Below are 53,110 nucleotides of genomic sequence, written 5' to 3'. Positions count from 1 at the left end.
CCGCCGCCGGAGGCGGGCTTGCGACGGCGCCTGCGGGCGCCGGGACGGTTGCCCGCCGCCTCGCGGTCCCCCGGACGGGGGGCCGCCGCCGGCGCCGGCACAGTCGTACGCCGGTCTTCGGCCGGAATCGAGAGGCGGGTGAGCTTCTCGATCGCCTTCAGAAGGGGCGTCTCGTCGGTCGTGCAGAGCGTGATGGCGATCCCCGCGGCACCCGCGCGGGCGGTGCGGCCGATCCGGTGGACGTAGGTCTCCGCGACCTCGGGCAGATCGTAGTTCACGACGTGGCTGACGCCGGCGACATCGATCCCGCGCGCGGCGATGTCGGTGGCGACGAGCGTGGTGACCTCGCCCCGCCGGAACGCCGAGAGCACGCGCTCGCGCTGCGGCTGCGACTTGTTGCCGTGGATCGCGGCAGCCGAGATCTCGGAATGCTCGAGGGCTCGGACGAGCTTGTCGGCGCCGTGCTTGGTCCGGGTGAAGACGAGGACGCGGCCCGGCCGCTCGGCCCTGAGGACCTCTGCGAGCACGTTCGGCTTCGCCGCCCGGTCGAGATGGATGACGCGCTGCTCGACGCGGTCGGCCGTCTTGGCGACGGGCGTGACGCTCACCCTTGCCGGGTCCGTCAGCATCTGCTCGGCGAGCTCAGCGATCGCGGGCGGCATGGTCGCCGAGAAGAACAGCGTCAGCCGGCTCTTCGGCAGCTCCGCGACGATCCTCCGGATATCCCGGAAGAAGCCGAGGTCGAGCATCTGGTCGGCCTCGTCGAGGACGAGCGTCTCGACGCGGTCGAGCCGGAGCGCACGCTCGCCGAAGAGGTCGAGCAGGCGCCCGGGCGTGGCGACGAGGACGTCGACGCCGCCGGCAAGCGCCCGCTTCTGCCGCCCGATCGGCACGCCGCCGATCGCGAGCGCCGTTGTGAGGCGCACATGCTTGCCGTAGCGGCGGAAGCTCTGCTCGATCTGGCCTGCGAGCTCGCGGGTCGGGCTGAGCACGAGCACGCGGCAGGCCGTCCGCTCGGGGCGCTTCGGCTCGGTCGCGAGCCGGTTGAGGATCGGCAGCGCGAAGGCCGCCGTCTTGCCGGTGCCCGTCTGCGCGATGCCGATCAGGTCGCGCCCGGAGAGGACGACCGGGATCGCCTGCGTCTGGATGGGCGTGGGGACCGCGTACTGCGCGTCCGACAGGGCGCGCTGAATGGGCTCGACGAGCCCGAAATCGCTAAAGGAGGTCAATGAGAGAATCCTATGGCGCCGGTACGGATGCGCAGAGCGCAGCCGGCGGACGCGGGAATGAGACATCCCGCGTGGCCAGGACTGTCCGAAATTCGAAGATGGATCGGACCGAGCTGCTGTGAAGCACCGTACACGCCGTCCGAGAGCTGCCCGAAACGGCGGCTCGATGGCGCCTAGTTAGGCTCGTTCGAAGCCGTTTTCAAGCCGCAGTGTAGTTCGGGGAGAGCGGAAGAAGCGCGTTGCCGGCGGGGGGAGCGCGCGCATAATCGCGCATATGTGGGGATTCGGCGAAGACGGACGGGACGCGGCACGCCCGTTCCTGGGGGTGACGCGCTCGGCGGCCGGGCGAGCATGGCGCTCGCGCCTCGACGGCAGGGCCGAGGGGCTCGCCTCGGCGATGGTGCAGCGCCACGGGCTTTCCGAGATCGTGGCCCGCGTGCTCGCCGGCCGCGGGGTGGAATGCGACCGGGCATCGGATTTCCTGGAGCCGTCCCTCCGGCGCGATTTGCCGGATCCCTCCTCGCTCGCCGACATGGACGCTGCCGCGTGCCGGCTCGCCGATGCGGTCCACCGCGCCGAGCCGGTCGCCATCTTCGGCGATTACGACGTCGACGGCGCAACCTCCTCCGCGCTCCTCGCCTCCCTGCTCGAGGGGCTGGGCTGCCCGGTGCGCATCTACGTTCCGGACCGCATCTTCGAGGGATACGGACCCAATCCGGCGGCGATCGAGACCCTGGTCTCGGAGGGGGCGGGCCTCATCGTCTGCGTCGACTGCGGATCGACGAGCACCGAATCGCTTGCCGTCGCGCGCCGGCTCGGGGCCGACGTCGTCGTGATCGATCATCACCAGGTCGGCGTCGAACTTCCGCCGGCGGTCGCGATCGTCAATCCCAACCGCCAGGACGACGTTTCGGGGCAGGGCCATCTCGCCGCCGTCGGCGTGACGTTCCTCGCCGCGGTCGCCACCGTCCGCGAGCTGCGGCGCCGCGGATTCTTCGCGGCGCGCCGCGAGCCGGACCTGCTGACCTTCCTCGACCTCGTCGCGCTCGGCACCGTCTGCGACATCGTCCCGCTCGTCGGCGTCAACCGCGCGCTCGTATCGAAGGGGCTGATCACGCTCCGCCACAATCTGCGGCCGGGCATCCGCGCGCTCGCCGAGGCGGCGCGTCTCAAGCGTCCGTCGGAAACCGGCCATCTCGGCTTCCTGCTCGGCCCCCGGATCAATGCCGGCGGGCGGATCGGCGATGCCGGCCTCGGGGCGCGGCTCCTGACCTGCCTCGACCCGGGCGAGGCGGCGGCGATCGCTGCGACGCTCGACCGCCTCAACGCCGAGCGCCAGGCGATCGAGGCGGAAGCGGTGGCAGAGGCCGTGGCGGAGGCCGAGGCGGAGATCGGAGCCGGCCCGGGCCCCGCGGTCCTGCTCGCGAGTTCGGAAAGCTGGCACCCGGGCGTCGTCGGCCTCGTGGCGGCGCGGCTCAAGGAGCGTTTCGAGCGACCGGCGGTCGCCGTCACCTTCGAGGGCGGGTCGGACCTCGGCACCGCTTCCGGGCGCTCGATCACCGGCGTCGATCTCGGGGCGGCGGTCCGTGCCGCGGTGGAAGCCGGGATCCTGGTGAAGGGCGGCGGCCATGCAATGGCGGCGGGCCTCACGGTCGCGCGGGAGCGGATGGCGGAACTGCGATCCTTTCTCGATGAGCGGCTCGGGGAGGCAACGACGGCGGCCCGCGCGGACCGGACCATGCTTCTCGACGGGGCTCTCACGGAGAGCGCCGCCACCGCGGCGCTCATCGACGCGCTCGAGCGGGCCGGCCCCTACGGCCCGGGCCATCCGGCGCCGGTCTTCGCCTTCCCGTCGCACCGGGTCGTCTATGCCGAGCGCGCCGGCGGCAACCATGTCCGCGCGCGGCTCTCGGCGGGCACCGGCGGCACGCTGAAGGCGATCGCCTTCCGATGCGCGGACGGGCCGGTCGGCCGGGCGCTGCTGGAGGGCCGCGGCAGGCCGCTCCACGTCGCCGGAACGCTCTGCCTCGACACCTGGCAGGGCGCGGCGACGCCGCAGCTCAGGATTCTCGACGCGGCCGTGCCGGGCGACCGGGTCTGACGGCGCGGGGAGGCGGCGCGGCAAACGCCGCCGGAATTCCGTCCGGCGCCCGCTCGACCGACCACCAGCGCTCGAGCTGGAGCCGGAAGCGCGGCCGCCTCGCGAACGAGCGGGCAAGCGCGAGGCACATGGCGAGCGGACGGCCCTCGTTGCGCGCCGCGGAGGCGATTTCGAGATCGACATAGGCGCGCAGCCGCCGGAGGACCTTGCTTCGGAGCGCCCGGGGGCACGCCGCCGCAGCCTTGGCGAGGATGATGGCCCCGGCCGCCTTCGTCGTCCCGACCCGGCTCCGACGTCCCGCGCTGACGACGGCGACCATTTCGCGGGCGACCACGAGGCGGCCGCCGAGGAGAGCGAAGCGCAGGAACCAGTCGCTGTCCTCGAGCCGCCGGAGCCGGGGATCGAACGGACCGACGATCTCGAACGCGAAACGCGGGAGGACCACCGTGGAGCCCGGCGAGAACCAGCATCCGCTCGCGAAGGCGAGCGGATCGGCGCTCTCCACCGGGACCAGGCGCTGCCCGGGTTCGCCATGCTCCGACTGCCGCTCCCAGCCGCCGGCGACGGCGAGCAGCCGTCTGCTCGCGACCGCATCGCCAAGGAGGGGGAGCTGTGCGGCGAGCTTGCCCGGCAGCCAGACATCGTCCGAATCGAGGAAGGCGACGATCTCGCCCCGCGCGAGCGCAACGCCGGCCTGGCGCGCGGCCGAGGCGCCGGAATTGACGCCGAGCCGGACGATGCGGAGCCGCGGATCCGCGACCCCGAGCCGCTCCTCGGTGAGCGGTTCGTCAGACGCGTCGTCGACGACGATCACCTCGAGCGGCGGCAGGCTCTGGGCGAGCGCGGAGCGAACCGCCTGCGCCGCGCCTTCGGGCCGGTTGTGAACCGGAACGACCACGCTGACGCCATGACCCGGCATGTCACCGCGCCTGCCGGGCGAGACGCGAGGCGCGGGCCGGCCGGTCGTCAGGCATGCGCGACCGACGCCATGTAGGCACCGAGCACATCCTGGGTCGGGCCGAGCATCCTGACGCAGCCCTTTTCGAGCCACAGCACCTTGTTCGCGATCTGGGAGAGGATCGCAAGGTTGTGCGACGCGAGGACGACGACCCTGGTCGTTCCCAGGAGTTCCTCGATCCGCTTCTGCGCCTTCTCGACGAAGCTCGCATCGCCGGCCCCGATCATCTCGTCCATGATGATCACGTCGGCATTGACCGACGTCGAGATGGCGAAGGCTAGGCGGAGGAACATGCCGGCCGAATAGGTCCGGATCGGAAGGTTCAGAAAGTCGCCGAGTTCCGTGAAGGCGCCGATCTCCGGCGCCTTGCGCCGAGCCTCGCGGAAGGTCAGCCCGAGAAAGACGGACCGGAAGACGATGTTGTCCCAGCCGTTCGCCTCGAGATCCATGCCGAGCGTGATGTCGGTCAGCGAGGAGACCGCTCCGTCGACGCGGGCGCTCCCGGAAGTCGGCGTGTAGACGCCCGACAGGACGCGCAGCAGCGAGGTCTTGCCCGCGCCGTTGTGGCCGACGATCCCGAGCCGGTCGCCGTCCTCAAGCTCGAGCGTGACGTCCCGGAGGGCCTCCACCACCAGCTTGTGGTCGTGCACGGCGATGTGGCCGCCGAGCGCCTTGTAGAGATGGATCTGGAGCGAGCGGGAGCCGCTGTTGAAGATCGGATATTCGAGGCTGACATTGGCCAGCGAGACGACGCTCATCGGCTCAGACCCAGAAGATGATGCGGTGGCGCAGCCTGCCGACCAGCAGGAAGGCGGCCGCGGCGGAGAGGAGCACCAAGGCGAGGAAGGCGGCGAGGTCGGCCGCCGTGATGGGCTGGCCCATCAGCGGCGCACGCAGGACCTGGATCACGATCGCGAACGGATTGATGCGCACGATCCACTGCAGCTCCGCCGGAAGCAGCTGCTGCTTCCAGAAGATCGGCGTGAAGAAGAACAGCGCCGTCATGAGCGTCGCCACGATCTGGATGACGTCGCGGAAGCGCACGCAGATGATCGCCACGATGAAGCAGGACGCGGACAGGAACACGCAGGTGAGCAGGAAGAGCAGCAGGAACGTCAGCACGCCGCTCATCGAGAACAGGCCGAAGAAGGCGATGATCGCGACGATGACCGTGGAATTGTAGATGAAGGACAGGATGTTCCGGTAGACGACGGAGGAGATGACGACGCCGTTGGGCGTGTACTGGTTCTGGAGCACCCAGGAATAGCTCTGGAAGGCCGAGGTCGATTCGAGCACCGAGGTGCTGAGGAACGTCCAGAGGATCTGCCCGATCGCGAGATGGGGGATCATCGTCTCGAGCGGCAGCTTGACGACCTGGGCCCAGAACGTGCCGAGGGCGAGGACGAAGACGGCGGTGGAGAGGGTCAGCCAGAACTGCCCGAGCCGCGAGCGCGCGTAGCGGCGCCGGAGTTCCGCCGAGCCCATCAGGTGGATCATGCGCCACCGCTCGGCCGTCGCGCGCAGTTCGCTGGTCGCGTTCCGCGAGATTTCGGAAAATTTCATGCAGTCCCATTCGGTACCCGGGCCGCCGAGGCGCCGCGAGGCCGTGCGTTCCGGACGCGGACCGGGCAAGCGGCACGTTCGATCCGCCCGGAGATCCCGTTCGCGCCGGGTCATATACCGGCGGCTCCCGCCACATCAAGCGCGGGCAAGCGGAGCGTGATCGTTGCCCGGCAAATCAAAGCGGCGCAGAGCGAAGCAAGAGAAGGCACTTGATCGGTTGATGGGCACCCGGTACCAAGGCCCGTCCTCGCCGGGAGCGGCACGTGGTTGGCAAATTCAGGAAGTTTCTGACCGGCGACATGCAGTCTTCAAGTCAACAATCCAGTGCCGAAGTGGAAGAGCTGACTTACCGGGGTGTCCGCTTCGAGTTTCCGGCGTCCGTGCTGACCGACCGGATGCGGCAAGCATTCAGCCACAATTTCTACGAGGTCGAGGAATCGGAAGAACTCCCCTACCTCCTGCAGGACGGCGAGGTGGTGCTCGAGCTCGGCGCCGGCGTGGGATTCATCTCCACGCTCTGCGCGAAGGATCCCCGCGTCTCGAAGGTGTTCGCGATCGAGGCCAATCCCGCGCTCATCCCGATCTGCCGGCGGACCTACGAACTGAACGACGTCTCGGTGACGATCTTCAACGAGATGGTGGGGCCGCAATCCGGCCACGCGACCTTCCACGTGCACAAGGACTTCTGGGCATCCTCGACGATGCCGGGCGAGGGGGCGACGCCGGTCGAGATCCCGGTCACCTCGTTCCAGCAGCGGCTGGACGAGATCCAGCCGACCATGCTGATCGTCGACATCGAGGGCGGCGAGGTCGACCTTTTCGACGGGGTGAACCTCGCCTGCGTCAGGAAGATCATGCTCGAGATCCATCAGTACGCGATCGGACGGCTCGGCGTGAAGAAGCTCTTCGACACGCTGAGCGCGCAGAACTTCCACTATGAACAATGGCATTCGCGGCGCGGCATCGTGACGTTCAGCGCCGTGGATCGCGATGTCCGCTGAATGGGGAGGCAGGGGACCGCGCCGCCTGACGGTCGCCGGCCCCGCCGCTTCCCGCAGCCGGTCCTGCCCGTGAGGTCACCATGAATCGCCTTGTGTTCGATGTCGGCATGTTCGACGGCGGCGACACGGCCCAGTATCTGAGGGATGGCTACGACGTCGTGGCCGTGGAGGCCAATCCGGAGATGGTCGGCGACGCCCGTGTCCTCTTCGCGAACGAGATCGCCAACGGACGGCTCAAGATCGTCAACGCAGCGATCGCCGAGGAGGGCGGAGAGCGCGAGTTCTGGATCTGCGACAGCCTGGGGGAATGGAGCTCGTTCGATCGCTCGATCGCCTCGCGCGGCGGCGCGGAGCATCACGCCATCACCGTCCCGTGCCGCACGTTCGGCTCGCTGATCGCGGAGTTCGGCGTGCCCTATTACGCGAAGATCGACATCGAGGGGCACGACCGCATCTGTCTTCAGCAGCTCACGCCGGCGACCGCTCCTCAGTTCATCTCGGTGGAGATGGAGCACGGCTCGGGCGACGTCGATCTGAGGCTGATGAAGGCGCTCGGCTACACGAAGTTCAAGATCGTGTGCCAGGCGCTCGACTGGATCGACTACAATCCGGCGACCGGCATTCTCTTCGAGCGCTATTTCGGCGGCAGGACCGGCCGCGCGGTCCGGAAGCTCCGCAGGATCATGAAGCATGCCGGGCTGAATCCCAGGGCGGACAAATACGGGCAGGGGACCTCGGGTCCTCCGGGGCCCGACACCGCAGGCACCTGGCGCAGCTTCGAGACCGTGCTGAAGCAATGGACGCGCCTCCACGAGACCGACAAGCGGAAAGGCGCCGAAGGGCTCGGCTGGTGGTTCGACATCCACGCGACCAAGTGACCGGCCGGACGGCGAAAGATGCGCATCCGGATGCGCTCGACCGCGGCCGCGGGCCGGGACCTGCGGCCATGACGGGCGCCCCGGCAAATGAACAACATGCCCTCAATGCGGCGGGAAGGTAGGATATGGCCGTCGTAGATGTGCTTCTTCCGGCGTACAACGCTGCCGGGACGATCCGGAGCGCGCTGCTCAGCCTCCAGCGGCAGAGCTTCGAATACTTCCGGGTCCTGATGATCGATGACGGCTCGACCGACGGCACGGCGGAGATCTTCCGCGAGACCGTCGGCGACGACCCGCGCTTCGTCCTCCTGTCGAAGGAGAACGGCGGGATCGTCGACGCCCTGAACTACGGTCTCGCGCACGTGACCGCGCCGCTGGTCGCCCGCATGGACGGCGACGACATTTCGACCCGCGATCGCTTCGCCCGCCAGGTCCGGTACCTGAACGACCACCCGCACGCGGTGGCGGTCGGCGGGGCGATCGGCTTCATCAAGGAAGACAACATCCGCTACGGCATCTGGGTCGTCGATCCGATCGACAAGGCGAACGCCTACCTGACGCCGGCAGTCGAGCCGTTCCTCCCGCATCCCTTCCTGATGGTCCGCACCGAGGCGCTGCGCGCCGTCGGCGGCTACCGGTACGTCTTCCATGCCGAGGACGCCGACCTCTATTGGCGGCTGGCGCGCCTCGGATGGATGGAGAACCTGCGCGAACCCGTCGTCGGCTGGTACCGGGTCCACCCGAACAGCATCTCCGGGAAGTCCCTCCGCGAGGGCCGGATCCAGGCCTTCTTCGGCTCGCTTTCCGGCGTCTCCGCGCAGCGGATCGAGCATGGCATGCCCGATCTCATCTTCGAGAAGGAGATGCTCGCCGAGGCGCGCAAGAAGGAGAGCATCGCGGAGCTGCTCGATCTCTTCCCCGCGCTCACCGCGGAGGAGCGGGACTACGTGAAGGCCGCCACCGTCTTCAAGCTCATCGAGTTCACCGGCTTCCGGCCCTACGAGGCGCAGCCCGAGGACATCCGCCTCGCGCTCGAAATGTTCTCGCGGCACACCTTCGAGAACGACGGCAACATGTACTACATCGTCTATCTCCTCAGGCGGGTCGCCTATTTCAGCCTGCGGCGGGGACGATGGAGCAACCTCGCCGAATATGTCCGGCGCCCGGAGCTGAGCGCCCGCCTGGCGCTCAAGCGCACCCGCGCAAAGGTGAAGCCGAAGGACCAGCAGCGGAAATGGGGCCCGTCGGAGCGGCTGCACCAGTCGCAATACCGGCGCTGGCGCGAGACGCTCTACTAGGGTCGGACCCGTTTCAGCCGGAAGGCCGCGTCCGGCGGCGGTCCGGCCGTCCGCCTGCGGGCGGTCCTTCCGTCAGCGCCCGGTAGAGCGCGAGCGTACGCTCCGTCACGATCTCGCTTGAGAACGCCGCGCGCGCCCGGCACGCGCTCGCCGCGCCCATGCTTATCCTGAGCTCGCCGTCTCGGATCAGGCGTTCGAGCGCAGCGGCGAGGGCCGCGGGCTCCCGCGGCGGCACGAGAAGGCCGTTCCGGCCGTCCTCCACGATGTCGCGGCAGCCCGGTACGAGCGTCGCCACGAGGGGCCGTCCCGAGGCCGCCGCCTCGACGAGGGAGAGCGGGACGCCTTCGCCACCGCGCGACGCGAGGACGGCGATGTCGGCCCGTTTCCAGAGCACACGGACATCGTCGAGATCGCCGAGCCATTCCACGCCGTCGTTCTTCATCCAGTCTCTGAGCCGGCGTTCGGAAATCGCTGTCGGATTTGAAGGATCGATACCGCCGGCGAGAACGAGGTCGTGCTCCACGCCGCGCGCGAGGAGAATGCGGCGGGCCTCGACGAGCTCTGGGATTCCCTTCATGGCGAGCATGCGGGCCGCGCAGGCTACCACCGGCCGGGGATTGTGTGGCGGCGGAAGCGCCGCGAAGCGGGCCATGTCCACGCCGGAGCCGGGATTGACGGCGGTCCGCTCCGGCGGAACCGCGAAGGCGCGGACGACGAAATTCCGGTCGTCCTCGTTCTCGAGGAGAACGACCGAGCGCTCGCGCCGGAGGGTCAGGCGGAAGATCGCAGCGAGAAGGCGGGCGAGCAGGCGCGCGCGGCGGCTTTCTGCCGCCGCGAAGGTATAGCCGAGGCCGGTGAAGGCGTTCACCATCGGCAGGTCCGGCGTGGCGAGCGCGGCGAGCGAGGCGGCAAGGACCGCCCGCATCGAGACGGCGTGCACGACGTCCGGTCCGGCCCGGCGGAAAATGCGGCGGAGCGCGAGCACCTCGGCGAGGAGTGCGCGCGGGTCGAGGCTCGCGCGCTTCCAGGCGATCGGTTCGATCCGGAATCCTTCCGCGCGAATGCTTTCGGTCAGTCCTGCGGGCGCGGTCGCAACGGTGACCGCCCAGCCGGCGTCGCGCGCCGCGCGCGCGAGCGCGAGGCGGTGTCCCCAGAAGTAGCGTTCGTCGGTGACGACGAGGAGAAGGTGCTTTCCGCTCACGCGTCCCCGCAGGGTGGGGCGGCCGTGCCTGAGCGCCCGCCGGCGCGTCGGGAGGTCCAGACGATCGCGCCGTGCTGCAGATAGGCCGCGAGGAGCCCCGTGCGCCATTGAAGAAGATCGCGCAGGAGAGATGCCGCCGCCTCGGCGGGCCGCCCGGCGCGGGCGAGGTGGAGCTCGTGGCGCACGGCCGCGAGCGCGAGCCGGCGGCGCAGGGACGGTTCCGCGCCGTCTCCCGCGCGAGCGAGAACGGCCCGGAAATAGCGGCCGCCGCGCATGCTGGTGCTGCCGCCATTGTCGGCGAGCCGGGTGGCGACGAGCCGGCGCAGCCGCCGGGCCGCATCGGGGGAGGAAGCGAGGAAGCGCTTTCGGAGCTCGGCCGCGCTCAGTTCGGTGTCGAGGCCGGCGCCCGCGAGATCGGACGTCGCGAGGGCATAGGCGAGGGCGGCAAGACGCGCCTGGCGGAAGCGCCTCGCCGTCGAGGCCTGGCTGCCGTGCCGGCGGTAGAGGAGCAGCGTGTCGGGCAAATTGTCGATCTGCGTGGCGTCCGCGAGCCTGAGCCACAGGTCGTAGTCTTCCGCCCCGTCGAAGGCCGGCCGATAGCCGCCGGCGGCGAGCAGGAGCTGCCGTCGCATCATGACGCTCGGATGGATGAGCGCGGAGCTGATGTCGAGAGCGCGGCGCACACGGCCGGGGCCGACCGGCACGTGCATGCGCCTCGTCGGGCGGCCCGCTTCGTCGATCGCCTGCGCCTGGGTGCCGAGGACGCCCAGGTCCGGATGTGCGGCGAGATGGGCGCATTGGCGGGCAACGCGCCCGGGAAGCGCGATGTCGTCGGCATCCATGCGCGCGACGAGCGGTGCCGAGGCCGCCGCGATGCCGCGGTTCAGGGCGCGCGAAATGCCACGCCCCTCGCCGGGGATCACGTGCATGTTGCCGTGCGAGGCGGCGAAGTCCGCGAGGATGGCGGAGCTGCCGTCCGACGATCCGTCGTCGACCGCGATCAGCTCGAACTTGACGCCCGTCTGCTCGAGGATGCTCCGCAGCGCAGGCGCCAGGAACGGCGCCGCGTTCCGGACCGGCATCACCACGCTGACCTCAGGCATGGCGCGGGCCGGCGGGTGTCGGATCCGGCCGCCCCAGGGTCCCGGGTCCGGCGTTCATTCCGCGCCCTCGCTTCGGCGCAGCGCGCGACGAATGCCTTCTTCGAGCGTGCAGGGCGGCGACCAGCCGGTCGAGCGCATCCGCGCCGTATCGACCTCGAGCGAACCGAGAATGCTTCCGGCCATCTCCTTCCGGCGGAGCACCGAGAGCCCGCCGCGCAGGAGCCGCGGGGGCACCGGCAGCAGGCGAGGGGACCTGCCCAGCGCCGAAGCGATCAGGGAGGCGAGGCGCGCCGTGGAGCATTGCTCGTCGTCCGCCAGGATGAAGGTCCCCGCCGGCTCCGGCCCGCGCAGCCGGTCGACGATGAAGCCGGCGAGATTGTCGATCCCGAGATAGGCCCTGCGATTGTCGACGCGCCCGAAGGGGAGCGGCAGGCGCAGTCCGACCGCGCGGGCGAGCAACGCGAAGTTTCCGGGCGCTGCGGGTCCATGGATGAGGGGAGGCCTCAGGATGAGGGCGCGCATGCCGGACCTCTCCGCGACGCGCCGGACCGCATCCTCGGCGAGCGCCTTGCTCTGCCCGTAGACCGTGACGGGATGCGGCTCGTCGCTCTCCCGGAACGGAATGCCATCCGTCTCCGCGCCGTTGACGGCGATCGAGCTCAGGAACACGAAGGTGCCAATTCCGCGCGAGGCGGCCGCCTCGGCGAGGCGCCGCGTGCCCTCCACGTTCACTTCGGCATAGAGCTCGCGATCCGCGTCCCGGGCCCTTGCCGGCCGATGGGCGAGGCCGGCCGCGTGCACGACCGCATGCACGCCCGCCAGCGCCTCGTTCCAGTCGGTCGCGCTTCCGATGGCGGAGATCCTGACCGTCTCGTCCGCGAATCCCTCCGCTCCCGGCCGGCGCACGGCGGCGCGCACGCGGAAGCGCGCTCCGCGAAGCGCGCCGGCGACGTTCCTCCCCACGAAGCCGGTGGCACCGGTCACGAGCACCGTCGGCCCGCCGGCCCCGCCCGTCTCGGACATCCCTCTCCTCCCGCTACGGCCACGCGCCGGCCGGCTGCACACGCGGAATGGTGGTCCATTCTTGACCTTCGGTCCCGCACTGTACACACCTAGCCGCCGACCGGAGCCGCCCTTGTCTCCTGCCATCCTGATCGCATCCGCCGCGCTCGCGTTCCTGGCGACAGCCGTCGCGGTACGGGCTGCGATCGGGTTCGCGCGCTCGCGCCTCCTCGATACCCCCAACGCGCGAAGCTCGCACAGCGCGCCGGTTCCGCGCGGCGGCGGAATCGGGTTCGTCCCGGTGATCCTTCTCGGATGGCTCGCCCTCTGGAGCGTCGGCGCGGGGAGCGGCGGACCGGCCGTTCTCGCCGGCGCGGCGCTGCTCGCGGCCGTCTCCGTGCTCGACGATTTCGGCCATGTCAGGGCGGCCGTCCGGCTCGCCGTCCAGGCCGCCGCCGTGGCGCTCGGCCTGTCCGCGCTGCCGGAAGGCGCCACAATCTTCGCCGGCCTGCTGCCGGTTCCGGCCGACCGCCTCGTCGCGGGCATCGCCTGGCTCTGGTTCGTCAACCTCTTCAACTTCATGGACGGGATCGACGGGCTTGCGGCAGGCGAGGCGGCGATGGTCGCGGCGGGCATCCTCGTGCTCGCGCTCGCCGCGCCGGCGCTTTCATGGCTGAGCGCGGATGCCGCCGTCGTCCTCGGGGCGGCGCTCGGCTTCCTGGTCTTCAACTGGCCGCCGGCGCGGATCTTCATGGGCGACGTCGGAAGCGCAACGCTCGGCTTCCTGCTCGGCTGGCTTCTGATCGCCGCCGCGGCGTCCGGCGCGCTCGCCTCCGCGATCATCCTGCCGCTCTATTTCGAGCTCGACGCGACGGCGACGCTGCTCGGGCGCATCCTGCGCCGGGAGAACATCGCCGCCGCACACCGCCTGCACGCCTACCAGCGGGCGGTCGACCGCGGTCTCACGCACAAGCGCGTGGCCGGGACCGTCCTCATCCTCGATGCCGCCCTCGCGGGCCTTGCCGTATCGGCGCTCCACCGCCCGGTCATCTCCCTCGCGGCGGCCGTCCTGCTGGCGGCGGGCGTCTACGCCCATCTTCTCGGGCTGCGCGGCGCGCGGTTCCGCGCTCAGCGGCCGTAATAGTCGACGTACCAGTCCACGAACCGCTTCACGCCCTCGCGTATCGGCGTGTCGGGGCGGAAGCCGACGGCCTCCCTGAGGTCGTCGACCGAGGCAAGCGTGCTGCGGACGTCGCCGGGCTGCATCGGCTTCAGTTCGACCGCGGCCTCGCGGCCGGTCGCCGCCTCGATCGCCCGCACGAAATCCCAGAGGCCGACGGCGCTGTCATTGCCGATGTTGTAGACGCGCCAGGGCGCGGCGCTGGTGGCCGGATCCGGGTCGACGGGGTTCCAGTGCGGGTCGGGCTGCGGCGGACGCGCGAGGATGCGCACGACCCCCTCGACGACGTCGTCCACATAGGTGAAGTCGCGGCTCATCTCGCCGAAATTGTAGAGCTCGATCGGCTCGCCCGCGAGAATGGCGCGGGTGAACTTGAAGGGCGCCATGTCCGGGCGTCCCCAGGGACCGTAGACCGTGAAGAAGCGCAGGCCGGTCGTCGGCAGCGCGTAGAGGTGGCTGTAGGTGTGCGCCATCAGCTCGTTGGCGCGCTTCGTCGCGGCATAGAGCGAGATCGGGTGCACGGATGGCGCGTGCTCGTCGAAGGGCTGGCGGGCCTGCGTGCCGTAGACGGAGCTCGACGAGGCGTAGACGAGATGGCCGACGCCGTTGTGGCGGCAGGCCTCGAGGATGCTGAGAAAGCCCTCGATGTTGGCCTTGGTATAGTCGAAGGGATGCGTGAGCGAGTGGCGGACGCCCGGCTGCGCGGCGAGGTGGACCACTTGCCCGATCGCCTCGTCGCGAACGAGCCCCGCGACGCGACCCGCGTCCGTGATGTCGAGCTCGTGGAAGGCGAAGTTCGGAAGCTCGGCGAGCTCGGCGAGCCGCGCCCGCTTCAGCGCCGGGTCGTAATAGGGCGTGAGATTGTCGATCCCGACGACGCGCGCGCCGTCGCGGCAGAGCCGGCGCGCGACATGGAAGCCGATGAACCCGGCCGCCCCGGTGACGAGGACCGCGCCGATGTCCGGATTGCGCCAGGCCGGCGCAGCGTCTTCGGCCATTCTTCGCCCTTCGGATCGTCAGTGGAGGGTTGGTTCGGAGGGCACCCGGAACGGCTCTCCGTGCGGGTTGGCCTCCACGACGGGGGGAGCGGCGGCCGCGCCGGTGAATTCCGGCACGATGTCCGCGAGGGTGTTGCGCGCCTCGGCCACGTCGTCGCGCCGGGCCGCGCGCTCGAGCCGCTGCAGCGCAAGGAGGAGCAAATCCTTGTCGAAGAGCCGCGGCGAGGCGATGAGCACGCCTTCGGTGGAGGTCGGCATCGCGGCCTCCTTCGGGTCGAACAGCTCCTCGAACAGCTTCTCCCCCGGGCGCAGCCCGGTGAACTGGATCGGGATGTCGATGTCCGGCCGGTATCCCGAAAGCGCGATCAGCGTCCGCGCGAGATCGACGATGCGCACCGGCTTGCCCATGTCGAGCACGAGGATGCGGCCGCGCTCGTCGGGATGGCCGAGCCCGTGGACGGCCGCCTGGAGGACGAGCTCCGTCGCCTCGCGGATCGTCATGAAATAGCGCTGCATGTCCGGATGCGTCACCGTGACCGGCCCGCCCGTCCGGATCTGCTCCTCGAAGAGCGGCACCACGGAGCCGTTCGACCCGAGCACGTTGCCGAAGCGAACGGTGATGAAGCGGGTGCCGTCCTCCGCCACGTCGAGGGCCTGGCAATAGGCCTCGGCCGCCCGCTTGGAGGCGCCCATGGCGCTCGTCGGCCGGATCGCCTTGTCCGTCGAGATCAGGACCATCGCGCCGACCCCCGCATCGACCGCGGCATCGGCGACGTTGCAGGTCCCCATCACATTGGTGAGCACGCCCTCCGAGAGGTTCATCTCCACCAGCGGGACGTGCTTCAGCGCGGCGGCGTGGAAGATCAGCGCCGGCCGCTCGCGCGCGATGATGCGCCTGATTGTCCGGCGGTCGCGCACGGAGGCGAGGATGCTCGCCTTGCAGAGGGCGGGGTTGAGGGCGGCGATCCTGCGATCGATCGAGTAGAGGTTGAACTCGCTGTTGTCGACGAGCACGAGCCGCTCCGGGCCGTAGGCGGCCACCTGGCGCGCGATCTCGGAGCCGATGCTGCCGCCGGCACCGGTGATGAGCACCACCTGGCCCGCGATCAGCTGGTGGATCTGCTCGAGCTCAAGGCGCACCGGGGGCCGGCCGAGCAGGTCCTCGAGGGTGACCGCATGGAATTCCGGCTCCTCCTTGGAGAGGACTCCGACCGGATCGTTCAGCCGCTTGATCGCGATGCCGTGGCCGGCGGCGGCGATCGCCACCGCCTGCAGCGCCTCGCGGTTCCCCTGTGCCGCCGTGATGATCATGGCGTCGGGCCTGAGGCCCTGCCGGGCAAGGGTCGCGAGGATGCCGTCGATCTCCGCGACGTCCCCGAGGATGGGCACGCCCCGGACCGTCCGTCCCTTCGAGCGCCTGCGGAAGTCGACGACCCCGACGAGCCGGTAGTGCGGGCTCTGCTCGAGCCCGAAGCGGCGAATCACGCGGTCCGCCTGGCCGGCCGAGGCCACGATCAGGACGCGCTGGCGCGGCTGCAGCGCCTCCTGGACCTGGAGCAGCGCGCCGATGCCGCCGTCCTTCAGGAGCCGGTGGAAGATGCGCGGCGTGGCGAGCATGACGATCAGGATGAACCACGCGATGAGCGGCACCGACCGGGGCACGTAGGCGAGCCGGTTGACGAGGAACATCAGGATGAGGAAGGCGACCACCGTCACCGTGCTCGCAAGCACGATGTTGCGGAGGTCCGTGAGGGACGCGAAGCGCCAGATCCCGCGGCCGAGCCGGAAGAACCAGAACGCCACGGCCGCGATCGCCGCGAACACGGCCACGACCGTCACGATCTGGGAGGGCGGCGGAAGGTTCTGCCAGCCATAGCGCAGCAGCAGCGCGAGCGCGATCGAGAAGCCCGCCGCGATGATGTCGTGAATGCCCGCAGCCAGGCGCTTCAGTGTCGTCGACGAGGGTCGTTCGAGCCGCCAAGCCATGATCAGCCTCGATGCCGGGTCCGGACCTGCCGCCGAATCGGCCTCTTCGACCTCCCGAGAGTTGTTCTTCTGGAGCATTCCTTAGTGCGACGCGGGCATGGTCGGCAAGTCGTGCTCGGTTTCCGGCGGACGGGGCGATTTGACCCGGGGCGCCGGAGGACTAGATTGGGCCATGCCCGTGCCACGGCCGATTCCCCAGTTTCACCTCTATGGCGAGACGCCGCAGGAAACGCCGTTCGATTTCGTCTCGGTGGAGACGATCGAGGATCGCGCCCGCCGCGGCGGCTGGCGCATCGAGCCGCACAGCCATCAGAACCTCGACCAGATCCTCGTTCTGCGCGTCGGCAGCGGCTCCGTGATGATGGACGGCGCCGAAAGCGCGATCGGACCGCGCTCCGTGGTGGTCGTTCCGGCGACGAGCGTGCACGGCTTCGACTTCCACGAGGGCGCCGGCGGCGCCGTCTTCTCCTTCACGAGCGATACGCTGCGGGAGCAGCGCGACCGGGCCGGCTCGATCTACGACCGCCTGACGGCGATCTTCACGAAGCCGGTGCTGTCCTTCGCGGAGGACGATCGCTTCGACCGGGTCTGGAGCATCGCGGAGCGGCTGAAGGCCGAGATCGAGACGGACGGCACGGCGGCGCAGATCGCGGTCAGGGCATGGCTCGCGCTGCTCGTGGTCGAGATCATCAGGCGGAGCGCAGGCGCTGGGGCGAACACGGGTCCGGTCATGCGCACGGACGCCGTCATGGAGCGGCTGCGCCGGCTGATCGAGGAGCGGTTCAGGACGACGCGACGGGTCGGCGACTATGCCGATGCGCTTGCAATGACCGTGGACCGGCTGACGGAGCACACCAAGCGCGTCGCGGGGGTCACGCCGGGCCACATGGTGCGCAACCGCGTCGTCCTGGAGGCGAAGCGGCAGCTCGCCTTCACGGACTTCACGGTCGGGCAGATCGCCTTCGATCTCGGCTTCACGGACCCGGCGCACTTCTCGCGGTACTTCCGCCGCTACACGGATCTCACCCCGCAGCAGTTCCGCGAACATCAGCGGAGATCCTGAGCGCGCCGTCCAGCCGCGAAACCATCGGGGTCCGGCCCCGTTGATGCGCGGAGACAGGGAGGAAAGAGCGAATGCCTCAGCAGGTGGACACGCCCATCACGGTCGGAAGCTCCAGCATCGATCTCGGCAGCGCAATCAGAGAACATGCCGAGCAGGAGATCCGGAAGGTGGCCGACAAGTACTTCCAGCGGCTCAACACCGCTTCCGTCCACTTCACGAACGAGGGGAACGCGTTTCGCTGCAGCGTCAACATCCGCATGGGCGGTCTCGACATGATGAGCGCGGAGGCGGCGGCGAAGGATGCCTACCTCGCCTTCGATTCCGCGCTCGCGAAGGTCGAGAAGCAGCTCAGGCGGACGAAGCGGGAGATCCGCGAGGACAAGCACGGCTGAGGGCCGCTCCGGCTCCCGCTCGCCTCTCTCAGGGCGCCTCCATCGCCGCGATCGTGTTCGCCGCGATCTTGAAGGCGTGATTGGCGGCCGGCACGCCGCAATAGATCGCCGTCTGCAGGATGACTTCCTTGATGTCGTCGGCGGTGAGGCCGTTGTTGAAGGCGGCGCGGACATGCATGCCGAGCTCGTCCCAGTGGCCGAGCGCGATGAGGGCGGTGATCACCATGCAGGAGCGGGTCTTCCGGTCGAGCCCCGGCCTGGTCCAGATCTCGCCCCAGGCATAGCGCGTGATGAGCTCCTGGAACTCGCGGTTGAACGCGGTGATCCCGGCATTCGCGCGGTCGACGTGCTCCGATCCGAGAACCGCACGCCGCACCGCCATGCCGGCCTCATAGGTATCGGCCATCTCAGGCCTCCCCGGCGAGATAGGGCAGCACCGACTGCTCGAAGAGGTCGGGCCGCTCGACATTCGACAGATGGGCGGTCGGCATCCTGAGGACGCGCGCCCCGGGAATGTGGTCTGCGACGGCGAGGCCCTGCTCGGGCGTGGTCGCGAGGTCATGGTCGCCGATCACCACGAGCACCGGCGATTCGATGAGGCCGAGCTTGTCGCGGAAATCCATGTCGCGGATCGCGGCGCAGCAGCCGATATAGCCGGCCGGATCGGTGGCCACGAGCGTCGCCAGCAGGCGGTCGACCTCCTGCGGGTTCTGCTCGCGGAACCCGGCCGTGAACCAGCGGTCCGCGCTCGGCGCCTTCAGGCTCTCCATCCCGCCGCCCTCGACGGTGCGGATGCGTCCGTCCCAGATCTCCTTGGACGGATAGAACGCCGCCGTGTTGCAGAAGGCCGCATGCGTGAAGCGCCGCGGGTGGTTCGAGGCGAGCCACATGCCCGTCATGCCGCCCATCGAGATCCCGCAATAGGCGGTCCGCTCGATCTCCAGGGCGTCGAGGAGTTCGACCGCGTCCTTCCCGAGCCGCTCCATCGTATAGGCGCCCTCCGGCGCCCCCGACTTGCCGTGTCCGCGCTGGTCGTAGCGGACGACGCGGAAGCGCCTGCCGGCCGCCGCCATCTGGCTGTCCCACATATGGAGGTCCGTGCCGAGCGAATTGGAGAAGAGGAGGGGCGGCGCGTCCGGCGCCCCCTCGATCTCGTAATGGATCTCAACGCCGTCGCTCGTCGTGAATTCAGCCATCAGTCAGCCTCCAGTTCGCGTTCTGCCTCGGTGAGGGCGCGCTCGATCATCGCCGCCGCGGAGCCGAGATAATTGGAAGGGTCGAGCGCGGCGTCGATCTCGTCTTCGCCGAGCACGTCCGAAATCTGCGGATCGGACCTCGCGATCTCCGCGAGCGGCCGCCGCTTCGTCGCAGCCGTCCTGGAGGCCGCCTCGACGCGGTGATGCGCCTCCATCCGGCCGATGTCCCGCGCGAGCGCCATCATGAGGCTTTCCGCAAGGGGAAGCCCCAATGTGAGGTCGAGGTTCTCGCGCATCCGCCCCTCTTCGACCTCCAGGCCGGCGAGCATCGCGGCCGTCCGCTCGACGCTGCCGCCGGCAAGGAGGAAGAGGTCGCGCATCGTCTCCCATTCGGCCGGCCAGGCGCCCGGCGCGCGCTCCTGCTCCTGCTCGAGGGCGGAGACGATCGTCGCGACGAGGCCGGTGATCCGGCGATGGTTGGCGCGTACCGCCGCGGACCCGACGGGATTGCGCTTGTGCGGCATCGTCGACGACCCGCCCTTGCCGGGCGCCGACGGCTCCAGCGCCTCGCCGATCTCCGTCTGCATCAGGAGCTGGATGTCGAGGGCGATCTTCGCGCAGGCGCCGGAAAGGAGGCCGAGCGCCGCGGCAATCTCGAAAATCCGGCTTCGCTCGGCATGCCAGGTGACGGCCGGCTCCGGGAGGCTGAGCCGACGGGCAAGGGCCGCGCGCACCTGCAGGCCGTCGCTCCGGAGCGCGGCCAGCGTTCCCGCCGCGCCGCCGAACTGGATGGCGAGCGCCTCGCGCCGCACCCGCCTGACCGCCGCGTGGGCGGCGGCGAGCCCGGAGAGCCAGACCGCGACCTTGTAGCCGAACGGGATCGGCAAGGCGTGCTGCATCCAGGTCCTGCCGGGCATGATGGCGTCGCGGTGCCGGCGCGCGAGAGCCGCCGCCGCCTTCATGGCCGACCGCGTCTGCGCCCCGATCTCCGCGAGCGCCGTGCGCGCGAGGAGCATGAAGCCCGTGTCGATCACGTCCTGGCTGGTGGCGCCCCAGTGCACGTAGCCGCGATGGTCCGCTTCGACCTTCGCGGTCAGCGCCTTCACGAGCGGGATCGCAAGGTTGCCGCCGAGCGCCGCGCCGCGGCCGATCGCTTCGATGTCGTAGAGGCCGGGATCGCACGCGTCCCGGATCGCGGCCGCGGCCTCGCGGGGAATCACCCCGCATTCCGCCTCGGCCTCCGCAAGCGCCGCCTCGACCTCGAGCATGGCGCCGAGAATGCCCCGATCGGAGAAGACGCGGCCGAGCGCCTGCGAGGCGAACATGGGCGAGAAGAGCCGGGATCCCGCGATGTCTTCGGTCGTCATGGCGCCGTTCCTAGCGGTTCCGTCCGCCACTGTCACACCGGATCGGCCGCTTTCGCTCCGGCGGTCGAGGGGCGCCGCCCGGCTCCTCCGCGCCGCCGTCCGATGTCCCGGCGGCCGGGATTGCGGAATCCGGCGCTCTCGCCTATATCGCGCCCATCTCGCACGCGGGCTCGAAGCTGTTCCGGCTTTTCCGGTGGCGCAAGCCATTGGCCCGCGGAGGCACAACCGGAGAATTGGTAATGGCGCTTCCCGACTTCACGATGCGCCAGCTGCTCGAGGCTGGCGCACATTTCGGACATCAAACGCACCGCTGGAACCCGAAGATGGCACCCTACATCTTCGGCGAGCGGAACAACGTCCACATCATCGACCTCGCCCAGACCGTGCCGATGCTCTACCGGGCGCTGCAGGCCGTGAGCGACACCGTTGCGCAGGGCGGGCGGATCCTGTTCGTCGGCACCAAGCGGCAGGCGCAGGAAGCTCTCGCCGACGCGGCGCGCCGCTCGGCGCAGTACTACGTCAATTCGCGCTGGCTCGGCGGCATGCTGACCAACTGGAAGACGATCTCGCATTCGATCGACCGGCTGCGCAACCTCGACCAGATGCTCGCCGAGGGCGCGCAGGGCCTGACGAAGAAGGAGCGGCTCTCGCTCACCCGCGAGCGCGACAAGCTCGAGCGCGATCTCGGCGGCATCCGCGACATGGGCGGGCTTCCCGACCTCATCTTCGTGATCGACACGAACAAGGAGGCGATCGCCATCAAGGAAGCGCGCCGGCTCGGCATTCCGGTCGCCGCGATCGTCGACACCAATTGCGACCCGGGCGGCGTGAACCTGCCGGTGCCCGGCAACGACGATGCGGGCCGGGCGATCGCGCTCTATTGCGATCTCGTCTCGCGCGCCGCGCTCGACGGCATCTCGCGCAGCCAGGGCGACCTCGGCGTCGACGTGGGTGCCTCCGAGGAGGTTCCGTACGAGCCGGAGCTCGACACGAATGTCCCCGCGGGCGCGGGCGAAGCCGCTGCCGGCGCCCCCGCCTGACGACGCCAGCCTGAAAGAACGCGAGGAGCGAATATGGCCATCACCGCACAGATGGTGAAGGAGCTGCGCGAGAAGACCGGCGCAGGCATGATGGACTGCAAGACGGCCCTGCAGGAATCGGGCGGCGACATGGAAGCCGCCGTCGACTGGCTGCGCACGAAGGGCCTCGCCAAGGCGGCGAAGAAGGCCGGGCGCGTGGCCGCGGAGGGTCTCGTCGGGATCGCCGAGGCCGGCCGCAAGGCGGCGATCGTCGAGCTCAACTCGGAGACGGACTTCGTCGCCCGGAACGATCGGTTCCAGGCGCTGGTGACCGAGGTGGCCGAGGCGGCGCTGACGACGGACGGGTCGCTCGAGGCCGTGATGGCCGCGAAGCTGCCGAAATCCGGCAAGACGGTCGAGGCGGCGGTCACCGACGCGGTGGCGACGATCGGCGAGAACATGACGCTCCGCCGTTCCGCCGCCCTCGAAGTCGACGAGGGCGTGGTCGCCGGCTACATCCATGCGGCGGCGGCGCCCGGGCTCGGCAAGATCGGCGTGATCGTCGGCGTCCGCTCCGCCGGCGACAGCGGCAAGCTCTATGCGCTCGGCCGCCAGATCGCGATGCATGTCGCCGCGGCGAGCCCGCTTGCGCTCGACGTGAGCGACCTCGACCCGGCGGTCGTCGCCCGCGAGCGGGCGGTCTATGCCGAGCAGGCGCGCGGATCCGGCAAGCCGGAGGCGATCATCGACAAGATGGTCGAGGGCCGGCTGCGGAAGTTCTACGAGGAGGCCGTGCTCCTGAAGCAGGTCTTCGTCATCGACGGCGAGCGGTCGGTGGAGACCGTGCTGCGCGACGCGCAGAAGGATGTCGGGGCGCCGGTGGCGCTCACCGGCTTCGTCTGCTTCCGCCTCGGCGAGGGCGTGGAGCGCGAGGAGGCGGACTTCGCAGCCGAGGTGGCCGCGGCCGTCGGCCAGCGCTGACAGCAAAGCTTCGGTGGAAGTCGAGGGCGCCGACGTGACTTGTCGGCGCCCTTGGCGTATGCGAGCTCGCGCCGGCGGCGCAACAGGACGGGGATGGGCCACTTGGGAACGATGGGTCGGCCGAAGCCGAAGCGGATCCTCCTGAAGCTCTCGGGCGAGGCCCTGGTCGGCGAGCAGTCGTTCGGGATCGACGACAATGCCGTCCGCCGGTTCGCGAGCGAGATCGCCCAGGTGTCGAAGTCCGGCACGGAAGTCGCGATCGTCATCGGCGGCGGCAACATCTTCCGCGGCATGGCGATCGCCGCCCGCGGCGGCGACCGGGTCACCGGCGACCACATGGGCATGCTCGCGACCGTCATGAACGCGCTAGCGCTCGAGGCGGCGCTCGTCCACGAGGGCGTCGACGCGCGGGCGATGTCGGCGATCGAGATGCCCTCGATCTGCGAGACCTACATCCACCGGCGCGCCGCCTGGCACATGAACAAGGGGCTCGTCGTGGTCCTCGCCGGCGGCACCGGCAATCCCTTCTTCACGACCGACAGCGGCGCGGCGCTGCGGGCGCTCGAACTCGAATGCGATGCGCTCCTCAAGGGCACGCAGGTCGACGGCGTCTACACCGCCGATCCGCGCCTCGACGCCGGCGCCCGCAAGTACGACCGCGTCAGCTACGAGGAGGCGATCGCGAAGGGGCTCGCCGTCATGGACACGGCGGCCTTCGCGCTTGCCCGCGACAACCGTCTGCCGATAATCGTCTTCAACATCCACGAGGCGGGCGCGCTTGCGCGCATCGTCGCCGGCGAGGCCGTCGGGACGCTGGTCTCGGCGAATTGACCTCCGTGCCTCGCACAGGACAACAGGGGAAGAAACATGAGTGAGGGGTTCGACAGCGGCGATCTCAATCGGCGCATGCACGGTGCGGTCTCCGTGCTGAAGACGGAGCTCTCGGGCCTGCGCACCGGCCGCGCCTCGGCCAATCTCCTCGATCCGATCGTCGTGCCCGCCTACGGCACCAACATGCCGATCAGCCAGGTCGGCACGGTGAGCGTGCCCGAGCCGCGCATGATCACGGTCCAGGTCTGGGACCAGACGCTGGTCGGCAAGGTCGACCGCGCGATCAGGGACGCCAATCTAGGCCTCAACCCGGTGGTCGAGGGCACGCTTTTGCGCATCCCGATCCCCGAGCTCAACGCCCAGCGCCGGCAGGAGCTCGTCAAGGTGGCCCACAAATATGCCGAGCAGGCGCGCGTGGCCGTCCGGCACGTCCGCCGCGACGGCATGGAGACCCTGAAACGCCTGGAGAAGAACAGCGAGATCAGCCAGGATGAGAGCCGGGCTCACTCCGACGAGATTCAGAAGATGACCGACTCCTTCATTAAGGAGATCGATGACATGCTCTCGTCGAAGGAGAAAGAGATCACGCACGTCTGATCGCCTGGTACGGGCGAGGAGGCCCTGGATTGGCGATGGCAAGCGCTCCCGCGAAGCAGATCGAACCGGCTGTGCTCCCGGAGCGGATCCCGCGGCACGTCGCGATCATCATGGACGGCAACGGGCGCTGGGCGAATGCGCGCGGGCTCCCGCGTGCGGAGGGCCATCGCCGGGGCGTGGAGGTCGTGCGGCGCGCGGTCCGCTATGCCGGCGAGCGGGGCATCCGGTACCTCACGCTCTTCAGCTTCTCGTCCGAGAACTGGTCGCGGCCGCAATCGGAGATCCAGGACCTCCTGAACCTGCTCCGCCTGTTCATCCGGCGCGACCTTTCGGAGCTGAAGGCGAACAACGTCCGCATCCATGTCATCGGCGCGCGCACGGGCCTGCCCGGCGACATCCGCGAGCTGATCGAGGCGGCCGAGCGGGAGACGGCCGCGAATACCGGACTCGTGCTCCAAGTGGCGTTCAATTACGGCGCGCGCGACGAGATCGTCCGGGCAGCGCGGCGGCTCGCGGAGAAGGCGGCGCGCGGGGAGGTGAAGGCGGAGGAGATCGGCGCGGACCTGTTCCAGTCCTGCCTCGACACCGCCGGCACGCCGGATCCGGACCTCGTGATCCGGACCTCGGGCGAGAAGCGGATCAGCAATTTCCTGCTCTGGCAGGCGGCCTATGCCGAGTTCGTCTTCATGCCGGTGCTCTGGCCCGATTTCGACGACGCGCATTTCGACGCGGCGCTCCGGGAGTTCGCCGGCCGCGAGCGGCGCTTCGGGGGAATCCGGAGTGAATGAGCCCAAGACGGGCGCGCGCTCGGCCGGCAATCTCGCACCCAGGATCCTGTCGTCGCTCGTTCTCGTGCCGCTCGTCCTCGCGCTCACTTGGTATGGCGGCGTGGCCTACGTGCTCCTGATGATCTCCATCGCGGCCGTCGCCTTCGGGGAATGGATGACGGTCACCGCGCGGACCGTTGGCGGGGCGCGGGCGGCCTGGATCGCGCTGGGGCTCCTCTATGTCGGAATTCCGACTGCCGGGCTCGTGCTCCTGCGCATCGGCGGGCCGGAAGCCTGGATCGGAATCGTGTTCATCTTCGCCATCGTCTGGGCGACCGATACGGCCGCCTATTTCGGCGGCCGCACCATCGGCGGGCCGAAGCTCTGGCCGCGCATCTCGCCGAACAAGACTTGGTCGGGCGCCGTCGCCGGCCTCCTCGCCGGCATCGTGGCGGGCGCGCTCGTCGCTGCGGCGTCCGGGGCGCCGCTTGTGGCCGCGGCAGTTCTCGCCGCGGTGCTGTCCGTGGCATCGCAGGCGGGAGACCTCCTCGAATCCGCCTTCAAGCGGCGCTTCTCCGTGAAGGACTCCGGCTCGCTCATCCCGGGGCATGGCGGCGTCCTCGACCGGATCGACGGCCTCTACGGCGCTGCCGCCGCGGCCTGGATCCTCTCGCTCGCCGGCTTCTCCGGGCCGCTCTTCGGCTGGTCGGGAGCGGCCGCCTGATGCGCCGCGTCAGCCTTCTCGGAGCGACCGGTTCGGTCGGCACGAGCGCCGCCGAGGTCCTCGCGGCCGATCCGGGCCGCTTCGCCGTCCATCTTGTCACGGCCCGGAACGATGCGGCCGGGCTCGCGGCCGCCGCCAGGCGGCTCCGCGCGGAGCGTGCCGTAATCGCCGATCCCGCCGCCCTGCCGGCGCTCCGGGAGGCGCTCGCCGGGACATCGACCGAGGCGGCGGGCGGACCGGACGCGCTCGAGGAGGCTGCCGGCGAACGGGTCGACATCGTGCTCTCGGCCATCGTCGGCGCCGCCGGGCTCAGGCCAACGGCGGCGGCCGTGCGGGCCGGCAACGCGATCGCGCTCGCCAACAAGGAATGCCTCGTCTGCGCCGGTTCGGCCTTCATGGCGCTCGCCAGGCGTCACGGCGCGACCGTGCTGCCGGTCGATTCCGAGCACAACGCCTTGTTCCAGCTGCTCGAGGGGCGCGATCCGGCCGACATCGCCTCCTTCACGATCACGGCTTCGGGCGGGCCGTTCCGCGGCTGGGATGCCGGCCGTCTCGCCGCGGCGACGCCGGCGGAGGCGCTGGCGCATCCGACCTGGTCGATGGGCCCGAAGATCTCGATCGATTCCGCGACCCTCATGAACAAGGGGCTCGAGCTGATCGAAGCCCACCATCTCTTCGCGATCCCGCCCGAGCGGCTCGACGTGATCGTCCATCCGCAGTCGGTGGTCCACGGGCTCGTCACCTTCCGCGACGGCTCGGTGCATGCGGAGATCGGCGCGCCCGACATGAAGCGGCCCATCGCGTTCTGCCTCTACTGGCCGCAGCGCGCCCGCACGACCGCGAGCAGGCTCGACCTCGTCAAGGTCGGGCGGCTGGCCTTCGAGGATCCCGACGAGGGCCGCTTTCCGGCACTGAGGCTCGCGCGCGAGGCGCTCCGGACCGGGCAGGGGGCGCCGACCGTGCTCAACGCGGCCAACGAGATTGCCGTCGCGTCGTTCCTCGCCGGCGGGATCGGATTTCCCGGCATTGCCGAGCTCGTGGAGCGGACGCTGGCGGATGCGGACCGTTCCGGGCTCCTCGTCGATCCGGGCTCGATCGACGATGCCATTGCCCTCGACCGCGAAGCGCGCGAACGTGCGGAGCGGACGCTTGATAAAGTCCTGGCCGTCGCCAGCTAAGGAGCTGGTGCGCGAGAGGTGGAGATGACCGACCTTCTGATGCAGCCCGTGGGAATCATCACGGGCTATGTGATCCCGGCCCTGATCGTGCTGACGGTCGTCGTCTTCATCCACGAACTCGGACATTTCCTCGTCGCGCGCTGGTGCGGGATCCGCGTCGCCGCCTTCTCGATCGGCTTCGGGCGGGAGCTCTTCGGCTTCAACGATCGCAGGGGCACGCGCTGGAAGGTGAGCCTCATTCCGCTCGGCGGCTACGTCCGGTTCGAGGGCGACGAGAACGCCGCATCGATTCCGGACCAGGCGGAACTCGACCAGGTCCCGCCGGAGCGTCGCGCCGGGCTGTTCCACTTTGCCGCGCTCTGGCGGCGGGCGGCGGTCGTCGCCGCCGGTCCGATCGCGAACTTCATTCTCGCGATCGTGGTGTTCGCCGTCCTGTTCGGGACGGTCGGCAAGCCGATGACCACGCCGCGGGCCGATTCCGTCGTGGCCGGCAGCCCGGCGGAGCAGGCGGGCATCCGCCCGGGCGACCGCATCGTGGCGATCGACGGCCAGGCGATCGAATCCTTCTCCGAGATCCAGCGCATCGTCACCCTTTCGGCCGGCTCCCCGCTCACGATCACGGTGGAGCGCGGAGGGGAGCGGATGGACCTGACCGCGACGCCGCGCCGCGAGCAGGTGCCGGACGGCTTCGGCGGAACGCAGCGGGTGGGCATCCTCGGGATCTCGCGGACGATGAATGCCGGCGATGTCGTCTTCGAGACGTTCGGCCCCGTCGGCGCCGTGCGCGAGGGCGTGCGCGAGACCTGGGAGATCATCGACCGGACGCTCACCTATGTGGGCCGGCTCTTCCGCGGCCGGGAAACCGCGGACCAGCTCAGCGGTCCGCTGCGCGTCGTGCAGGTCTCGGGGACGGTCGCCTCGTCGGGCGGAGCGGTGGGCCTCGTGCACCTGATGGCGATCCTCTCGGTCAGCATCGGCCTTCTCAATCTCTTCCCGATCCCGATGCTCGACGGCGGCCATCTCGTGTTCTACGCGATCGAGGCGATCCGCGGCCGGCCGCTTAGCGCGCGGGCCCAGGAGCTCGGCTTCCGGATCGGCTTCGCGCTCGTCCTGATGCTCTTCATGTTCGTGACCTTCAACGACATCGTTAAGATCTCCGGAATATGAGTCGGGGCCGAAGTGGGACGGTGCGTTCGTTGCCGAAAGGCCACTTGCGGGCAAAATGCTGTCGGTGGCGTTCGGCAGCTTGTTGAAAGCGTTCCGAAAGGCTGCGATAGGAAGCCTTCGCTGAGTCCGTCGAAGACGCCGTTCGCAGTTCGTCGCATCAGAGACCGGGTACAAAACGGCCAATGACAGCAAAGTTGATCCGGGCCACGTTCTCGGCCCTCCTCGTCGCCGCGCCAGCGTTCTCGGCAGGCGGTGCGATCCCCTTCGGCAGCTTCGTCTCCTCGGCGGAGGCGGCTGTCGTCAACCGGATCGTCGTGAGGGGCAACGAACGCGTCGATGCGGAGACGATCCGCGCGTACATGATGGCCCAGCCCGGCCAGAGCTTCTCGTCCGAGCAGCTCGATGAATCCCTGAAGGCGCTCTACGAGACCGGGCTCTTCGCCGACGTGAAGGTGACGCAGAGCGGCGGCGCGCTGGTCGTCACGGTGGTGGAGAACCCGCTCATCAACCGCGTCGCCTTCGAAGGCAACAAGCGCTACAAGGACGAGCAGCTCAAGGGCGTCGTGCAGTCCGAGGCGAACGGGGTCCTGACCAGCTCGCGCGTGCAGAGCGACGTCCAGCGCATCCTGGAGCTCTATCGCCGGGGCGGGCGGTTCCAGGCCTCGGTCGAGGCCAAGACGATCCAGCTCCCGCAGAACCGCGTGAACCTCGTCTACGAGGTCACCGAGGGGCCGAAGACCGGCGTCTCGCGCATCAACTTCATCGGCAACCAGGCGTTCAGCGACAGCCGGCTCCGCAACGTCATCGAGACGCGCGAGAGCGGCCTGCTGAGCTTCCTGCGCCGGAGCGACGTCTACGATCCGGACAGGCTCTCCGCCGACGAGGAGAAGATCCGGCAGTATTATCTCAACCGCGGCTACGCCGACTTCCAGATCGTCTCCTCGGTCGCGGACCTCGACCGCGAGCGGAACGTCTTCTTCATCACCTTCACGGTGGACGAGGGCCAGAAGTACCAGTTCGGCGCGATCGACGTGGAATCCGTCGTGCCCGGGATCGATCCGGAGCGCCTGCGCCGGCTGGTCACCGCCCGCGAGGGGAACACCTTCTCCAGCCGCGACGTGCAGGATTCGATCGAGGCGATGACCATCGACCTCGCGGGCTCCGGCTACGCATTCGCGCAGATCCGCCCGCGCCTCGACCGCAATCCGGAGACGAAGACGATCGGCATCACCTTCGTCATCGACGAGGGACCGCGGGCCTATGTGGAGCGGATCGAGATCCGCGGGAATTCCCGCACCCGGGACTACGTGATCCGTCGCGAGTTCGACATCGCGGAAGGCGACGCCTTCAACCGCGTCCTGATCGACCGCGCCGAGCGCCGGCTGAAGAACCTGAACTATTTCAAGTCGGTGAAGATCTCGACGGAGCCGGGCGCCGAGCCCGACCGCGTGGTCGTGGTCGTGAACATCGAGGAGCAGCCGACCGGCGAGCTCTCGTTCGGCGCCGGCTACTCGACGGCGGACGGCGTCATCGGCGACATCTCGCTCACCGAGCGGAACTTCCTGGGCCGCGGCTATGTGGTGCGGGTGGCGGTCGGCGGCGGCGAGAGTGCGCGCACCTACGAATTCGGCTTCACCGACCCGTACTTCCTCGGACGGCGCATTTCGGCCGGATTCAACGTGTTCCGGCGGGAGTACGAGGATAACGACTACCGCTCGTACAATTTCGACAGCACCGGCGGCGGGCTGACCTTCGGCTTCCCGATCACGGAGGAGTTCACCGTCCAGCTCGGCTACCAGATCGAAAGCCAGGACATCAACGTCCCGGACTACGACTACTCGACCGACATCTCCGACGGGACGTTCGACTGCACGAGCGGGGTCTCCAAGGCGGTGTGCCAGGCGGAGGGCAACTCGCTCGTGTCTTCGGTCAGCTATTCGCTGATCTACGACTCGCTCGACAACCGCATCAATCCGACTGACGGCATCTACGCCAAGTTCACGCAGGAATTCGCCGGCGTCGGCGGCGACGTGAGCTTCATGCGGACCACGGCGCAGGCGAGCTATTATCACGAGGTCCTGCCCGATGCCGGCGTGCTCGGCCTGCTGAAGGTCCAGGGCGGCCACATCATGGGTCTCGGCGAGGACGTCCGGCTGCTCGACGCCTTCTTCAAGGGCGGCGAGACGATCCGCGGCTTCGAGAGCTCGGGCATCGGTCCGCGCGACGCGCTGACCGGCGATGCCCTCGGCGCCAAGATCTATGTCGCGGGCACCGCAGAGCTTCAGTTCCCGCTGCCCGGCATCCCCAAGGAGATCGGGCTGCGGGGCGCCGTGTTCGCGGATGCCGGAACGGCCTACGACACCGATTTCGACAGCGCGCAGTACCAGGCGCTCGGGATCTTCGTGGACGACAGCGCGTCGATCCGCTCCTCGATCGGCGCCTCGATCCTCTGGGCCTCTCCGCTCGGGCCGCTGCGCGCCGACTTCGCCTATGTCCTGACCTCCGAAGAGTACGACCGGAAGCAGTTCTTCCGGATCGGCGGCGGGACCCGGTTCTGAGAGCCGGCGCCGGCGCCCTGGGGCGCCGGCCGTCGGAAGGGTGCCATCCTTATCATGCGTGACGAGCGCTTCTTCCCGGCGCCGGCGCCGATGTCGATCGGCGAGGTGGCGAAGCTCGTCGGAGCGGCGGTGGCGCGCGGCGACGCCGCCCTCGCGATCGACGGGGCGGCACCGCTCGAGACGGCGGGCCCCGGCGACCTGAGCTTCCTCGACAATCCGAAATATGTGCGGCTCCTGGCAGCGACCACGGCGGCGGCCGTGCTCTGCGCGCCGCGCTACGAGGCGCGCGTCCCCGCGCATGTGGCCGTCCTCCTGACGAGCGAGCCCTACCGCGCCTATGCGCGCTATCTCGCCGCGGCCTATCCCTCCGCGCTCCGTCCCGCGGGAATGTACGGCGACCCCTCGGCGCGCGGCACGGTGCATCCTTCGGCGGTCCTCGAGGAGGGCGTGGTCGTCGAGCCGGGTGCGGTCGTCGGGGCGCACGCGGAGATCGGGCGGGGCACGGTGATCGCGTCCGGCGCCGTGATCGGCCTCGGGGTCGCGATTGGCCGCGACTGCTCGATCGGCGCGAACGCCTCCGTCCAGCACGCCTTCATCGGGAACCGCGTGATCGTGCATCCCGGGGTGCGGATCGGCCAGGACGGCTTCGGCTTTGCGATGAGCCCCGGGGGGCACGCGAAGGTCGCGCAGATCGGCCGCGTGATCATCCAGGACGACGTGGAGATCGGAGCGAACACGACGATCGACCGCGGCGCGAACCGCGATACCGTGATCGGCGAGGGCACCAAGATCGACAACCAGGTCCAGATTGGGCACAACGTCGAGATCGGCCGCCACTGCGTGCTGGTCGCCCAGGTCGGGATTTCCGGGAGCGCCAAGCTCGGGGACTATGTCGCGATCGGAGGCCAGAGCGGCGTGAACGGCCACGTCACGATCGGAACCGGGGCACAGATCGCCGCGGTGAGCGTCGTCCACGGCGACGTGCCGGCGGGCGCCCGCTGGGGCGGCGTGCCGGCACGCCCGGTCACGGAGTGGTTCAGGGAAATGACCGCGCTGAGGGCCCTTGGCAAGAAGCAGCGGACTGGGTCAGAACAGCAACAATAACAGTCCATTGGGGGCCGGGATCATGGAACAGAACGCGGACTCGCTGGAAGCGGCCGACATCGCCAGGATCATGGCGGCGCTTCCCCATCGCTATCCGTTCCTGATGGTCGATCGCATCCGCGACATCCGCGGCGACGAGTACTGCGTCGGGATCAAGAACGTCACGATCAACGAACCCCATTTCCTGGGCCACTTCCCCAACTTCCCGGTGATGCCGGGCGTTCTTTTGATCGAGGGGATGGCGCAGACGGCGGGCGCGCTCTGCGTGCTCGCCCGCCAGGAGGCCGGAAAGCCGAAGCTCGTCTACTTCATGACCATCGACAAGGCGAAGTTCCGGAAGCCGGTCGTTCCGGGCGACCGGGTCGAATACCATGTCCAGAAGGTGAAGCGGCGGGGCAGCATCTGGCGTTTCGCCTGCGAGGCGCGGGTGGACAACGCCAAGGTCGCAGAGGCGGAAGTGAGCGCCATGCTGGTGGACGAGTGACGTGGCCGATGTTCATCCGACAGCGATCGTTGAACCCGGCGCCAGGCTCGGCGACGGCGTCCGGATCGGGCCGTTCTCGATCATCGGTGCGGAAGTCAGCCTCGGCGACGGCTGCGATCTCGTCAGCCACGTCGTCGTCGCCGGCCGGACCGAGATCGGAGCGCGGACCCGGATCTACCCGTTCGCCTCGATCGGGCATCCGCCGCAGGACCTGAAATATCGCGGCGAGGAATCGCGCCTCGTCCTCGGCAGCGACTGCCTCATCCGCGAGGGCGTCACCATGAATCCGGGCACGGAGGGCGGCGGCATGCTGACCTCCATCGCGGACCGCTGCGTCTTCCTGGCGAACTCCCATGTCGGCCACGACTGCCATCTCGGCACGAACGTCATCCTGTCGAACAACGTGATGCTCGCCGGCCACGTCTCCCTCGGGGACTACGTGATCGTCGGCGGCGGCGCGGCAGTGATCCAGCACGCGCGCGTCGGGGCGCATGCCTTTGTCGGCGGCATGGCCGGCGTCGAGAACGACGTCATCCCGTTCGGCTCCGTGCTCGGCAACCGCGCCCATCTCGGCGGGCTCAACCTCGTCGGGCTGAAGCGGCGCGGCTTCCCCCGCGAGACCATGCAGAACCTCCGCCGCGCCTACCGGCGCATCTTTTCGGGCGAGGGCACGTTCCGGGAACGGGTCGAGGCAGTCGGCGCGGAATTCCCCGACGACCCGAACGTGCAGATGGTCGTGGACTTCATCCGCCAGGGCGGCGAGCGGTCGTTCTGCATGCCGCGCGGCGAGCTCGCCGACTGAGGAAGCGATGACCGGACCGGCTTCGGCCGAGGCGATCGCCATTCTCGCCGGCGCCGGGACGCTCCCTTCCGTCGTGGCCGCGGCCGCGGAAGCGGCGGGGCACCGGCCGGTGCCGATCGCCATCGAGGGCGAGGCGGACCTCGCCTCCCTCGCGCGCTGGCCGGCGCACCGTCTGCGCTGGGGCGAGATCGGACGCCTGTTCCGGATCCTCGCGAGCGAGGGCTGCGGCCGCGCCGTCTTTGTCGGCGGCATCTCGCGCCGGCCCGATCTCGGCCAGCTCGCGCCCGATCTCGGTGCCCTGAGGCTGCTTCCGCGCGTGTTCTCCCTGATGCGGGGCGGCGACGACCGTCTCCTCGCCGGGGTGGCCGCCATCTTCGAGGAGCGGAACGTGCGCATCGTCAGTCCGCTCGAGGTGGCGCCCGGCCTCGCGCTCGGGACCGGGGTTCCGACCAGGCGGGCGCCGTCCTCGGACGATCTCAGGGACGTCGCGCTCGCGACGGCTGCCGCCCGCGCCATCGGCGCGCTCGATATCGGACAGGCCGCCGTGGCCGTGCAGGGGCGCGTGGTGGGCCTGGAGGCCGCCGAAGGGACGGATGCGCTCCTCGCCCGGATCGCCGACCTCCGGCGCGAGCGCCGGATCGCCGCTTCGGGAGGCGTGCTGGTCAAGTGCATGAAGCCGCGCCAGGACCCGCGGCTCGATCTCCCGACGATCGGGCCGACGACCGCGGAGAACGTCGCCCGCGCCGGTCTGTCCGGCGTCGCGGGCGAGGCCGGACGGGCGCTCGTCGCCGGTCGTGCCGAAACGATCCGCGCCCTCGATGCGCGCGGACTGTTTCTCCTCGGCGTGGAGGCCTGACGGATGCCGAACCCGCTCCGGATCGCGATCGTGGTCGGAGAGGAATCCGGGGACCAGCTCGCCGCCGGCCTCATGGATGCGCTCCGGCAGAGGCGGCCTGAGGCGGAATTCTTCGGGGTCGCGGGCGAACGCATGATCGGGCGCGGCGCCCGGACGGCGTTTCCCGTGGCCGACGTGGCGGTGATCGGCATCGGGGCCATCGTGCTCCACGTGCCGCGGATCGTCAGGCGCGTTCATCAGGCGGTGGACGCAGTGGTCGCCGGTGCTCCCGACATCCTGGTCGTCGTGGATAGCCCCGGCTTCACGCACTCGGTCGCCGAGCGGGTGAAGCGCCGGCTGCCGGACCTTCCGATGGTGGACTTCGTCTCGCCGTCGGTGTGGGCCTGGAAGTCCTGGCGTGCGCCGCGCATGGCGAAATACTTCGACCACGTTCTGGCGCTGCTGCCCTTCGAGCCGGCCGTGCACCGCCGCCTCGGCGGCCCGCCCTGCACCTATGTCGGCCATCCGCTGATCGAGCGCCTGGGCGAGCTCCGGCCGGCGGAGGGCGAGCGCGTGCCGGTCGGGGAGGGGGCGGTCCTGCTCGTGCTTCCCGGTAGCCGGCGGAGCGAGATCAACCGCCTGATGCAGCCGTTCGGCGAGGCGGTCGCGCGCGTCGCGGCCGAGGTTCCGGGGCTCGAGGTGATCCTGCCTGCGGTCGGGCACCTGAGGCGGGAGATCGAGAGCCGTCTGGAGACCTGGCCGGTGAAGCCGAGGCTGGTCGCCGGCGAGGCCGAAAAGTTCGCGGCGTTCCGGCGGGCGCATGCGGCGCTTGCGGCATCCGGCACGGTGACCCTGGAGCTCGGCCTTGCCGGCGTTCCGATGGTGGTCGCCTACCGGGTCGACCCGATCGCCCGGCTGCTGAAGCCGCTCCTCAAGGTCCCCTCGATCGTGCTGGCCAATCTCGTGCTCGGCGAGAACGCGATTCCCGAGTTCCTCGACGACTCCGGCTCCCCCGAAACTCTTGCGGCGGAGGTGACGCCGCTCCTGAAGGACGGCCCGGAGCGGCGCAGGCAGCTCGCCGCGCTCGCACGGCTCGACCGCCTGATGGCCCTGCCGGGCGGCGGCCGCCCGAGCGACAGGGCGGCGGAGATCGTGCTCGAAACGCTCGCGGCGGCGCCCGCGAGGACCGCCGCCGCGAAGATCAGCCGCTAGCGCGGTCGCAGATCAGGCGCGCTCTTCGAGCGGCACGTAGTTGCGCTCGGTGGCCCCGATGAAGAGCTGACGGGGGCGGCCGATCCGCTGCTTCGGATCCTCGACCATCTCCTTCCACTGCGCGATCCAGCCGACGGTCCGCGCGAGCGCGAAGAGGACCGTGAACATCGTCGTCGGAAAGCCCATCGCCTTCAGCGTGATGCCGGAATAGAAGTCGATGTTCGGGTAGAGCTTCTTCTCGATGAAGTATTCGTCGGTCAATGCCATCCGCTCGAGCTCCATGGCGACGTCGAGAAGCGGATCGTCCATGCCGAGCTCCTTCAGCACCTCGTGGCAGGTCCGCTGCATGATCTTGGCGCGTGGATCGTAGTTCTTGTAGACGCGGTGGCCGAAGCCCATCAGCCGGAACGGGTCGTTCTTGTCCTTGGCGCGTTCGACGAATTCCGGGATGCGGTCGGGGGTGCCGATCTCGGACAGCATGTTGAGCGCCGCCTCGTTGGCGCCGCCATGGGCCGGGCCCCAGAGACAGGCGATGCCGGCCGCGATGCAGGCGAAGGGATTGGCTCCCGAGGAGCCGGCGAGCCGGACGGTGGAGGTCGAGGCGTTCTGCTCGTGGTCCGCGTGCAGGATGAAGATTCTGTCCATCGCGCGCGCGAGCACCGGGCTCACGACATAGGGCTCGCACGGGACGGCGAAGCACATGTTCAGAAAGTTGGACGCATAGTCCAGGCTGTTCTGGGGATAAACGAAGGGCTGGCCGATCGAGTACTTGTATGCCATTGCCGCGATGGTCGGCATCTTGGCGATCATGCGGATCGAGGCGACCATCCGCTGGTACGGGTCGGCGATATCCGTGGAGTCGTGATAAAAGGCCGAGAGCGCGCCGACGACGCCGGTCATGACCGCCATCGGATGCGCGTCGCGCCGGAACCCGGTGAAGAAGCGCGCCATCTGCTCGTGGAGCATGGTGTGGCGCGTGACGCGGTCGTCGAAATCGCGCTTCTGGGCCGGGGTCGGCAGCTCCCCGTAGAGGAGCAGGTAGCAGGTCTCGAGGAAGTCGCCGTGCTCGGCGAGCTGCTCGATCGGATAGCCGCGATAGAGCAGGACGCCTTCGTCACCGTCGATATAGGTGATCGAGGATTCGCAAGACGCCGTCGAGGTGAAACCGGGGTCCAGCGTGAACATTCCGGTCTTGGCGTAGAGGCTCGAAATATCGATCACCGAGGGGCCGATCGTGCCGTGCTCGATGCCGAATTCCCAGCTCTCATTGCCGACCATAAGCCTGGCAGTCTGATCGCCCATGCCGTTCCCCTCATGTCGGAAGGACACGGGCGGGAGGCAGTCTCCGGGTCTTACTTTCCCGGGGCGCTTGGCCAGGCCCGTGTCGGGTGGAATTCCTGAGTTTGCTAGACCTTTTTGCAGTGCACCGCAAGCTGCCGGGCGAGCCCGTCAGACTGACTGATCGGCGATCCTTGCGAGCGATTCCTCGCGGCCGAGCGCGACCATGACGTCAAAGATCGGAGGCGAGGAGGAGGCGCCGGTGAGCGCGGCGCGGAGCGGCTGAGCCACCTTCCCGAGCTTGAGCCCCTCAGCCTCCGCGAACGAGCGGACCGTCTCCTCGAGGCTGGGAACCTCCCAGGCTGCGTCCCGGAGAAGGGGAGCGAGCCTGCCGAGCGCGGTCCGCGCCTCCGGCGAAAGGATGTCGGCGGCCTTCTGCTCGAGGTCGAGCGGGCGCCGGGCGATCAGGAAGCGCAGCCCGTCGGCGAGCTCGACGAGCGTCTTTGCCCGCTCCTTGAGCGTCGGCATCAGCGCGAGGACGCGCCGCCGAAGCTCGGGGTCGAGGCGCTCCGCGAGGGTGGCGCCGCCCGGGATCTCGGGCAGGATCGCCTCGAGACGCTCGAGCAGGTAGCCGTCCTCCGCGTGCCGCATGTAATGGCCGTTGAGGTTCTGGAGCTTCGCGAAATCGAAGCGGGCGGGAGAGCGCCCGATGCCGTCGAAATCGAACCAGGCGGCCGCCTGCTCGGAGGAGAAGATCTCGTCGTCGCCGTGGGCCCATCCGAGCCGCGCGAGATAGTTCCTGAGCGCCTCGGGAAGATAGCCCATGGCGCGATACGCCTCGACCCCGAGCGCGCCGTGGCGCTTCGAGAGCTTGTGGCCGTCGGGGCCGTGGATGAGCGGGATGTGCGCCCAGACCGGCACGCCCCATCCGAGCGCCTCGTAGAGGACCGTCTGGCGCGCCGCGTTCGTGAAATGGTCGTCGCCGCGGATGACGTGGGTGATGCCCATGTCGTGGTCGTCCACAACGACGGCGTGCATGTAGGTCGGGGTCCCGTCGGAGCGCAGGATGACGAAGTCGTCGAGGTCCTTGTTCGGGAAGGCGACGCGCCCCTGCACCTTGTCGTCGACGACCGTCTCGCCCGCCTGCGGAGCCTTGATGCGCACCACCGGCGCCACCCCGGCGGGCGCCTCGGCAGGGTCGCGGTCGCGCCAGCGGCCGTCATAGCGCGGCGGAAGCCCCTTGGCGCGGGCCTCCTCGCGCATCGCCGCGAGCTCCTCGGGCGAGGCGTAGCAATAATAGGCGCGTCCGGACTCCACCAGCTGCCGGGCGACCTCCGCATGGCGGTCGCGGCGGGCGAACTGCGAGATCGGCTCGCCTTCCCAGTCGAGCCCCAGCCAGGTCAGCCCCTCGATGATCGCGTGGATCGCGGCGTCGGTCGAGCGCTCCCGGTCGGTATCCTCGATCCGCAGCAGCATCGTGCCGCCATGCCCGCGCGCGTAGAGCCAGTTGAAGAGGGCCGTCCGGGCCCCGCCGATATGGAGGAAGCCGGTCGGCGAGGGCGCGAATCGGGTGACGACGTCGGACATGGAGAGATGCTGCTATGTGGTGGAGCGCGCGCCTCATGTAACATAGGGCCTTCAGCGCACAAGGGCCGGGCCATGGCCGAGACGGACCGCGGGGAGTTCGAGCCGGGATTCGGTCCGACCGACATCGGGGCGCTCCGCGCGCCCCTCCGTATCCGGTCCGGCTGGTTCCTGCTCCTGCCGGCCTGCCTCGCCGCCATGCGCAGAAGCATCGACGCCGAGCTCGACGAGCGGCGCGGATTCCAGTGGCTCGCGGTCGCCTTCGGGACCGGCGCGCTCATCTATTTCGGACTGCCGCGCGAGCCGGTTGCCGCCGCCGTCGCGGCTGCGGCCGGGCTTGCCGCGGCGGCCGCCGCCACCGCCTATCACACCGGGCGCCGGCACAGGCTCCTCGTGCTCCTCGCCGTCCTTCTGCTCGGCCTCGCCGCCGCGAAGGCGCGCGTGGAGATGCTCGACGGGCCGTCGCCCGGGGGGCGCTCCGTCGTCACGCTCACGGGCCGCGTGATCGCGCTGGAGGAGCGGACCGGCCGCCGGCCGCGGATGGTCCTCGACCGGATCGAGGCCGCGGGCACGGCGGAGGGCCCACTCCCGCGCTCGGTGCGCGTCTCGCTTCGCCCCGGCGCAGAGCTTCCGCCGCTCGGAACCAGGATCGAGGCGCGCCTGCTGCTGATGCCGGTGCCCGGCCCCTCTGTTCCCGGCGGCTACGATCCGCGCCGCGCGGCCTTCTTCGACGGGATCGGGGCGAGCGGATTCGCGCTCGGGGACTGGCGCGGGGCCGGCGAGGCCGGCTGGCCGGGTCCGCGCCTCCTCGTCGCCGAGATCCGGCGGCGGGCGGTCGATCGGATCCTCGGGATCGCGCCGGGCGAGGCGGGCGCTGTCGCCGCGGCGCTCCTCGTCGGCGAACGCGGCGGGCTCTCGGACGCCACCAAGGAGAGCCTGCAGCGCTCGGGCCTCGCCCACATCATCTCGATCTCCGGGCTCCACATGATGCTGGTGGCGGGGACCGCCTTCTTCCTCGTCCGCGCCTTCCTCGCCCTCTCGCCTGCGCTTGCTCTCGGCCGGCCGATCCGGGGCTGGGCGGCAGTCGCCGCGCTCGTCGTCGCGACGGCCTACCTCGCGATCTCGGGCGGAAGCGTCGCGACGGTCCGGGCCTATGTGATGGCCGCCATCATCTTCCTCGCCGTGATCGCGGGGCGCCCGGCGCTCTCGATGCGCAATATCGCGCTCGCGGCCTTCGTGGTGATCGCGCTCGAGCCGGAAAGCGTGCTGGAGCCGGGATTCCAGATGTCGTTCGCCGCGGTCGTCGCACTCATCGCCGGCTGGGAAGCCTGGCGCGACCGGGAGACGGACCTCGCGGGCGACCCGCTCTTTCCCGGCCACGGGCTCCTGCGGCAGGCTTGGCGCGGCGTCTCCGGCATCGCGCTCACGACGATCATCGCGAGCCTCGCGACCGCGCCCTACGCCGCCTACCATTTCGAGCGCGTCACGAGCTACGCGCTCGTCGCCAACATGCTCGCGATGCCGGTGGTCTCGACCCTCGTCATGCCCGTCGGCCTCGTCGCCCTCGTGCTGATGCCGTTCGGCCTCGACGCCGCGCCTCTCGCCCTGATGACGGCAGGGATCAGGATCGTGCTCGGCGTCTCGGACTGGGTGGCGTCGCTCCCGGGCGCCTCGTTCGGCGCCCCGCCGGTCTCCGCCCTCCCGCTCGGGCTCGTCACGTTCGGATTCCTGTGGCTCTGCCTGTGGCGGCTGCGCTGGCGCCTCCTCGGCATACCGGTCGTCGCGCTCGGCCTCGCGCTCGTTCCGCTCATGGGAGCGCGGCCCGACATCGTCGTCTCTGCCGAGGGCGCCGTCGCGGTGCGCGACGGAACCGGCGTGCTCCGCATCGCTGGCGCCCGCGCGGGCTCCTTCACGGCCGGGCAGTTCCTGGAAGGCGAGAGCGCCCCGCCGGATCCGAGTGAACTCGCACGCGGCACGGCCTGCGACGCCGCGGCGTGCCTTCTCCCTGCCGGGCAGGGCCGGCTCGTTTCGCGGGTGACGGCGCCGGCCGCCTTCGCCGAAGATTGCGCGCGGGCGGACGTCGTCGTGACGCCGCTCGCCGCGCCGTCCTTCTGCGCCGCCGCGATCCTGATCGACGCGGCGCGGCTGGCGCGGTCGGGCGCCCATGCGATCCGCTTCGCGGGGGAGGGCGGGCCGGCTATCGTCACCACGGCGAGAGGGGAGAATCCCCGGCCCTGGCAGTGAGTTTCCGCGCCTGCCTCAGTAGCGGCGGAGGAGCGCTGCCAGGCGGCCCTGGATCCGCACCCGGTCCGGTCCGAAGATGCGGGTTTCATAGGCCGGATTCGCGGCTTCGAGCGCGATCGACGCGCCCTTCTTGCGGAGCCGCTTCAACGTCGCCTCCTCGTCGTCGATGAGGGCGACGACGATGTCGCCCGATTCGGCGCTGTCCTGGCGCCGGATGACGACGAGATCGCCGTCGTGGATGCCGGCCTCGATCATCGAATCGCCGCGCACCTCGAGCGCGAAATGCTCGCCGCCCGGCAGCATGTCGGGCGGAAGGCCGATCGTCGACGTATGATTCTGGATGGCGGAGATCGGCACGCCGGCCGCGATCCGGCCCATCACCGGGATCGACGCGACCTCGCCCGGCTGGGCTTCCGCGCGCGGGGGCTCCTCAGGACGCTTCGCCGGCGCCGCGACGGGCGCCTTGCCGAGCCGTCCCTCGATCACGCTCGGCCGGAAGCCGCGTTCCCGCGCCGGCGCGCCGCCGGCGACCGCCTCCGGGATCTTCAGCACCTCGAGCGCACGGGCGCGGTTCGGCAGGCGCCGGATGAAGCCGCGCTCCTCGAGCGCGGTGATCAGGCGGTGGATGCCCGACTTGGACTTCAGGTCGAGCGCATCCTTCATCTCGTCGAAGGAAGGCGGAACGCCCGATTCCTTCAGGCGCTCGTTGATGAAGAGCAAGAGCTCGAGCTGCTTGCGCGTGAGCATCGCTTTCCCCCGGCGGCGTCGAATCCCGCGTACAAATCACGAACGAAACTTACTCGTTCATGCACTGTTCCGCAACTGGCCGCCCGGGCCGATGTTACGCGCCGATGTTACGAGCCGAGAAGGAGGACCGGGACGTCGGATCCGGCCTCGATCGCGGGAGCGAAGGGCGGCCGCACGATCAGTCCGTTCGCGGCCGCGAGCGTGGCGAGCATCGAGGAATCCTGGCGGGAATAGGGCGTGGCGACGTGCTTGCCGTCCCGGCGCTCCACGCGGGCGCGGACATAGTCCTGGCGCCGGTCGTTCGCCTTCATGTCCGCACCGAGCACGGCCGTCTCCGGTTCGGTGTCGAATGCGGTGCCGAGCATCGCGGCGATTAGGGGCTTCAGGAAGATGTGCCCGCAGACGAGCGTGGAGACCGGATTGCCGGGCAGTCCGAGCACGCGCATCCCCTGCAGCCGGCCGACCATCAGCGGCTTGCCCGGCCGCATCGCGATCTTCCAGAAGTCGAGGGCCATGCCGCGCCCGACGAGCGCCGGCTGCACGAGGTCGTGCTCGCCGACGGAGGCGCCCCCGGTGATGACGAGGATGTCGGCGCCGGTGGCGCGGTCGACCGCGTCCGCGATCGACTCGATCGTGTCGGCCGCGATCCCGAGATCAACCGGCTCGCCGCCGGCCTCGCGGACCAGGGCAGCGAGCCCCAAATTGTTCGACGAGACGATCTGGTCCGGCCCGGGCGCTGAGCCGAGCGGCACGAGTTCGTCGCCGGTACCGAGGATCGCGACCACCGGACGGCGCCGGACCGCGACGGTCGGCCGGTTCATGGCCGCCGCGAGCGCGATTGCCCGCGGGTCGAGGAGCCGCCCGGCGTGGAGGAGCACCTGTCCCTCCGTGAAGTCGAGCCCGGCCGGGCGCACGAACTGGCCCGGCGAGACGGTCTCCTTGGGCAGGATGCGGTCGCCATCGGCCACCGCGTCTTCCTGGATCAGGATCGCGTCGGCGCCCGGCGGCACCGGCGCCCCGGTGAAGATGCGCACCGCCTCGCCCGGTCCGAGCGTGCCGCGGAAGCGCTCGCCGGCGCGGGATGCGCCGACGACCGCGAGCGGGACGTCGATTGCGACGTCGGCCGCCCGGACCGCATAGCCGTCCATGGCGGAAGCGGGGAAGGGCGGCTGCGTCCTCGCCGCGGCCACGTCGGATGCGAGCACGCGGCCGGCGGCGGCGGCGAGCGGGAGCATCTCCGCCGCGAGCGGGTCGACGCCCGAAAGCAGCCGCGCAAGCGCGTCCTTGACCGGAACGAGGCTCATCGGTCCGCTTCCTCCGGCCGGCGCCAGTCGCCCGAGCGCCCGCCGCTCTTCTCCTCGACCCGGATCGCTTCGATGACCATGCCGCGGTCGACGGCCTTCGCCATGTCGTAGATCGTCAGGCAGGCGACGCTGACCGCGGTCAGCGCCTCCATCTCGACGCCGGTCTTGCCATCGACGCGGGCCGTCGCGGCGACGCGGAGACCGGGCAGGTCCTCGTCCGGCGCGATCTCGACGCTCACCTGCGTGAGCGGCAGCGGATGGCAGAGCGGCACGAGGTCCGACGTACGCTTTGCAGCCATGATTCCGGCGAGCCGTGCGACGCCGATCACGTCCCCCTTCTTGGCGTCGCCCGCCAGGATGAGATCGAGCGTCGCGCGCGCCATCCTGACGGCGCCGGTCGCCCGCGCCGCCCGGCGCGTCACCGGCTTCTCCCCGACATCGACCATCCGGGCCTCGCCGTCGCGGGAGAGGTGCGTGAGATCGCCCGTCATTCGGCCGCCGCGTGCGAATCGGCGGGGGCGAGCAGCCGTCGCGTCGCTTCGGCGACGTCGGCGGCGCGCATCAGGCTCTCGCCCACGAGGAACACGGAAATGCCGGCCGCCTGCAGGCGGCGGATGTCGTCCGGCGTGAAGATGCCGCTCTCGCCGACGAGCAGACGGTCGCCGGGGACGGAGGGCGCCAGCCGCTCGGAGGTTGCGAGCGTCGTCTCGAAGGTCTTGAGGTTCCGGTTGTTGATTCCGAGGAGCGTCGAGGAGAGGCGGAGCGCCCGCTCGAGCTCCGGCTCGTCATGGACCTCGACGAGGACGTCCATGCCGAACTCCAGCGCCGCGTCCTCGAGCGCGCGCGCCTCGTCGTCGGTGACCGCCGCCATGATGACGAGGATGCAGTCGGCGCCCCACGCGCGCGCCTCGGCGACCTGGTAGGGCTCGAACAGGAAGTCCTTGCGCAGCACCGGCAGCGCGACGGCGGCCCGGGCGGCGACGAGCGCTTCCGGCGAGCCCTGGAAGGACGGCCCGTCGGTCAGCACCGAGAGGCAGCTCGCGCCGCCCGCCTCGTAGGCGCGCGCGAGCGCGGGCGGGTCGAAGTCCGGCCGGATCAGGCCCTTGGACGGGCTCGCCTTCTTGATCTCGGCGATGAGCCCGGTTCCGCGCCTGCCGACATCGGCCCTCAGCGCGCGTTCGAAGCCGCGCGGCGCGTCCTGGTCGCGCGCGCGGGCGCGAAGCTCGGCCATCGGGCGGGCGGCCTTCGCGGCGGCGATCTCGGCGCGCTTGTAGGCCTCGATGCGTTTCAGGACGTCCGCCATCGTGCTCACCCGTTCGAGACGGCGACGAGCCGGTCGAGCGCGGCCTTCGCGCGTCCGTTCTCGATGCTCTCGCGCGCGATCGTCACCGCGTCTTCGATGAGCGCGGCGCGGCCGGCCACCATCAGCGCGGAGGCGGCGTTCATGATCGTCACGTCGCGATAGGGCCCGAGCTCGCCCTCGAGCACGCCGAGAAGGGCCTTCGCGTTCTCGTCCGCCGTGCCGCCGATCAGGGCCTCCGGCGCGACCGGATCGACCCCGAACTCGAGCGGGCTCACCTCGAAGACGCGGACCTGGCCGGCCTTCAGCTCCGCGACATAGGTCGTCCCGGTCGCCGTCACCTCGTCGAGCCCGCCGCGCTCGCCGAAGGTGCCGTGCACGATCCAGGCCGATTCCGCGCCGAGCGCGGCGAGCACGTTCGCGACCGGCTCGATCCACTCGCGCGCGAAGACACCGAGCATGTAGCGGCGGACATTGGCCGGATTGCAGAGCGGGCCGAGCAGGTTGAAGATCGTGCGCGTGCCGAGCTCGACGCGCGAGGGGCCGACATGGCGCATCGCCGCGTGATGGTTCGGCGCGAACATGAAGCCGATTCCGGCGTCGCGGATGCAGGCCGCGATCCGCTCGGGACCGAGCTCGATGTTGACGCCGAGCGCGGCCAGCACGTCGGCGGCCCCGGACCGCGAGGAGAGGGCGCGATTGCCGTGCTTGGCGACCGGCACGCCGGCGCCGGCGACCACGAAGGCCGCGGCGGTGGAGATATTGTAGGTGCCCGAGGCATCGCCACCGGTGCCGACGATGTCGATCGCCTCCGGCGGCGCCTCGACCGTCGTCATGCGGCCCCGCATCGAGGCGACCGCGCCGGCGATCTCGTCGACCGTCTCGCCGCGCGTCCTGAGCGCCATCAGGAAGCCGCCGATCTGGCTCGGCGTCGCCTCGCCGGACATCATGATGTCGAAGGCCTGGCGAGCCTCCTCGCGCGTGAGCGGCGTCCCGGAGGCGACCTTTGCGAGGAAGCTCTTCATTCCCGCCCCGTCATGCCGCGCTGAGGCGGCCGCTCGCGCCGTTGAAGGCCGCCGCGATCTCCAGGAAGTTCCGGATGATGCGGTGGCCGTGCTCGGAGGCGATGCTTTCGGGATGGAACTGCACGCCGAAGACCGGATCGGTGCGATGGCGGACGCCCATGATCACGCCGTCATCGCTCTCCGCCGTCACCTTCAGCGCGGGCGGCATGCTTTCCGGCGCGATCGTCAGCGAATGGTAGCGCGTCGCCGAAAAGGGGCCGTTGATGCCGCGGAACACGCCTTCGCCCTCGTGCTCGATCCGGGACACCTTGCCGTGCATGAGGGTCGGCGCCCGGACGACGGAGCCGCCATAGGCCTGCCCGATCGCCTGGTGGCCGAGACAGACGCCGAAGAGGGGCACGCTCCCGGCCGCCTTGCCGATGAGGTCGAGGCAGATGCCGGCCTCGTTCGGGGTGCACGGGCCGGGGGAGAGCAGGATCGCCTCGGGTCGCAGCGCGAGCGCCTCCTCGGCGGTCACCTCGTCGTTGCGCATCACCTTCGGCACCGCGCCGAGCTCGCCCAGATAGTGGACGAGATTCCACGTGAAGCTGTCGTAATTGTCGATGACGAGAAGCATGGCGCCTGGACCCTTCGCTGCGGAATTAGGCCCTTCGCGCATCGCGGGTCAAGGAATCTGCGATTGGTGCCCGGGCCTGCGCAACTGCGCGCCGCGCAGGCGGCGCGGATCGCGGTTCACACAGGCCGGACTCCCTGCCATAGCGCATTGCAGATGCGGAGGGCATGAAGCGTGAGGCGGGCGGCCGCCCTGATGATCCAGGGCACCGGATCGAATGTCGGGAAGTCGCTGATCGTGGCGGGGCTCTGCCGCGCCTTGGCCGATCGCGGACTTCGCACGCTCCCGTTCAAGCCGCAGAACATGTCGAACAATGCCGGCGTGGCCGCGGAGGGCGGCGAGATCGGCCGCGCGCAGATGCTGCAGGCCAAAGCGGCCCGCGTCGCGCCCTCGGTCCACATGAACCCGGTGCTCCTGAAGCCGGAATCGGAGACCGGCGCGCAGGTGGTCGTGCAGGGGCGGCGCTGGGGAACGCTGAGGGCCCGGGACTACGGCAAGCGCAAGTCGGAGCTTCTCGTGCCCGTGCTCGAGAGCTTCCGGAAGCTCGAAGCCGATGCGGACCTCATCCTGGTCGAAGGCGCCGGCTCGCCGGCCGAGACGAACCTCCGCGCCGGCGACATTGCCAATATGGGCTTCGCCGAGGCGGCCGACGTGGCCGTCGCGATCGTCGGCGACATCGAACGCGGCGGCGTCATCGCATCGCTCGTGGGAACGCATGCGGTGCTGGATCCGGCCGATCGCGGGCGCATAAAGGCATTCGTCATCAACCGGTTCAGGGGCGATCCTGCACTCTTCGATGAAGGCGTTGCCGAGATCGCGCGCCGGACGGGCTGGGCGCCGCTCGGAACCATCCCGCATTTCGAGGCCGCCGATCGTCTGCCGGCCGAGGATGTGCTCGGACTGGAGGACCGTACGGCGCGGCCGCGGCAGGGCCGGATCCGGATCGCCGTCCCGCGCCTGCCGCGAATCGCGAATTTCGACGATCTCGATCCGCTCCGGGCGGAGCCCGAGGTGGAGGTGGCGATCGTGGAGCCGGGCTCACCGGTGCCGGCCGATTGCGCGCTCGTCCTGCTGCCGGGCTCGAAGTCCACCATCGCGGACCTCGCCGCTTTGCGGCGCGAGGGATGGGACATCGACATTGCCGCGCACCGGCGCCGGGGCGGCGCCGTGCTCGGCCTCTGCGGGGGATACCAGATGCTGGGCCGGTCGATCGCCGACCCGGAAGGCCTGGAGGGGCCGCCGCAGACGGTGCCCGGGCTGGGGCTGCTCGAGATCGACACGGTGATGCAGGGCGAGAAAACGACGCGGGCGACGGCGGCGCGACACCTCGCGAGCGGCGCCCCGGTCACGGGCTACGAGATCCACATGGGCCTGACCGCGGGCCCCGACTGCCGCCGCCCGTTCCTCGCCGTCGGCGCAGAGAGCGAGGGGGCGGTGTCGGCGGACGGCCTGGTGGCCGGCTGCTACCTGCACGGCCTCTTCGCGTCGGATGCCTTCCGCCGGGCCTTCCTCGCCGGGCTCGGCGCGACGGGCGCCATCCGGTACGAAGCGGGCGTCGAGGCTGCCCTCGACGCCCTGGCGGCACATCTCGCCCGCCACCTTTCGCTCGACGCGATCCTCGCGCTTGCCGCGGAAAGGCGCCGGGGCGGCTGACAGCTACTGGTTGGCGGCAGCCTTCTTCGGCAGTTCGACGCGGGTCGCGGTCACGCGGCGGTCCTTGCGGACGATGCCGTAGATGACGCCGGGATCGGAATGGTCCCACGCAATGCCCTGGCCGGCGATGTCAGCCGGCGCCGTCGCCGCCCACTTCAGGATCGAGCCGACCTCCGGGAACTCCATCCGGTAGATCTCGGCCGGGTCGTGTCCGGAAAGCCAGAGCTTGCCGTCGGGGCCCCAGGAGCCGCCGGAATTGCTCATGTCCTCGAACTTCTCGAGGAGCGCGTCGGGCAGGATCCATGCCTCGGCGACCGTCCAGCCGGGGTCGAACCGGACCACCTGCGTCGTGTACTTGTTGCCGTAGGCGTTGGGGCTGCGGTCGAAGACGCGGTTGTAGTTGGCGAACGCGCCGTACCAGACGCCGTCATGCTGGTCGAGCCAGGTCAGCGAGCCGCGATCGATGCCGAGGCTGTGCGTCTCGAGATGCTTGAGCGTCGCCGCGTCCCAGACTTCGACCGAGCTCGTCATCGGCCATTCCGGATAGTTGGAATGGGCCGTGTAGATCTTGCCGTCGACGACGGCCGCGCTGTCGAGATGCTTGAGCGGGCCGCCCTTCTCGCCGGATTGCACGGCGACGCGCTTGCCGGTCGCCTTCTCGTACTTGGCGATGGTGCGGTTGTCGATCGCGTAGAAATACGTGTCGTCGACGCCGACCGCCTGGTTGGCCTCGGGGACCTCGTAGGAGCGCAGCGTCTCGGACTTCAGGGTATCGGTCGGTTCTTTCGTGCCTTCCTGCGCGAATGCGGGCGCGGCGCAGATGAGGGCGGCGAACAGGATGCCGGCAGTGGTCTTGCCCATGGGATCTCCTCGGAGCGAAGCGGACGGACCGCGACGTCTTCGCCGCTTCCTGCGTCGGCAGAATTGCAGTCCGGTGACGCTTGGAAGACGGCCGGGGAGGCCGCTATCCGGCGAGGATTGCGAGGGACGCGACCAGCGCGAGGCCGAGGGACCAGGCGAGATCGGTCACCCGCAGCGCGGCCCGGACGTCCTGCGGCCCCGCCTCGGTCCGGCCGCCTTCGCCGAGCCACGCCCCGTCGACGATCTCGGTGCCGTAGCGGCGGGGTCCGCCGAGCGCGAGCCCGAGCGCCCCGGCCATGGCGGCCTCGGGCCAGCCGGCATTCGGCGATCGGTGCCGGGGCGCATCCCGCCAGGCAGCGCGAATCGCCGCGGCGAGACCGTTTCCGCCCAGGGCTGCGGCAAGCGCGATCAGCGCCGCCGTGAGCCGCGCCGGAACGAGGTTGAGAAGGTCGTCCAGGCGCGCCGCCGCCCAGCCGAACGCCGCGTGACGCTCCGAACGGTGGCCGATCATCGAATCGGCGGTGTTCGCCGCCTTGAAGAGGAAGAGGCCTGGAAGCCCCAAGAGACCGTACCAGAAGGCGGGCGCCACCACGCCGTCGCTGAAGTTCTCCGCGAGTGACTCGATTGCAGCGCGCGCGACGCCTGCCGCGTCGAGGCGCGCGACGTCGCGGCCGACGATCATCGACACGGCCTGCCGTGCGGCCGCAAGCCCGCCGTCCCGGAGGGCCCGGGCGACCGCGCGGACATGGTCGAGGAGGCTCTTCTGGGCGAGGAAGATCGCGACGACCAGGGCCTCGACGACCGCGCCTCCGGAGACCGCCGAGAGGATGCGGTCGAGGATAAGGCCGGCGGCGACCGACAATCCGGCGAGGACCGCCAGCGCGGCCACGCCCGCGACCCGCCGCGTCCGGAACGAATGCGTCGGACGATTCAGCGCGGCGTCGAGGCGGCCGATCAGGCGGCCGGCAAGGACGACGGGATGCGGCAGCCGGTTCCAGAGCCAACCGGGATCACCGACAAGGCGGTCGAGAACCAGTGCGGCGGCGAGGACCGCGAGGTGCTCCGGGACCGTCATAAGGATGCGAGCGCCGCCTCCAGGCGGGCGAATCCGCGGTCGTCCGGCGGCAGCCCGATCCGGATCAGCCCGGGCCGGTCATCGAAGATCCGCGTCCATATGCCCCGGGCGGCGAGACGCGCGTGCACGCTTGGCGCGTCGGGCGCCGCTGCGAGCACGAAAAGCCGGCATCCGCCGGCGACGGCGAGGCCCGCCCCCTCGACCAGGGACCGCAGGCGCTCCGAGGCCGTCGCAAGCGCCCGCCGCGTCTCGCCGTGCCACGCGGTATCGAGAAGAGCCGCCGTGCCGATGGCGAGCGCCGGCGCCGAGACGGGCCAGTCGCCGAGGCGCAGGCGGAGCGGCGCGAGAAGCCGGTCCGGGCCGATCGCGAAGCCGAGCCGGATCCCGGGCAGGCCGAAGAACTTTCCGAACGACTTGAAGACGAGGACGGGACATTCGAGGTCGAGATGCGGCGCGAGACCCGGTTCGTCCTCCACATCGGCGAAGGCCTCGTCGACCACGACGAGCGCCTTGCCCGTGCGCCGGCCGGCGAGGGCGCGGAGATCGATCGGCGATACGGCATGTCCGTCCGGATTGTTGGGATTGACCAGGACGATGCTGTGCCCGGACGGAAGCGCGGAAAGCGCCGCACCATCGTGCGCGACGCGCGCCGGATGCGCGCCTCGCCACGCTTCGCCGTAGCTGCGGTAGGACGTGTCGGCCAACGCGACCGGGCCCGGAACGAGATCGGGCAGGAGCCTGATCAGCGGCTCCGTGCCCGGTGCGGCGATGAGCCCCAGGTCCGGCGGGACGGCGTGGAACGCGCGCGCGGCCGAAATGAGCCTGTCGAGGTCGGCCCGGGCGGGCAGCCGGTCGATGCGCCCGAGCGCGGCGGCGCCCATCCGGTGCGCCGGCCAGGGATGCGGATTGACCCCGGTCGACAGATCGAGCCAGTCCGCTTCCGGAACCTTGTATCGGCGGATCGGATCGCCGAGATCACCACCATGGCGCATTCAGATCTTTTCCCGGGGTTCCGTCACTTCCGCGACATTGTGGCCCGCCACGCCGGAGACGGCGCGCCAGTAAAGTTTACGTGATCATTCAGCTTGTGCCGGAATTGCCTGTCTGATAACGACTGCCGGCGGCCTCGTGGCGGAGTGGTGACGCAGCGGACTGCAAATCCGCGCACCCCGGTTCGATTCCGGGCGAGGCCTCCACCCCCGATCTCCTGAGCAGGCGGGAGCGGTCAGACGCCGCTCCCCGAGATGCTGTGTCCGAGCGCCCGGAAGAAGGCCTTGGTCGCGATCCACAGCGCGCCCGATATCACGGCGACGATGCCGAAGGAGACCACCGCCGTCGCCCAGCCGATGATGGCGAAGATGCCGTCGCGCTGCATCAGCGCGAGCGCGAAGGAGGCGATCGAAAGCGCCGGAACCATGTTTGCGAACGGGATCGGAAGAAAGAGAATGATGGCGAGAAGCAGACATGTCAGTCCGATCAGCCTGTCCCCGAGCGGGCCGAACATGAAGGTCAGCCGCGGCATCATCAGGCGTTCGGTCCTGCGCAGATAGGGCAGGCCGTAGGCGAGGGCGCGCTCGTAATCGGCCTTCCGTATCGTGCGGCGGCCGACGAAGTCGGGAAGCCAGAGCACGCGCCTGCCGAGCGCGAGCTGGCCGGCGATCAGGATGAGCGGTGCCCCGAGAACGGCCGAGCTTCCCGGCGGCAGCGGCACGAGATTGGGCGCGGCGAGCAGGAAGAGCAGCGCGCCGAACGCCCTGTCTCCGAAGATCATGGCGATATCGGCGACCCTTATGTTGTCGCCGGCATCCTGGAGAACCTGGCGCAGCAGAGCGGAAAGCCGTGTGCGGGGGGGACCGTTTCGCCTGCTGAAGCGGGGCCTGGGAAGCTGCATGGCCCGGTTCTAGCGCATTCCTGCCCGTCCGGCAGCAGCGGCGATGCTGCGCAGGGCGCGTCCAATCGCCTTGTGCGGGCGCGCCCGCGCCAGTAGAACCACCCGGTCCCGAGACCGCAGGCAGCACGATGACCGACTTCGCCCTTCTCCGGCAACGGATGGTGGAAAACCAGATCCGTCCCAGCGAAATCACCGATCGTCGCCTCATCGCCGCCTTCCTCGCCACGCCGCGCGAGATCTTCGTCCCGCCTTCGCAGAAGCCCTTCGCCTATGCCGACAAGGACCTGCCGGTTGCGAGCGGCCCGGAAGGCGACCGCGCCATGATGGCGCCCGTGCAGCTCGCCCGGCTCGTGCAGGCGCTCGATGCCGGGGAGTCCGACGTGGCGCTCGTGGTGGGCTGCATGACGGGCTACTCGGCCGCCATCCTCGCGCGCCTCGCCGCCTCGGTGGTCGCGGTGGACGAGGACGAGGTGCTGGTCCGGACGGCCGAGGAGCGGCTGCGGGACCTCGCGATCGACAATGCCGCCGTGCTGCGGGGCAAGCTCACGGAAGGCTATCCGGACGAGGGACCCTACGACGTGATCCTGATGGATGGGGCGGTCGAGGTCAGGCCGGAGGGCATCCTCGCCCAGCTCGGCAAGGGCGGCAGGCTTGCCGTGGTCGAGCGCGCGGACCGGATCAGCCGGGCCGTCCTCTACGAGCGGACGCGGCACGACGAGATCGGCCGGCGGCCGCTCTTCGAGGCATGGGTGCCGATGCTTCCGGGCTTCCGGCGGAAGCCGAGCTTCGTCTTCTGAAGCGCTCTCCTGGCGTGGGCGCACTGTTGCAATTCGGCCGCGGTCGGAGCCGAAAAGCCCCGCCGAGGGCGCAGCGGGTACGGTTCCCGATGGCCCACGTGCTAAGACACGCTTACGGTCCCGGCACTGTACAGGTCCCGCGGGCCCGAGGCTCCGGTCAGTAATATGTCGTCGAGGTCCTCGTGTACAAGAAAGCCAGACTCCTTGCATGCGCAGGCGCGTGCAGCCTCCTGCTCGCGCCGGGCTTGGCGCGCTCGGAGACCGTGATCGAGGCGCTTGCCGCCGCTTATTCGTTCAATCCGCAGATCAACGCGGCGCGCGGCAACACGCGGGCGGCGGACGAATACGTTCCCCTGGCGAAGTCCGGCCGCCGGCCCACCGCGGCCCTGACGGGCGACGTCACGATGGAGAGCTTCAACCAGAGGCGCAGCGGGCTCGAGACCTCGCAGACCCGCACCGATGGCACCGTCGGCCTGCAGGTGAACCAGACGCTCTTCAAGGGCTTCCAGACGAAGAACGCCATCCGGCAGGCCGATGCGAGCGTGCTCGCAAGCCGGCAGCAGCTCGAGAACACGGTCCAGTCGGTGCTGTTCCAGGCGGCCCAGGCCTATATGGACGTGATCCGCGACACCGCCATCCTCGAGGCGCGCCGTCAGACGGTCGGGTTCCTGGAAGAGCAGGTGAGGGGCGCTGAGGATCGGTTCGAAGTCGGCGAGACGACGCGGACGGATGTCGCGCAGACGCGCGCCCGCCTGAGCGCCGCCGTCTCCGACGTCAGCCTGGCTGAAGCCAATCTCAGGGTGAGCGAGGCGACCTACCGTCAGGTGATCGGCCACGATCCGCGCAATCTGCAGGCGAACTTTCCGTTTACGCGCCATCTGCCGAAATCGCTCCCCCGTGCTGTCGATCTGGGCCTCACCGAACATCCCGCCGTGCTCTCCACCATCTACAGTGCGGAGGCCGCGGCCTTCGCGGTGAAGCAGCTCGAAGGCCAGCTGCTGCCGACGGTGAGCATCCAGGGCACGGCCTCGTCCCAGTTCGGCATCGGCAACGACGACAGCGTCGATTCGGTCGCGATTTCCGGCCGCGTGAGCATTCCCATCTACCAGGGCGGCGCGGTCTCGGCGCAGATCCGCCAGGCCAAGGAGCAGCTCGGCGTCGCCAAGATCCAGAGCGACGTCACGCGGGACCAGGTCCGCGCGACCGTCGTGTCGAACTGGAGCCAGCTCGATTCGGCGAAGGCCTCGATCATTTCGGCGAGCGCCCAGGTCGAGGCCGCCCGCATCGCTCTCGCCGGCGTCCAGGAGGAGAGGGCGGTCGGGCAGCGGACGACCCTCGACGTGCTGGACGCGGAGCAGGAGCTCCTCGACGCCCGCGTGAACCTCATCAATACCCAGCACGACCGCCTGGTGGCTTCGTTCGGCCTCCTCTATGCGACCGGCCGGCTCGCCCCGACCACGCTCGGCATTCCCGTCGCCGTCTACCGGCCCGAGGCCCACTACGAGGCGGTCAAGGACAAGTGGTTCGGCCTCCGCACGCCTGATGGCCGCTGAGCGTGGCCGCGGGCGCGCCGGCCTCTGACTTCCTGACTCCGCTCCTGTAGAATCGTGGAGACTGCAGGCGATTCGGCGGCGGCCGACACCGGAGGGGGAGATATGGCCAATCCAAGCGCGGCGCACGAGCCGTCGATGGAAGAGATACTCGCGTCGATCAGGCAGATCATCTCGGACGACGAGGAGGGCGCCCGCCGCAGCCAGGCCGATGCCTCGGCATTCGGAGCGGAAAGAGCGGGCGGGCTCCGCGCGGTGGAGACCCGACGGAGCGATCCGGCCCCGGCTGCCCGGCCAAGCGCCGACGGCGAAAGCGACAGCGAGCCGGCCCCGCATGCGGCGCCTCCGTCCGCGGCCTCGCCGGCGGTGCGGCCGGAGACGGCCGGGGAGCCGGCGGCTTCGGCACACCGGCC

General features: G+C 70.0%; 49 protein-coding genes, 1 tRNA gene and 1 pseudogene. 27 read left to right on the top strand and 24 right to left on the bottom strand.

The window, feature by feature from the left end:
- On the bottom strand, positions 1-1,229 hold a 1,229-nt coding region (locus E4O86_RS08495; RefSeq protein WP_246206296.1), incomplete at its 3' end, for a DEAD/DEAH box helicase.
- A 274-nt stretch (positions 1,230-1,503) separates the two neighbouring features.
- Between E4O86_RS08495 and recJ the strand changes: the two genes are divergently transcribed.
- A complete protein-coding gene (gene recJ / locus E4O86_RS08490) occupies positions 1,504-3,330 on the top strand; it encodes a single-stranded-DNA-specific exonuclease RecJ (RefSeq protein WP_161140101.1) in 1,827 nt (608 codons plus the stop codon).
- Here the strand turns inward: recJ and E4O86_RS08485 are convergent.
- The 3 genes from E4O86_RS08485 to E4O86_RS08475 are packed head-to-tail and all read right to left on the bottom strand — an operon-like array spanning position 3,290 to position 5,851.
- Complete coding sequence (locus tag E4O86_RS08485) at positions 3,290-4,249, bottom strand: glycosyltransferase family 2 protein (RefSeq protein WP_161140100.1); 960 nt, start codon at positions 4,247-4,249, stop codon at positions 3,290-3,292. The two genes, recJ and E4O86_RS08485, sit on opposite strands and share 41 nt — an antisense overlap.
- Before the next feature lie 47 nt (positions 4,250-4,296).
- Entirely contained in the window at positions 4,297-5,046 is a 750-nt protein-coding gene (locus E4O86_RS08480) for an ABC transporter ATP-binding protein (protein WP_161140099.1), read from the bottom strand.
- Positions 5,047-5,050: 4 nt separating this feature from the next.
- A complete protein-coding gene (locus tag E4O86_RS08475) occupies positions 5,051-5,851 on the bottom strand; it encodes an ABC transporter permease (protein ID WP_161140098.1) in 801 nt (266 codons plus the stop codon).
- Positions 5,852-6,183: 332 nt separating this feature from the next.
- Here E4O86_RS08475 and E4O86_RS08470 point away from each other — a divergent pair, with 332 nt between their 5' ends.
- The 3 genes from E4O86_RS08470 (at position 6,184) to E4O86_RS08460 (ending at position 9,028) form a co-directional block, all read left to right on the top strand.
- Positions 6,184-6,852 (top strand): FkbM family methyltransferase, encoded by a 669-nt coding sequence (locus tag E4O86_RS08470; protein ID WP_161140097.1) that lies wholly within the window; start codon positions 6,184-6,186, stop codon positions 6,850-6,852.
- 80 nt (positions 6,853-6,932) lie between these two features.
- Positions 6,933-7,730: an FkbM family methyltransferase gene (locus E4O86_RS08465; RefSeq protein WP_161140096.1), complete on the top strand. Its 798-nt coding sequence runs from the start codon at positions 6,933-6,935 to the stop codon at positions 7,728-7,730.
- A 125-nt stretch (positions 7,731-7,855) separates the two neighbouring features.
- Positions 7,856-9,028: a glycosyltransferase family 2 protein gene (locus E4O86_RS08460; protein ID WP_161140095.1), complete on the top strand. Its 1,173-nt coding sequence runs from the start codon at positions 7,856-7,858 to the stop codon at positions 9,026-9,028.
- A 13-nt stretch (positions 9,029-9,041) separates the two neighbouring features.
- Here E4O86_RS08460 and E4O86_RS08455 read toward each other — a convergent pair whose 3' ends face one another.
- The 3 genes from E4O86_RS08455 to E4O86_RS08445 are packed head-to-tail and all read right to left on the bottom strand — an operon-like array spanning position 9,042 to position 12,355.
- A complete protein-coding gene (locus tag E4O86_RS08455) occupies positions 9,042-10,229 on the bottom strand; it encodes a glycosyltransferase (RefSeq protein ID WP_161140094.1) in 1,188 nt (395 codons plus the stop codon).
- A complete protein-coding gene (locus E4O86_RS08450) occupies positions 10,226-11,332 on the bottom strand; it encodes a glycosyltransferase family 2 protein (RefSeq protein ID WP_161140093.1) in 1,107 nt (368 codons plus the stop codon). The genes E4O86_RS08455 and E4O86_RS08450 overlap by 4 nt, the downstream gene beginning before the upstream one ends.
- A 54-nt stretch (positions 11,333-11,386) precedes the next feature.
- Positions 11,387-12,355, bottom strand: coding sequence for an NAD-dependent epimerase/dehydratase family protein (locus tag E4O86_RS08445; protein WP_161140092.1), 969 nt, complete (start codon positions 12,353-12,355; stop codon positions 11,387-11,389).
- 112 nt (positions 12,356-12,467) lie between these two features.
- Here E4O86_RS08445 and E4O86_RS08440 point away from each other — a divergent pair, with 112 nt between their 5' ends.
- Complete coding sequence (locus E4O86_RS08440; RefSeq protein WP_161140091.1) at positions 12,468-13,475, top strand: MraY family glycosyltransferase; 1,008 nt, start codon at positions 12,468-12,470, stop codon at positions 13,473-13,475.
- Here E4O86_RS08440 and E4O86_RS08435 read toward each other — a convergent pair.
- Positions 13,463-14,512, bottom strand: a complete 1,050-nt coding sequence (locus E4O86_RS08435) for an NAD-dependent epimerase (RefSeq protein WP_161140090.1) — start codon at positions 14,510-14,512, stop codon at positions 13,463-13,465. The two genes, E4O86_RS08440 and E4O86_RS08435, sit on opposite strands and share 13 nt — an antisense overlap.
- Before the next feature lie 18 nt (positions 14,513-14,530).
- Positions 14,531-16,498: a nucleoside-diphosphate sugar epimerase/dehydratase gene (locus E4O86_RS08430; RefSeq protein ID WP_161140089.1), complete on the bottom strand. Its 1,968-nt coding sequence runs from the start codon at positions 16,496-16,498 to the stop codon at positions 14,531-14,533.
- A gap of 172 nt (positions 16,499-16,670) precedes the next feature.
- On the opposite strand from E4O86_RS08430, the gene E4O86_RS08425 reads away from it, so the two are divergent.
- A complete protein-coding gene (locus tag E4O86_RS08425; protein WP_161140088.1) occupies positions 16,671-17,561 on the top strand; it encodes a helix-turn-helix domain-containing protein in 891 nt (296 codons plus the stop codon).
- Positions 17,562-17,632: 71 nt separating this feature from the next.
- The gene (hpf, locus tag E4O86_RS08420) at positions 17,633-17,953 is read left to right on the top strand and encodes a ribosome hibernation-promoting factor, HPF/YfiA family (protein WP_161140087.1); all 321 of its coding nucleotides are present in this window, start codon (positions 17,633-17,635) and stop codon (positions 17,951-17,953) included.
- 28 nt (positions 17,954-17,981) lie between these two features.
- Here the strand turns inward: hpf and pcaC are convergent, their stop codons facing one another.
- The 3 genes from pcaC to pcaB are packed head-to-tail and all read right to left on the bottom strand — an operon-like array spanning position 17,982 to position 20,516.
- The gene (pcaC, locus tag E4O86_RS08415; protein ID WP_205520781.1) at positions 17,982-18,359 is read right to left on the bottom strand and encodes a 4-carboxymuconolactone decarboxylase; all 378 of its coding nucleotides are present in this window, start codon (positions 18,357-18,359) and stop codon (positions 17,982-17,984) included.
- A 1-nt stretch (position 18,360) separates the two neighbouring features.
- The gene (pcaD, locus tag E4O86_RS08410; protein WP_161140085.1) at positions 18,361-19,149 is read right to left on the bottom strand and encodes a 3-oxoadipate enol-lactonase; all 789 of its coding nucleotides are present in this window, start codon (positions 19,147-19,149) and stop codon (positions 18,361-18,363) included.
- Positions 19,149-20,516, bottom strand: a complete 1,368-nt coding sequence (gene pcaB / locus E4O86_RS08405) for a 3-carboxy-cis,cis-muconate cycloisomerase (protein WP_205520780.1) — start codon at positions 20,514-20,516, stop codon at positions 19,149-19,151. Before pcaB ends, pcaD begins: the two co-directional genes overlap by 1 nt.
- Positions 20,517-20,755: 239 nt before the next feature.
- Here pcaB and rpsB point away from each other — a divergent pair, with 239 nt between their 5' ends.
- The 14 genes from rpsB (at position 20,756) to lpxB (ending at position 34,775) form a co-directional block, all read left to right on the top strand.
- Positions 20,756-21,556, top strand: coding sequence for a 30S ribosomal protein S2 (gene rpsB / locus E4O86_RS08400; RefSeq protein WP_161140084.1), 801 nt, complete (start codon positions 20,756-20,758; stop codon positions 21,554-21,556).
- 33 nt (positions 21,557-21,589) lie between these two features.
- On the top strand, positions 21,590-22,516 hold the full coding sequence (gene tsf, locus E4O86_RS08395) for a translation elongation factor Ts (protein WP_161140083.1): 927 nt from the start codon (positions 21,590-21,592) through the stop codon (positions 22,514-22,516).
- A 111-nt stretch (positions 22,517-22,627) separates the two neighbouring features.
- Positions 22,628-23,347 (top strand): UMP kinase, encoded by a 720-nt coding sequence (gene pyrH / locus E4O86_RS08390; protein ID WP_161140104.1) that lies wholly within the window; start codon positions 22,628-22,630, stop codon positions 23,345-23,347.
- A 36-nt stretch (positions 23,348-23,383) separates the two neighbouring features.
- Positions 23,384-23,944, top strand: coding sequence for a ribosome recycling factor (frr, locus tag E4O86_RS08385; protein WP_161140082.1), 561 nt, complete (start codon positions 23,384-23,386; stop codon positions 23,942-23,944).
- Positions 23,945-23,979: 35 nt separating this feature from the next.
- Positions 23,980-24,732 carry an isoprenyl transferase gene (locus E4O86_RS08380; RefSeq protein WP_161140081.1) on the top strand — a complete coding sequence of 251 codons (753 nt, stop codon included), beginning with the start codon at positions 23,980-23,982 and terminating at the stop codon, positions 24,730-24,732.
- Positions 24,725-25,435: a phosphatidate cytidylyltransferase gene (locus E4O86_RS08375; protein WP_343039126.1), complete on the top strand. Its 711-nt coding sequence runs from the start codon at positions 24,725-24,727 to the stop codon at positions 25,433-25,435. The genes E4O86_RS08380 and E4O86_RS08375 overlap by 8 nt, the downstream gene beginning before the upstream one ends.
- Positions 25,435-26,613: a 1-deoxy-D-xylulose-5-phosphate reductoisomerase gene (dxr, locus tag E4O86_RS08370; protein WP_161140079.1), complete on the top strand. Its 1,179-nt coding sequence runs from the start codon at positions 25,435-25,437 to the stop codon at positions 26,611-26,613. Before E4O86_RS08375 ends, dxr begins: the two co-directional genes overlap by 1 nt.
- 24 nt (positions 26,614-26,637) lie before the next feature.
- Positions 26,638-27,780, top strand: coding sequence for an RIP metalloprotease RseP (gene rseP / locus E4O86_RS08365; protein ID WP_161140078.1), 1,143 nt, complete (start codon positions 26,638-26,640; stop codon positions 27,778-27,780).
- A gap of 182 nt (positions 27,781-27,962) precedes the next feature.
- The gene (gene bamA, locus E4O86_RS08360; RefSeq protein ID WP_161140077.1) at positions 27,963-30,338 is read left to right on the top strand and encodes an outer membrane protein assembly factor BamA; all 2,376 of its coding nucleotides are present in this window, start codon (positions 27,963-27,965) and stop codon (positions 30,336-30,338) included.
- 54 nt (positions 30,339-30,392) lie between these two features.
- The gene (gene lpxD / locus E4O86_RS08355) at positions 30,393-31,442 is read left to right on the top strand and encodes a UDP-3-O-(3-hydroxymyristoyl)glucosamine N-acyltransferase (protein WP_161140076.1); all 1,050 of its coding nucleotides are present in this window, start codon (positions 30,393-30,395) and stop codon (positions 31,440-31,442) included.
- Positions 31,443-31,464: 22 nt separating this feature from the next.
- Positions 31,465-31,926 carry a 3-hydroxyacyl-ACP dehydratase FabZ gene (gene fabZ / locus E4O86_RS08350; RefSeq protein WP_161140075.1) on the top strand — a complete coding sequence of 154 codons (462 nt, stop codon included), beginning with the start codon at positions 31,465-31,467 and terminating at the stop codon, positions 31,924-31,926.
- A 1-nt stretch (position 31,927) separates the two neighbouring features.
- Positions 31,928-32,728, top strand: a complete 801-nt coding sequence (lpxA, locus tag E4O86_RS08345) for an acyl-ACP--UDP-N-acetylglucosamine O-acyltransferase (RefSeq protein WP_161140074.1) — start codon at positions 31,928-31,930, stop codon at positions 32,726-32,728.
- Between the two features lie 7 nt (positions 32,729-32,735).
- Positions 32,736-33,584 (top strand): LpxI family protein, encoded by an 849-nt coding sequence (locus E4O86_RS08340; RefSeq protein WP_161140073.1) that lies wholly within the window; start codon positions 32,736-32,738, stop codon positions 33,582-33,584.
- A 3-nt stretch (positions 33,585-33,587) separates the two neighbouring features.
- Positions 33,588-34,775 carry a lipid-A-disaccharide synthase gene (lpxB, locus tag E4O86_RS08335; protein ID WP_161140072.1) on the top strand — a complete coding sequence of 396 codons (1,188 nt, stop codon included), beginning with the start codon at positions 33,588-33,590 and terminating at the stop codon, positions 34,773-34,775.
- Positions 34,776-34,787: 12 nt separating this feature from the next.
- Here the strand turns inward: lpxB and E4O86_RS08330 are convergent, their stop codons facing one another.
- Complete coding sequence (locus E4O86_RS08330; RefSeq protein WP_161140071.1) at positions 34,788-36,077, bottom strand: citrate synthase; 1,290 nt, start codon at positions 36,075-36,077, stop codon at positions 34,788-34,790.
- A 147-nt stretch (positions 36,078-36,224) separates the two neighbouring features.
- Positions 36,225-37,640 (bottom strand): glutamate--tRNA ligase, encoded by a 1,416-nt coding sequence (gene gltX, locus E4O86_RS08325; RefSeq protein WP_161140070.1) that lies wholly within the window; start codon positions 37,638-37,640, stop codon positions 36,225-36,227.
- 72 nt (positions 37,641-37,712) lie between these two features.
- Between gltX and E4O86_RS08320 the strand changes: the two genes are divergently transcribed.
- On the top strand, positions 37,713-39,881 hold the full coding sequence (locus tag E4O86_RS08320; protein ID WP_161140069.1) for a ComEC/Rec2 family competence protein: 2,169 nt from the start codon (positions 37,713-37,715) through the stop codon (positions 39,879-39,881).
- 15 nt (positions 39,882-39,896) lie between these two features.
- On the opposite strand, the gene lexA is transcribed toward E4O86_RS08320, so the two are convergent.
- The 6 genes from lexA to E4O86_RS08290 form a co-directional block, all read right to left on the bottom strand.
- Positions 39,897-40,628: a transcriptional repressor LexA gene (gene lexA / locus E4O86_RS08315; RefSeq protein WP_161140068.1), complete on the bottom strand. Its 732-nt coding sequence runs from the start codon at positions 40,626-40,628 to the stop codon at positions 39,897-39,899.
- Between the two features lie 107 nt (positions 40,629-40,735).
- Positions 40,736-41,932, bottom strand: a complete 1,197-nt coding sequence (locus E4O86_RS08310; RefSeq protein ID WP_161140067.1) for a molybdopterin molybdotransferase MoeA — start codon at positions 41,930-41,932, stop codon at positions 40,736-40,738.
- On the bottom strand, positions 41,929-42,423 hold the full coding sequence (gene moaC / locus E4O86_RS08305) for a cyclic pyranopterin monophosphate synthase MoaC (RefSeq protein ID WP_161140066.1): 495 nt from the start codon (positions 42,421-42,423) through the stop codon (positions 41,929-41,931). Before moaC ends, E4O86_RS08310 begins: the two co-directional genes overlap by 4 nt.
- A complete protein-coding gene (trpC, locus tag E4O86_RS08300) occupies positions 42,420-43,235 on the bottom strand; it encodes an indole-3-glycerol phosphate synthase TrpC (RefSeq protein ID WP_161140065.1) in 816 nt (271 codons plus the stop codon). Before trpC ends, moaC begins: the two co-directional genes overlap by 4 nt.
- Positions 43,236-43,240: 5 nt before the next feature.
- A complete protein-coding gene (gene trpD / locus E4O86_RS08295; protein ID WP_161140064.1) occupies positions 43,241-44,257 on the bottom strand; it encodes an anthranilate phosphoribosyltransferase in 1,017 nt (338 codons plus the stop codon).
- Positions 44,258-44,267: 10 nt separating this feature from the next.
- Positions 44,268-44,873, bottom strand: coding sequence for an anthranilate synthase component II (locus E4O86_RS08290; protein WP_161140063.1), 606 nt, complete (start codon positions 44,871-44,873; stop codon positions 44,268-44,270).
- A 192-nt stretch (positions 44,874-45,065) separates the two neighbouring features.
- Between E4O86_RS08290 and E4O86_RS08285 the strand changes: the two genes are divergently transcribed.
- On the top strand, positions 45,066-46,523 hold the full coding sequence (locus E4O86_RS08285; RefSeq protein ID WP_161140103.1) for a cobyric acid synthase: 1,458 nt from the start codon (positions 45,066-45,068) through the stop codon (positions 46,521-46,523).
- A 3-nt stretch (positions 46,524-46,526) separates the two neighbouring features.
- Here the strand turns inward: E4O86_RS08285 and E4O86_RS08280 are convergent, their stop codons facing one another.
- From E4O86_RS08280 to E4O86_RS08270, 3 genes are all read right to left on the bottom strand, one after another.
- Positions 46,527-47,384, bottom strand: a complete 858-nt coding sequence (locus E4O86_RS08280; RefSeq protein WP_161140062.1) for a cycloisomerase — start codon at positions 47,382-47,384, stop codon at positions 46,527-46,529.
- A 103-nt stretch (positions 47,385-47,487) separates the two neighbouring features.
- Positions 47,488-48,459, bottom strand: a complete 972-nt coding sequence (cbiB, locus tag E4O86_RS08275; RefSeq protein WP_161140061.1) for an adenosylcobinamide-phosphate synthase CbiB — start codon at positions 48,457-48,459, stop codon at positions 47,488-47,490.
- Complete coding sequence (locus tag E4O86_RS08270; RefSeq protein WP_161140060.1) at positions 48,456-49,451, bottom strand: aminotransferase class I/II-fold pyridoxal phosphate-dependent enzyme; 996 nt, start codon at positions 49,449-49,451, stop codon at positions 48,456-48,458. The genes cbiB and E4O86_RS08270 overlap by 4 nt, the downstream gene beginning before the upstream one ends.
- Positions 49,452-49,581: 130 nt before the next feature.
- Between E4O86_RS08270 and E4O86_RS08265 the strand changes: the two genes are divergently transcribed.
- Positions 49,582-49,655 (top strand) — tRNA-Cys (locus tag E4O86_RS08265).
- Positions 49,656-49,684: 29 nt separating this feature from the next.
- Here E4O86_RS08265 and E4O86_RS08260 read toward each other — a convergent pair.
- Positions 49,685-50,350, bottom strand: a complete 666-nt coding sequence (locus tag E4O86_RS08260) for an exopolysaccharide biosynthesis protein (RefSeq protein ID WP_161140059.1) — start codon at positions 50,348-50,350, stop codon at positions 49,685-49,687.
- A 128-nt stretch (positions 50,351-50,478) separates the two neighbouring features.
- Here E4O86_RS08260 and E4O86_RS08255 point away from each other — a divergent pair, with 128 nt between their 5' ends.
- The 3 genes and pseudogenes from E4O86_RS08255 to E4O86_RS23525 all read left to right on the top strand — a co-directional run.
- Complete coding sequence (locus E4O86_RS08255; protein WP_161140058.1) at positions 50,479-51,147, top strand: protein-L-isoaspartate O-methyltransferase family protein; 669 nt, start codon at positions 50,479-50,481, stop codon at positions 51,145-51,147.
- Between the two features lie 263 nt (positions 51,148-51,410).
- Complete coding sequence (locus tag E4O86_RS08250) at positions 51,411-52,700, top strand: TolC family outer membrane protein (RefSeq protein WP_343039125.1); 1,290 nt, start codon at positions 51,411-51,413, stop codon at positions 52,698-52,700.
- A 102-nt stretch (positions 52,701-52,802) separates the two neighbouring features.
- Positions 52,803-53,110, top strand: a pseudogene (locus E4O86_RS23525) (DUF2497 domain-containing protein); the annotation flags it as partial.

The organism is Propylenella binzhouense (assembly GCF_009866965.1).
Lineage (GTDB): Bacteria > Pseudomonadota > Alphaproteobacteria > Rhizobiales > Afifellaceae > Propylenella > Propylenella binzhouense.
The sequence above is the reverse complement of the archived record's forward strand: the minus strand, read 5'-3'. Positions and strand labels throughout refer to the sequence as shown.

Bases quoted from the DNA above. Each gene is read 5' to 3' on its own strand.
- E4O86_RS08310 (WP_161140067.1), bottom strand. From the start codon at position 41,932: ATGAGCCTCGTTCCGGTCAAGGACGCGCTTGCGCGGCTGCTTTCGGGC.
- E4O86_RS08255 (WP_161140058.1), top strand. From the start codon at position 50,479: ATGACCGACTTCGCCCTTCTCCGGCAACGGATGGTGGAAAACCAGATC.
- cbiB (WP_161140061.1), bottom strand. From the start codon at position 48,459: ATGACGGTCCCGGAGCACCTCGCGGTCCTCGCCGCCGCACTGGTTCTC.
- E4O86_RS08445 (WP_161140092.1), bottom strand. From the start codon at position 12,355: ATGTCCGAGACGGGCGGGGCCGGCGGGCCGACGGTGCTCGTGACCGGT.
- E4O86_RS08260 (WP_161140059.1), bottom strand. From the start codon at position 50,350: ATGCAGCTTCCCAGGCCCCGCTTCAGCAGGCGAAACGGTCCCCCCCGC.
- rpsB (WP_161140084.1), top strand. From the start codon at position 20,756: ATGGCGCTTCCCGACTTCACGATGCGCCAGCTGCTCGAGGCTGGCGCA.
- fabZ (WP_161140075.1), top strand. From the start codon at position 31,465: ATGGAACAGAACGCGGACTCGCTGGAAGCGGCCGACATCGCCAGGATC.
- E4O86_RS08465 (WP_161140096.1), top strand. From the start codon at position 6,933: ATGAATCGCCTTGTGTTCGATGTCGGCATGTTCGACGGCGGCGACACG.
- pcaD (WP_161140085.1), bottom strand. From the start codon at position 19,149: ATGGCTGAATTCACGACGAGCGACGGCGTTGAGATCCATTACGAGATC.
- lexA (WP_161140068.1), bottom strand. From the start codon at position 40,628: ATGCTCACGCGCAAGCAGCTCGAGCTCTTGCTCTTCATCAACGAGCGC.
- E4O86_RS08320 (WP_161140069.1), top strand. From the start codon at position 37,713: ATGGCCGAGACGGACCGCGGGGAGTTCGAGCCGGGATTCGGTCCGACC.
- moaC (WP_161140066.1), bottom strand. From the start codon at position 42,423: ATGACGGGCGATCTCACGCACCTCTCCCGCGACGGCGAGGCCCGGATG.
- trpC (WP_161140065.1), bottom strand. From the start codon at position 43,235: ATGGCGGACGTCCTGAAACGCATCGAGGCCTACAAGCGCGCCGAGATC.
- frr (WP_161140082.1), top strand. From the start codon at position 23,384: ATGAGTGAGGGGTTCGACAGCGGCGATCTCAATCGGCGCATGCACGGT.
- recJ (WP_161140101.1), top strand. From the start codon at position 1,504: ATGTGGGGATTCGGCGAAGACGGACGGGACGCGGCACGCCCGTTCCTG.
- E4O86_RS08270 (WP_161140060.1), bottom strand. From the start codon at position 49,451: ATGCGCCATGGTGGTGATCTCGGCGATCCGATCCGCCGATACAAGGTT.
- E4O86_RS08280 (WP_161140062.1), bottom strand. From the start codon at position 47,384: ATGGGCAAGACCACTGCCGGCATCCTGTTCGCCGCCCTCATCTGCGCC.
- lpxD (WP_161140076.1), top strand. From the start codon at position 30,393: ATGCGTGACGAGCGCTTCTTCCCGGCGCCGGCGCCGATGTCGATCGGC.
- E4O86_RS08460 (WP_161140095.1), top strand. From the start codon at position 7,856: ATGGCCGTCGTAGATGTGCTTCTTCCGGCGTACAACGCTGCCGGGACG.
- E4O86_RS08475 (WP_161140098.1), bottom strand. From the start codon at position 5,851: ATGAAATTTTCCGAAATCTCGCGGAACGCGACCAGCGAACTGCGCGCG.
- E4O86_RS08485 (WP_161140100.1), bottom strand. From the start codon at position 4,249: ATGCCGGGTCATGGCGTCAGCGTGGTCGTTCCGGTTCACAACCGGCCC.
- E4O86_RS08380 (WP_161140081.1), top strand. From the start codon at position 23,980: ATGGCAAGCGCTCCCGCGAAGCAGATCGAACCGGCTGTGCTCCCGGAG.
- gltX (WP_161140070.1), bottom strand. From the start codon at position 37,640: ATGTCCGACGTCGTCACCCGATTCGCGCCCTCGCCGACCGGCTTCCTC.
- E4O86_RS08340 (WP_161140073.1), top strand. From the start codon at position 32,736: ATGACCGGACCGGCTTCGGCCGAGGCGATCGCCATTCTCGCCGGCGCC.
- E4O86_RS08450 (WP_161140093.1), bottom strand. From the start codon at position 11,332: ATGCCTGAGGTCAGCGTGGTGATGCCGGTCCGGAACGCGGCGCCGTTC.
- E4O86_RS08435 (WP_161140090.1), bottom strand. From the start codon at position 14,512: ATGGCCGAAGACGCTGCGCCGGCCTGGCGCAATCCGGACATCGGCGCG.
- E4O86_RS08425 (WP_161140088.1), top strand. From the start codon at position 16,671: ATGCCCGTGCCACGGCCGATTCCCCAGTTTCACCTCTATGGCGAGACG.
- lpxB (WP_161140072.1), top strand. From the start codon at position 33,588: ATGCCGAACCCGCTCCGGATCGCGATCGTGGTCGGAGAGGAATCCGGG.
- pcaC (WP_205520781.1), bottom strand. From the start codon at position 18,359: ATGGCCGATACCTATGAGGCCGGCATGGCGGTGCGGCGTGCGGTTCTC.
- pyrH (WP_161140104.1), top strand. From the start codon at position 22,628: ATGGGTCGGCCGAAGCCGAAGCGGATCCTCCTGAAGCTCTCGGGCGAG.
- E4O86_RS08430 (WP_161140089.1), bottom strand. From the start codon at position 16,498: ATGGCTTGGCGGCTCGAACGACCCTCGTCGACGACACTGAAGCGCCTG.
- tsf (WP_161140083.1), top strand. From the start codon at position 21,590: ATGGCCATCACCGCACAGATGGTGAAGGAGCTGCGCGAGAAGACCGGC.
- E4O86_RS08285 (WP_161140103.1), top strand. From the start codon at position 45,066: ATGATCCAGGGCACCGGATCGAATGTCGGGAAGTCGCTGATCGTGGCG.
- dxr (WP_161140079.1), top strand. From the start codon at position 25,435: ATGCGCCGCGTCAGCCTTCTCGGAGCGACCGGTTCGGTCGGCACGAGC.
- hpf (WP_161140087.1), top strand. From the start codon at position 17,633: ATGCCTCAGCAGGTGGACACGCCCATCACGGTCGGAAGCTCCAGCATC.
- trpD (WP_161140064.1), bottom strand. From the start codon at position 44,257: ATGAAGAGCTTCCTCGCAAAGGTCGCCTCCGGGACGCCGCTCACGCGC.
- E4O86_RS08330 (WP_161140071.1), bottom strand. From the start codon at position 36,077: ATGGGCGATCAGACTGCCAGGCTTATGGTCGGCAATGAGAGCTGGGAA.
- E4O86_RS08480 (WP_161140099.1), bottom strand. From the start codon at position 5,046: ATGAGCGTCGTCTCGCTGGCCAATGTCAGCCTCGAATATCCGATCTTC.
- bamA (WP_161140077.1), top strand. From the start codon at position 27,963: ATGACAGCAAAGTTGATCCGGGCCACGTTCTCGGCCCTCCTCGTCGCC.
- rseP (WP_161140078.1), top strand. From the start codon at position 26,638: ATGACCGACCTTCTGATGCAGCCCGTGGGAATCATCACGGGCTATGTG.
- pcaB (WP_205520780.1), bottom strand. From the start codon at position 20,516: ATGACGACCGAAGACATCGCGGGATCCCGGCTCTTCTCGCCCATGTTC.
- E4O86_RS08290 (WP_161140063.1), bottom strand. From the start codon at position 44,873: ATGCTTCTCGTCATCGACAATTACGACAGCTTCACGTGGAATCTCGTC.